This is a genomic window from Novosphingobium sp. PhB57, assembly GCF_004342985.1.
Taxonomy (GTDB): domain Bacteria; phylum Pseudomonadota; class Alphaproteobacteria; order Sphingomonadales; family Sphingomonadaceae; genus Novosphingobium.
In genome coordinates this window covers 1-55,789 of sequence record NZ_SMBO01000008.1, presented here as the reverse complement: position 1 = coordinate 55,789, position 55,789 = coordinate 1, and the positions used below count along the sequence as shown (strand labels likewise).

Here is a 55,789-nt window from a genome sequence, read left to right as displayed (position 1 = left end):
GTGTTCCTCTGGGCGATGCTGATCGCTTCGATCATGACCATATTTTCGATGCCAGCCATTATGCTGGTCACTTCGATGTTGATATCCGACCGGCTCGTGTCCACGCACTTCTTCTCGGTGGCAGCGGGCGGCGACGCAGTTCTCTTTCAGCATCTCTTCTGGTTCTTCGGCCATCCGGAGGTCTACTTGATTTTTATACCGGGGACCGGCTTCGTCTCCTCGATCGTTGAAACCTTCTCGCGTCGCCAGCTTTTCGGACACAGCGTTCTCGTTCTCGCGATCCTGTCGATCGGAGCGCTCGCTTTCGGGCTTTGGGTCCACCACATGTTCGCAGTGGGACTGCCGCGTCTCGGCAATGATTTCTACACGGCGGCCAGTATGGCCATCGCCGTGCCGGCGGGTTTGCAAATCTTTTGCTGGCTGGCATCCATCTGGGCCGGGCGAACCTGGTTTCCGACGCCAATGCTTTGGGTACTAGGCTTTCTCGCAACATTCGTGATTGGCGGGCTTTCCGGGTTGATGACCGCCTCCGCAGCACTCGACCTGCAGCTCACCGACACCTATTTTATCGTGGCCCACCTCCACTACGTTCTGGTTGGCGGCGCGATGTTCCCGCTCTTCGGCGCTTTCTGCTACTGGTACCCCAAGGCGACCGGCCGGCTGATGTCCGAGCTCTGGGGAAAGGTCGCCTTCGGCCTGATCGTCGGGGGCTTCAACCTCGGCTTCTTTCCCATGCATATACTCGGTCTGATGGGCATGCCTCGGCGGGTCTATACCTATTCTCCCGGCATGGGCTGGGAGACGCTGAACCAGGTCGCAACTGCGGGCAGCGCGATCGCCGTGCTCGGAGGTCTGGTCTTCGTCGCCAATGCGCTGTGGAGCTACTGGCGCGGCGAGCCGTCGGGTGCGGACCCTTGGGGCGGATCGACTCTCGAATGGGCCAGTGCTTCCCCCCCGCCTGCGTGGAACCTGGCCTTCACCCCTGTCGTCGCTAGTCTGACGCCGATGTGGAACGGCGGCGGCGCACTGAGCGTCATGGACGGCATTTCAGTCGGCAAGCGTGAAGTTCTCGTCACATCGGTTACCGGTGCAGGACCGCTCTATCGGCAAAAGAGCGCCGCGCCCTCCGTATGGCCACTACTAGCGGCACTCGCGGTCTCGGCAATGTTCTTAGGAAGCATTTTCACGCCTTGGGCCATTCCGATCGGCACACTTCCGATCGCCGCAGCGCTTATCGGATGGTTCTGGCCGAATCGGCCCCGCGCCAAAATTGGTCCATTGAAGGCCATGCCATGACAGGCGCACGCGACTTTGAAATCGTCGGCACTCTGGCGAATTTGCCGACCAGCGCCACGGGGCCTCGTCACCTTGTTTGGTGGGGCAACATCGGCTTTATGGTGATCGAAGGCACTGGCTTCGCGCTCGCCGCTGCAGTCTACCTCTACCTGATGACCCAGACGCATGTTTGGCCCCCGAAAGGCGACGTCCTCCCTGGTCTCCTATGGAGCGCCATCTTCACCGTCGGGCTGCTCCTCAGCGAAATTCCCAATATCTGGGTCTTGCGCTGCGCGCGCGCTAAGAACCTCGCCGGCGTTCGCTGGGGGACATTCGCCATGGGGGTGATCGCACTCCTGCTTCTCGTGCCGCGTGGTTTCGAGTTCGCACATTTGGGCGTGTCCTGGCACCAGGACGCCTACGGCTCGGTCATCTGGTTGCTGCTCGTCCTGCATACGGTCCACGTCGTCACGGATTGGGGCGACACAGTTGTCCTAGGGGCCTGGCTGTTTACCCATGAGGTCGGCGACGACCAGTTCGCCGACGTCGAGGACAATTCGAACTACTGGACCTTCGTCGTCCTGTGCTGGCTCCCGGTCTATGCCCTCATCTATTGGGCGCCAAGGGCGCTATGATCCGGCGTCTCTCCATCCGCGCACGGGCCTGGATCGCGCTGCTCTCCCCGCCGTCGGTCTGGTTTGTCTTTGAACAGGGCCTTTCCGCTCTCCTGCACGCGCGCTGCGACGCCGCGCCCGTCGGCATCATCTGGGGCATCGCCAGTTTGGCGCTTTGCGCCATCGCCGCGCGCATTGCCTGGCCCTTGAAAACGCATGATGGCGATCTCGCTAACTCATGGCTCGCGCGTCTCGCGATCGCGGTCGCTGCCATTTTCGCACTCGCTATTCTCTTCCAGACCCTGGCCTTATCGTTGGTGCCGCCATGCGTCGGTTGATCGCCTGCTCCGTCCCCTGGCTCGCTCTATACGCCGTCCCGGCGGCGGGGCACGACACGGACAGGCCTCACAGTGAGCCACTTGGCTGGACGTTGGACCCTTCGATCACCGGGCCGTTGTTAATAGCGCTTGTGCTCTTCGCGCTCGGCGCAGATCGTCTTTCGCGCAGGTCGACGCGGGGTCATGGTGCGCTGCGATCACGCATACGCTTTTTCGTAGCAGGCTGGCTCATCCTCGCTGTCGCGCTGGTTTCGCCGCTCCACCAAGCGGGCGAGCGTTCGTTCGCTGCCCATATGTTCGAGCACGAACTGATCATGCTCGCTGCCGCGCCGCTTCTCGTCCTCGCCGAGCCCTTGGCTGTCATGCTCTGGGGTGTCCCAGCGGAAGCCCGGCCCGTGATTGGCGGCTGGAGCCATTTCAGCGTCGTTCGCCGAAGCTGGCTATTTCTTACCAAGCCGGTCACCGCAACATTGCTGCAGGCCGCAAGCCTCTGGCTCTGGCATGCGCCCGCGCTTTTCGACCTCGCCCTCGCTAGCGAGGGCTGGCATGCTGCCCAGCATTTATCTTTTCTGGTGAGCGCGCTGCTCTTCTGGACCGCGATGACAAGCCGCAGGACAGCGGAACCCGTGGCCGCGCTGTGCCTCGTTGCCACATCCATCGTCTCGGGTGCGCTCGGGGCCCTGATGGCCTTCGCAACAAGCCCTTGGTATGAAGGCTACGCGCGGCTCGGCCTTGCCCCTTTCGGTTTGACGCCGGCGGAAGACCAAGAGCTGGCCGGGCTTCTCATGTGGGTTCCGGGCGGCCTCGTTCATGCGGCCGCTGCCCTCCTCGTTATGCGACGTCTGTTGAGACCTGTCCATGGCTAGGCAGCAAATCCCCCCAAGCCTCTGGTGGCTGATCCTCCTCATCGCCCTTTGCGTCTTCGTCGCTGTTATCACCGGCGCCGGCATGTATTTTCAAACGCAGGCGCGGCATCGCGACCGAGCCGAGATGATCACCGGTGGCGACCGGGGTCGGGGCCACATGGCGATCGAGCGCTACGCTTGCGGAAGCTGCCACGTCATTCCCGGCATTGATGGCGCGATCGGCAAGGTCGGGCCCGACCTTAGCCATGTCGGCCAGCGTGCCGCTCTGGCGGGTTCCCTCACAAATGATCCCGCGACGATGACGGCTTGGCTCCTGCATCCACAAAAGCTGCGGCCAGGAAGCGGCATGCCGGAACAAGCTGTCCGCCCACGCGAAGCAAGAGATATGGCAGCTTACCTGTACGCACAGAACTGACCGAAAGCGCCGAATGCCTATCCTTACGTGAGACCCTGGATGTCCGTTCTGCCGAGAGCTGGCACTCACCACTCCGTCTGGGAATGGCAGCTAAGTCTAAGGATTTCGGGCGCTTGTGTAGGGAATCCTCACATGGAGGAATTCGCGGGCCCCATCCACGGATCTATGGGTAAAAGGCTGTGGCGTGGATCGTGGGGCTGAGGCAGACGTGTCAGCTTGTCCATAAACAGATGGCCGCCCCGCCACCGTAAGCGCCGCGCTATAAAATGCGCGCTTACGTTCAACTGGCGCGCCGAGATCGGATCCGTGCAGTTGCGGCCCGGGAACAGCCAGCCACGGGGTAACATCACTCCGCGGCGTTCGCCTTCGCGCCACCATTGCCGCAACAAATCCAGCAGGTGCGGTGAGGGCATGGCATACGGTCCTTGCGTCCTTTGCCCTGCAAGACACGGATGATCATACGCTCGCTGTCGATGTCTCCAACCTTTAGGTAAGTGACCTCCGACACACGCAGGCCGGCGCCGTAGGCCACGCTGAAAATCGCTTTGTACTTGATGCCTGGAGCTGCCTCGTTGAGCCGCGCGGCCTCTTCGACGCTCAGGACATCTTGCAGCATCCGCTGGCGCAGCGAACCGATTGGGGCGGCGGTAATCGTGGTGTCCATGGTGAGTTCCTTTGCGTTGAAGGAACCTCACAATCTCATGGCGACTCAGCGCGCCCCAACACCGCGCTATTACGGAGCAACCTCGCGCCAAACGCCATTCCCGCGCAGCGGTTTCGTCCCTGTCCCGGGACGAGACTGAGAGAACGATTACCGTCCCAAACTGTAAGTCTGCGCAAGAGTGGGTGCTGCTCGCGTAATGGCTCAAACGATGAGTTCAAATTCGGTGTGAGGCGACTCGCCAAACCTTGGTCGGTTCGGCGTTCATCAAGCAATGAATTTCTCCGCCGACCGATCGCGCTGGGCTGCCACAGCCTCCGGAATGCCGGCGATTATCGACAAGAGAATGGAAGGCCGAATCGGTGCCGTAAGCCCATCAATGAACGATTCGCCGACCCTAATTGTTCGCTCGCATCCGCGACAGGTTATTTGATGGATATTAGACGAATCAGTGGGAGGAAAATTTAAGTCGAGGAATCTAAAGGAAAAAATCGTTCATTCCCAGCGTCCAGTCTCCATCCCGATTGGAAACGTGACGCGGGGCGGCAAGTGGCTGCAGGCGGTGGCACCAGGTGGCACGCTTGGCTTTCCCTAAATCGCGCATCGGAGCGTAGAGATGGGGCGGTCCGCCATTCTCAGTGGCCGGTTCGGAGAAGCCGTGGTGATCCATTTAGCGGCAATGTCGGAGACGCTGCTGTCCGGCGGCTCAAGGCACCAGATCGGCAGGTTTAGGCGGATCCGGCCGTTCGCGTCCTAAAGGCGAACGGCGAGAATTGGTCGGGACCGACAAACGTCCAGGTCACCTAGAACGTCCGGGTAAAATGGTTTGCCATCCTGCGAATAAGAGATGCGAGCAAAAGACTGCTGTCGTCCAAAACGACGGTGTTCTGAGACCGCTGGAGCGAACCGGAGGCTTGCCGCTCACACGAGGTTTAGGCGCGACGCTTCGCCCAAAACGCAGCAAGGGCCATTACGATCGCTACCGCAACGTCGACGCCGATTGCGATGCCTGATCCGACGGAATACGTCATATCTGCCTCCAGGTTTTGGAGGTGGTCGTTGAACGTCAATGCTCCCCCACATGCCGCCGGCGGTTAGATAACCGCGCGCGAGGGCAGGCAGGCTTGAAAGAACGCCATGTACCACGCTACCGCTTGCCAATACGTTGTAAGCCAGGAAAAACGGCGACATGATCCCCGCGCTTTCGGAAGACATCCTGTATTTTACCATCCAGTCCGACCGCATGGTCGAGGCAGGGAAGCGTTATTTCCAACAAGGGCGCGTGTCGGATCTGCGGATTGATCAGCCGTTCGACACGGTTTCGGCGCTGGTGCGCGGCAGCGGCAAAATCCATTATGTCACCTCAATCATTTTTGACGAGGACGAAGAATTCGGCGGTCTTCCAGCCAGCGAATGCACATGTCCGGTCGGCATGGGATGCAAGCACGTCGCAGCGGTACTCTTTGCGCTGCAGGCATCGGAAGCTGCCGGACAGCTAGAGCGCGAAAGGCCTCGCTTACGCATTCAGGCACAGAGACAGGGCGTGCCGGCTGTTACCGGTCCATTGGCCGAATGGCTCGAGGCGGCCGTTGTCGACGATCTCGCCGTGCGCGCCAAGCACGAAGAGCTGCGCTTCAGTCTCGAACCAGTCCGCATCTTCAAGCAGGGCAAGCGCCCGGGCAGGGGGATGCCCGCCTCGGTGCTCCCCGAGCGATATTACCTTCAGGTCCGCGCCTGGAGGCGGTGGCCCCACGAGATTACGTGGCGTGCTGCTCATCCGTGGGAAGTGCAACACGCACGGGGCAGTCTCCGGCCGGCGGCAGGGCGGCTGCTGTCACGCATGTCCCATGCTGCCGGCGGCGACTTCACGGCGAACCGAAGCCCCACTGGTCCAAACGGTTGGAGTTGGCTATGGGAAGCCAGTATTGAAGGACTGCTGCGTTGGAAAGGACCCGATGGTCCTTCGGCTACCGTCAGGCGGGAACACTTCGCGTGCAAGCTTCGTTGGGAGACCCTGGCTGATGGCCGGCAGGTCGTTGCCCTTGACGAGGATGGTCACGAGCCCGCCGGGCACATGATCTTTGCGGGCGATCCGCCGATCCATTTTGATCTCGGCACAAGCGAGCTCAGGCTCATCGACGCGGGCAATCCAATGGTCGTCGGCCGCTTGTTGGCCATGCCGCCGGTCGCCTCCCACGAGATCCCGGCGCTGGCCGCACGTTGGCAGGACATTGCCTACGACATGCTGCCGGCGCCGGAACTGATATCGTCGACATCGCTAACGGACATAGTTCCGCAGCCAGTGCTGCGCTGTCTGGTCGATAAGGTCGGGCGTCCGTATTACGATCGGGGCTGGCGAGGACGCTCGGCATCGCAAGGTCTTTTAGTAGCGCGGCTCGAGTTCAATTACAGCGCGCACCGGGTTGGTCCGCTCCATACCGCAACCGAAGTGATCGTAAGCGGCACCGAAGGCGTCATACGTATCGTGCGGGATATCGAAGCCGAGCAGGCCGCAGTTGACCGTCTGGCGCAGACGCCGCTGGTGCCTCTTGTTTTGACCGGACGCTATGAGACAAAGCCACAGCAAGGCTGGGATCATGCTTTTAACGATGAGGATGATGAGCATGACCAGCGTTTCTGTGAGTTCCTCGTCAACGATGCCCAGGCCTTGCGGGATGAGGGCTGGCTGATCGAATTCGCGCCGAAGTGGCCGCACGTCCTCATCCCGCCTGAAGATGGCAGCTTGCAGGCGCCGGGTATCGAGGTTTCGCCGCGGTCATTGCCGGCAGTAAACGGCAATGCAATCGACTGGTTCGATGTCGAGCTGGCCGCGCGCGTGGAGGGCGGCCAGCGCATCGATGTGTTGCCGGCACTGCGCCGACTGCTCGCGGGTGGCGTTGATCAAATTCTCGAGCGAGACGACGAATACCGCATCCCGTTGCCGCTTGGCGGCGGCAGGTTCACAGCACTTCGTCTCGGCGCCGTGCGTCCTCTCATAGAAACGATCGTGCGCATGGCGCTTGTCGATCGTGGTGCGACGACCCTGAAGCTCAGCAAGTTCGATCTTGGGGCCGTTCATGACCTGGCCAACGCGGGATTGTCATGGGCATCGAAAGATAGTCTGCGTGCCCTGGCAGCCAGACTGAATTCGCCCGGGGGAGAAACCTTCGTGGCGCCGGCAGGTCTCGATGCGCAGTTGCGTGCCTACCAGGCCACCGGTTGCGGATGGCTTTCAGCTTTGCGCGAAGCGGGCATGGGGGGCATCCTCGCCGACGACATGGGCCTGGGCAAGACGCTCCAGGCAATCGCGCATATTCTGGTCACTCGCGGCGGTACCGCCGCGTTACGCCCTGCGCTGATTGTCGCGCCTACCTCGGTGTTACCAAACTGGCAGGCCGAGATTGCCCGCTTTGCGCCCGGTCTAACTTGCCTTTTGTGGCATGGCGCGGATCGACGCCACTTGCATGGCGATGACTTTACAGGCGCCGATATCGTGCTCACCAGCTATACGCTGTTGGCCCGCGACAGCGGTCTTTTGAGCTCGCGCGATTTTGCGCTGGCCATCCTTGACGAAGCTCATGTGCTTAAGAATCCCAAGACTGCGGGGTTCAAGGCAGCGGCGATGCTGAAGGCCGACCAGGTTGTCGCGCTGACCGGCACACCGGTCGAGAACCGTCTCACCGACTTGTGGTCACTGGCGAGCCTTACCAATCCGGGACTGCTCGGCACCTATGAAGGGTTTCGTACGAACTACCGCACGCCGATAGAAAAACACAACGATCCGTCTGCTCGCGCGGTGCTGGCGCGGCGGATCAGGCCATTTATGCTGCGCCGGACCAAGGATGCCGTCGCCGCTGATCTTCCCCCCAAGACTATCATCCCCGAGCGCATCGATCTAGCGCCCCCGCAACTGAGGCTCTATGAAAGTCAGCGTCTGCTGATGCATAAGCGAGTGCGCGACGAGATCGACCGGGTCGGGCTGATGCGCTCCCAGATCATCGTGCTCGACGCGATGCTCAAGCTGCGCCAGATTTGTTGCGATCCCGTGCTGCTGCCAAATGATCTTGGCGCCGAGGTCGCATCCGCCAAGCGGGAGAGGCTGAGGGAGATGGTCTCCGAACTTATTGCGGAACACCGCCGGATCATCATCTTTAGCCAGTTCACCACAATGCTCGATCTCATAGCGGTCGATCTCGAGCGTACCGGCATCCCATTCGAGCAACTGCGAGGCGCAACCAGGGACCGGGGACGGCCGGTTCGGCGCTTTCAGGAAGGCGGTGTTCCGATTATCCTTGTCAGCCTCAAGGCGGGCGGCGCGGGTGTGAATCTTACCGCAGCTGACACTGTGATCCTTTATGACCCTTGGTGGAATCCAGCCGTCGAGGCGCAGGCGATCGACCGGGCTCATCGGATTGGTCAGTCTAAGCCGGTATTCGTTCATCGACTTATCGCGACCGGGACGATCGAGGAGAAAATACTAGCGCTTCAGGAAAGGAAGCGGGGACTTGCCGATATGCTGTGGGATGAGGAGGCGAAGCCTGGTTCGACCAGTCTGACAGATGCCGATATCGATTTCCTACTCGGGTAGGTGTTGGCGCTCACAATATGAAGCGGGCTGTGATGCACCGCCCTGGGATTGCCGGAGGCCCTGTTTCCTGAGAGAATGGGTCTACAATGAGCAAGACGAAAAACAAGTTTGCGCCGTACCCATCCGCTGAGCGGAGGCAATGGAAAGCGCGAGCGGCTGGGACCTGCACCAAATCGTCGCAGACCGGGTGTTTGGAGCAGATGCAGAAGTGAAGCAGGTTGAGAACGGCTTGCCTTTCTTGTTAGGGCCGTCACCGGCGCCGCCCTGCGAACGGCCGCATCATCTAGAACCTGCCGTTCGCGATGGTGTTTGGGAACGGCAGGATTGTCCCAAGGCTACCTTCACTGTCGCTAGTGAATCGATGAAAGAAGGCTGCTAGACCTGCCGTTCGCCCCACGACCCGAAGTGGGCGCTAAGCTTTGATGGACTCTAGAGACGATGCTTGGGTATGACAAAGCGATTGCTGTGGTTCGGGTCACGATCCTGAGGGCGTATGGCTGCCGCTCAGCGGTTTTTGAACCGACACAGATGACTATTCGATTGAGGCGCGACCGACTGCATGAACCGGGATTTTGCTCAAGACATTGAACTGATCGAGGGCATCAAATCTGTCCCGACAATTCTCGACGTTGTTTGCCAGACGACAGGCATGGGATTCTGCGCAGTCGCGCGAGTGACCGAGGAGCGGTGGGTCACTTGCAGTGTGAAGGATGACATTGGTTTTGGGCTAAAGCCGGGCGATGAGCTGAAAATCGAAACAACCATCTGCCATGAGATCAGAGAGCATCGAGAAGTCGTCGTCATCGACGATGTGTCGAAAGACCCTGTATACTTTAACCACCATACCCCTAAGCATTACGGCCTTCAGAGTTACATCTCGATGCCGATCATATTGGCCGATGGGACATTCTTTGGCACGCTTTGCGCGATTAGCCCGAAGCCCGCGACTGTGAAAAAGCCGCATATCGTTTCGATGTTCAAGCTCTTTGCCGACATGATCGCGCATCAGATTGAACTCAATCGCACGCTGAAAGCCAGCGCGTCGGCTTTGCTGAATGAGCAGGAGACATCTGCGCTGCGAGAGCAGTTCATCGCGGTCTTAGGCCATGACCTTCGCAATCCGTTGGCCGGAATCTCTGCGGGCATGAATTTGCTCAGCGGCGAGACGCTGAGCGATCGTGGAACGTCCATCCTCGGGATGATGAATCATAGCGTCAGCCGCATGGCTGGTCTGATCGATAACGTCATGGATTTTGCTCGTGGACGTCTGGGTGGAGGCCTGACCCTTTCTCGAACCCTCGCGCGGCTGACGCCTGTCTTGCAACAAGTCATCGATGAACTGGTATCTGGTCATCCTGACCGGGTCATCGAGGCTGACCTCAATTTACCCGAAGTGGTAAACTGCGACCCAGTACGCGTCGGGCAACTGCTGTCGAATTTGGTAGGCAATGCATTGACTCATGGTGCGCCCGATTTCCCGGTGCGGGTGAATGCTGATGTCGCCGGAGCCCTCGTCGAGCTGAAGGTCAGCAATGCAGGCGAGCCAATCCCAGAGGCTGCGAGAGCCAAATTGTTTGCGCCATTCTCACGCGGTGAGGTCAGGCCGAGCCTTCAAGGCCTTGGGTTAGGGCTGTATATTGCCTCGCAGATCGCCAAGGCGCATGGCGGTAGCCTGAGCGTCGCGTCTAACGAAGTCGAGACGACCTTCTCGTTCCAGATGCCATTAGAACAGCCAGCAATCGCTCATTGATTTTTGAGCATTGATACGGTTTCTGCGCGAAGTGTTTGAAGCACGACGCTGTGGGCATCGGAACCTCTGGAAGGACTCCAAACTAACCCTCACGAGTGCCAGGATAATGGCGACTAGCCCGCAGTTTCGGGGCAGATATTCCTTATACCCCGCCTTTCGGCATGCAGGAAGGTTGTCAGGCGAACGTCTGCTCCATGTAAGAGTGGCCCTCCATTGCCTCCAGCGGATATCGGCAAAGTCACACGATGTGGCGATCGCTTTCGCCAGTTAGCGACTACATCAGGACATCTGGCCATGCTAACGAGAACTACCGGATCTGAGGAAAACAGCCGCTCAGAGCTTATGAGGCTGCTTTAGGGCTTCGCTTCAAAGCCAGTTTGCCGGAAAGCAATTCAACTCTGTGAGCTATTGATTTGGCCGAGCCAGTCGCGGACATGATTGAGCGTGCGCCGTTCCTGGTCTGCCTCCATGACGAAGGCGTCTTCGATTTTTGCGCCGGTCGCCTGGGTAGCCAACACCGCGAGACTAGCGCCAACACCATATCCGCCGTGCGTAATGAACGGGCGGAGCGTCTTCCCAGCTAGATCATGAGCCTTGAGGAACGAGCGGATTGGCGGAGGTGCTGTTTCCCCCCAGATGGGGAAGCCAAGAAAGACGGTGCCATATGCGCCAATGTTGTCGACCTTGGTCGTCAGTGGAGGTTCAAACCCGCTGTCACGCTCGCGCATTGCCTGCGCGACATGCTGCTCATAATCATCCGGGTAGGGTCGCGCGGGACGTATTTCGAAGAGATCAGCCCTTAGCGTGCGTTGCAAGGTTCCTGCGATCACGCGCGTGTTGCCCGAGCGGGTAAGGTACGCGATCAGCGTCTTGCCGGCGCTAGGCTGCTTTAGCTCCTCCGCACATGCCGTGCCACCCAGTGACAGCATCGCCGAGGTCGCTAGGACGTCCCGGCGGGAGTACCGCTCCGCACCCTGCATCACACAATCTCCGGCAGCTTTGCAAGATGCTTGTCGAGCGTGATCGGATATTCCCGGACCCGGACCCCGGTCGCGTTATAGACCGAGTTGGCAATGGCGGGGGCTACGCCGGAAATACCAAGCTCGCCGACGCCCTTCGCCTTCACCGGCGACATTGTGGGATCGGTCTCCTCAAGGAAAATCACCTCCTGATGTGGGATATCGGCATGGACCGGCACTTCGTATCCGGCGAGGTCGTGATTGACGAAGAAGCCGAACCGCTTGTCGACCGCCAGCTCTTCCATCAGCGCCGCGCCCGCACCGCCGACCATGCCGCCGATAACCTGGCTGCGGGCAGTGATGGGATTGAGGATACGTCCGGCCGCGCAAACGGCGAGCATCCGCCGTATGCGAATTTCGCCGGTGTAGGCATTGACCGCGACCTCGCAGAAATGGGCACCGAAGGTTTGCTGCTCGAACTGCTTTGACAGGTCGCCATATTCCATCCTGTCTTCGGCGGTGATCGCACCATCCTTCGCGGCCTGTCCAAGCGGGGCACGTCGGTTGCCGGCACGGACCTCGCCGTCAACGAACTCGGCGTCGGCAGAGTTGAAGCCGAGCTTCATCGCCACGGCTTCGCGCAGTTTGACGCACGCGGCGTAGGCACCGGCCGTGGCAGATGCGGCACCACCCTGTCCGCCACCCCCGAACGCTTCAGGAAAATTGGAGTCCGCTAGCTTCACCACAACGCGGTCGAGGGACAGGCCCATCATCTCCGCGACCGTCTGGCCGATGATGGTGTAGCTGCCAGTCCCCATGTCGGTCATGTTGCTTTCGACGGTCACGATCCCCTTGCCGTCAAGCGTAACACGTCCGCCGGCCGGAATGATCGGCGCACCGCGGATCGCGGAGGCCATCCCCATGCCGATCAGCCAGCGGCCTTCACGACGACTGCCGGGCCTGAGGCTTCGCTCCTTCCAACCGAAGCGCTCGGCACCCGTGCGCAGGCATGGGACAAACTGCCGGATGGAGAACGGTCGCGGCCCCTGTTCCGGCTTGCCCTGATTGCCGCTTGCCGATTGCGGATCAGTGGGTGAGCCGCGACCGGGGTCACCTGGTACGACCTGGGTATCGTTGATGACGCGCAGCTCCACCGGGTCCATCCCCAGCTTCTCGGCCAGCTCGTCCATCGCCACTTCAAGCGCCATCAGGCCCGACGCCTCGCCTGGTGCGCGCATCGCATTGCCTTCAGGCAAGTCGAGGGTCGCGAGCCGGGTCAGGTTGAGGCGGTTGGCACCGGCATAGAGCAACTGCGTCTGTGCAGCCGCGATCTCCGGACCGCCTCCCGGCAGATTGCCCGACAGCGTTTCGTGGCCAACCGCGACCAGCTTACCGTCGCGACCCGCCGCCAGACGAACGCGCTGGATGGTGGCCGGACGATGGGTCGTGTTGTTCGGCATTAGCGGGCGCGGCAATGCCACCTTCACCGCGCGGCCGACAGCGCGAGCGCCAAGCGCCGCGAGGATCGCGTCCGAACAGACGCTACCTTTTCCGCCGAACCCACCCCCAATGTAGGTCGCGACGACACGGATCTTGTCCTGAGGGATACTGAGCTTGTTGCCGAGGTCGCGCCGCGCCCAACCGACAATCTGTTGAGCGGACCAGATCGTGAGGTGATCGCCCTCCCAGCGCGCGATCGTGGCGTGCGGCTCCAGCATCATATGGCTGTGGTCAGGCGTGGTGTAGGTCGCATCGACCTTCACGGGTGCCGACGCGAACGCCTTTTCAAAGTCACCAATGCGGATGTCCGGTTGGCGCTGATGCGGTTTGGCACCCCCGCGCGCAGCGGCCAGGTCGAATGCGCCTTGCGCACGCGCGTAATCGACCCGGATCAACGAGGCGGCATGACGCGCCTCCTCGAACGTCTCCGCGACGACCAGTGCAATAGCCTGATGGTAATGCTCGATCTCCGGCCCCGCGAGCGGCTTGGCGACGTAGAACCCCTGCTTCTTGATCGGCCCGGCATTATCAGCCGTCACGATTCCGAGAACACCCGGCGCGGCCTTGGCCTCGCGAACGTCCATCGACGATATTCGCCCCTTCGCGATACCCGAACCGACTACATAGCCATAGGCGGCGTTCGGCGCGGCCTCTTGGTTCTCGTAGGAATAGACCGCGCGTCCAGTTGTCTTCAGCGGCCCCTCGATGCGCGGGTGCGGCTTGCCGACGACCTTTTCCTGATCGATTGGGTTGATGCCTGCTGGCGTGTCGAACTTCATGCTGACTTGCCCTCCGCGATGGTGGCTGCAAGCGCCCGCGTCGCGAGCGGTATCTTGAACGCATTGTTCTCTGTAGGTCGGGCGTTCGCGAACGCTCTGGCCGTCACGGCTGCGGCCCCTTGGGTCATCACGGCGTCGGCTGCTTCGACTCGCCACGGCTTGTGTGCGACCCCGCCGAACGCTGCACGTCCACTCCCGTCCTTCTGGATCACGGCTGCGACCGAGACGAGCGCGAAGGCATAGGATGCTCGGTCGCGAACTTTCTCATAATGGTGCGTGCCGCCAAGCGGCCGGGGCAGCGTCACCGCCGTAATCAGCTCGCCGGCTTCAAGGTTGTTGTCGAGGTGAGGCTTTTCGCCGGGCAGACGGTGGAAATCAGCGATCGGGATAGCGCGGCTCGTGCCATCCGCCTTGACCGTCTCCACCATCGCATCCAGCACGCGCATCGCGACTGCCATATCGCCGGGATAGGTGGCGATGCACTGGTCGCTCGAACCGATCACCGCGAGTTGGCGCGAATACCCGCCGATCGCAGCGCAGCCCGACCCCGGCTTGCGCTTGTTGCAGGGCATGTTGGGGTCATAGAAATAGGGACACCGGGTCCGCTGGAGCAGATTGCCCGCCGTGGTCGCCTTGTTGCGAAGCTGGCCTGAAGCTCCTGCCACGATCGCGCGGGTCAATACGCCATAATCGCGACGGACGCGGGTGTCGGCAGCCAGCGCGGTGTTCGTGACCAGCGCGCCGATCCGCAAGCCGCCATCCGTTGTCGGCTCGATCCGGTCGAGCTTCAGGTCCTGGACGTCGACCAGATGCCGGGGCGTTTCGATTTCCAGCTTCATCAGTCGAGCAGGTTGGTGCCCCCGGCAAGGAACTTGGCTCCGGGCTGACGGGCAACAGCGGCAGCGGCTTGCGCCGGCGTCTTCGCGCGCTCATAGGTGAAGGGCTTCATGCCCCCATCTCCTTGACCGTAGCTCCCGCGACTTCCGCCATCGCCTCGGCTATGTTGGAATAGGCTCCGCAACGGCAAATATTGCCGCTCATTCGCTCGCGCATTTCAATGTCGGTTGGTTGCGGTCGCGCAGAAAGATCGGCTTGGACGTGGCTCGGCACGCCGCGCTTGATCTCGTCCAGCACCGCGACTGCCGAACAAATCTGGCCCGGCGTGCAATAGCCGCACTGGTAGCCATCATGACGCACGAACGCGGCCTGCATGGGATGGAGCTTGTCGGGTGTCCCCAGCCCCTCGATCGTCTTCACCTCGTCGCCCTGATGCTGGACGGCAAGGCTAAGGCAGGAATTGATCCGCTCGCCATTGACGATGACGGTACAGGCTCCGCATTGCCCGTGATCGCAGCCCTTCTTCGTGCCGGTGAGCTTCAGATGCTCGCGTAGCGCATCGAGCAGCGTCGTGCGCGTGTCGAGATTGAGGTCACGACGCTTGCCGTTGATGGTGAGTGATACCGGCATGATCGCAGGCGCAGGTGCCTTTGCGGGTTGTGCTTCCGCAGGCGGGGCCGCTGCCAGCGCAGCCGCTGCGGCGCTGCCAGCAAGGACACCGCGCCTCGACATTTCGATTTCCGACATCATCGCCGTCTCTCCCGTTACAGCTTGTTGTATAAATCGTCGGCGACTGGTTCGAGCCACGTCACGGACGTACCGTCCCGCGCTTCCGACACCGCCACATGCGTCATCACGCTATTTCGCGCCGCGCCATGCCAATGCTTGACGCCCGGCGAGATAAACACTGTGTCGCCCGTCGCGATCGGCTTCGCGGCCTCACCCTCGACCTGGACCCATCCGTGTCCAGCAGTGACGATCAGCAACTGTCCCAGCGGATGCGTGTGCCAGTTCGTATGCGCGCCTGGTTGGAACGTGACCGTAGCACCGCCAAGGCGCGCCGCGCCGGTGCCTTTGAAGGGCGATGCGACCGACACGCTGCCGGTGAAATAGTCGGCCGGCCCAGCCTTCGGCTCCTGCCCGGGACGGATAACTTGAACCTCTGACATGGTGGCAACCTCTTGTCTGGCGAACACCTTGCCTGCGACGCCGATGGCGGCATTCGCCTTTGGCCACCCTGCGTAGAAAGCGAGGTGAGTCAGGGCCTCAACGATCTGCGGCTGCGTTAGCCCGTTTTCGAGGCCACGTTGGACATGGAAGGCGAGCTGATCGCCATCACCGCCTGCGGAAAGCGCGGCGATGGTAACGAGGCTGCGGTCGCGCGGCGATAAGTCGGTGCGCCGCCACAAGTCGGCGAACACGACGTCGTTGGTAAGCTGCGCGAGCTTGGGGGCGATCGGGCCAAGCGTCCTGTTGACGGCCGCGGCACGCGCGGGATCGGAGCTGGAGAGCGGTGCAGTGGCCGGAGGCATCGTCGCAAGAGACCTTAGATCGACATCGCGTCCAGCAAATACCTTCTCGACCTCGTTCAAGGCCGACACGGCATTCGGCCACCCGGTATAGAAGGCAAGCTGCGTCACCATGCCGGCCACTTCGGACGGTTTGATGCCGTTATCGAGGCCACGACCAAGATGGCCTGTCATCTGCGCGGTTTTGCCGGTTGCAATTAGCACCGACAGGGTGACGATGCTGCGGTCGCGCGGAGTCAGCTCCGGCCGCACCCACACGTCGCCAAACAGCACCCGGTCGGTATAGCCGGCAAGCGCGGGAGCGATCGCCTGCATGTTCCTGGGCGCGACCGACGGACGCTCCTGCGCCTCGACCGGCACGGCCATCGCCAGCGCGGCAGCAGTTGCATAAGCGACCTTCATCGTCTCGTCTCCCATTCCGGTCCTCGACTAGGCTCAATTGCTGCCAGCGTTCGCCTTCACGGGTCGAACGAGGCGCGAGAATGTGAGCTGGGCCAAGCGCCACTTGCCAGCCTGCCTGTTGTAAACTTCCGTGACCATGAAGGGGTTGGTGACGGTGCGACCGCCCACCACCGCCTCCAGATCGAGGTCTTCCAACACGATCGCGGTGTTGCCGAACACCCGCACATCAACCGCGTAGATCGACGCCTTCTTGTACCAGATACCGCCGTTTTGAATGGTGGCGAGTTCCTGGGTCTTTCCCCAGGTTCCGCCCATGTGGGTGAACATGGCCCGATCGTCAAAGAGCGTCTCGAGAGAGTCGACCTTCTTGTCCGCCATCCAAGCCCATTTGGTCTTCGACAGGTCGATGACCTGCTGCTCTGTCGGGGTATGAGTGGCGGCCGTCTTGATAGTCTCGGCGGGAGGAGCCGGCGTTTGCTGCGCAAGCAAGGGCTGCATAGGCGGCACCGACAAGGCGACGGCACCTAGCAGGCAAAGCCGCTTCATTCCCTGGGTCGATCGAGTGTCCATCACAACTGCTCCCGTTTGAGTTTGAAAGGGCAGGCTGATGCCGTAACATCAGCCTGGCAATGACGATCAGAGCTTCCTTTCGCCGAGCCACTTCACCATCGCCGGATCTCGGTGGTCGAAGAAGCTGCTGGCGTTCTGATCGAGCTTGGCGATGGCATCGAGGTCGCCAGCGTCGAGGTCGAAATCGAAGATGTTGAAATTCTGCGCCATGCGCTCCTTGCGCACCGATTTGGGGATCGCGACGATGCCCCGGTCGGTCAGCCAGCGAAGCACGACCTGGGCGATGCTCTTCCCATGCTTGTCGGCGATCGGCTGCAACACCTCGTTCGTGAACAGGCCGTTCTTGCCCTCCGCGAATGGTCCCCATGCCTCTGGCTGGACGCCGTATTCCTCAAGGATCTTCACCGCATCGGTCTGCTGGTGAAAAGGGTGGATCTCGATCTGGTTGACCGCCGGCTTCACCTCGTTATGCAGCACGAAGTCCACGAGGCGATCGGGATAGAAATTGCTGACGCCGATCGCACGAATGCGTCCGGCCCTATGCAGTTCCTCCATCGCGCGCCACGCGCCGTACACGTCACCATAGGGCTGATGAATCAGCCATAGGTCGAGATAGTCGAGCCCGAGCTTATTAAGCGACCGCTCGAAGGCAGCCTTTGCCCCCTCGTAGCTGGCATCCTGCAGCCAGAGCTTGGTGGTAACGAACAACTCGCTTCGATCGATGCCGTGGTTCTTGATGGCGGCGCCAACCGCCTCCTCGTTACCGTAGGACGCGGCTGTATCGAGCAGGCGATAACCGACGTCGATGGCATCGCGGACGCTGCGCTCGCATTCTACGGGATCAGGCACCTGAAACACGCCGAACCCGAGGATCGGCATCTTCACGTCGTTGTTAAGAGTGACACTGGGAACGTTGCTGGTCATGGGCTTGGTCCTCGTTCGGTTCAGCGATTCACGAACTGCTGATGCGAAGCCGCATAGCGCTCGCCTTGGACTTCGATCCCCGACAGGGCGTCAGCCATGCGCACCATGTCCTGATCGGTCAGCCCCAGATCGGCACTGCCCAGGTTTTCCTCTAGCCGGTGGAGCTTGGTGGTACCAGGGATGGGCACAATCCACGGACGCTGTGCAAGCAGCCATGCAAGCGCGACCTGCGCGGGCGTGGCCTCCTTCTCGCTGGCGATCGTCGTGACCAGATCGACGAGCGCCTGGTTCGCCGCCATCGCATCGGCCTGGAAGCGCGGCACAGTGCTGCGGAAGTCATCGGCCGCGAACGTCGTGCCCGCCTTCAGCTTGCCGGTGAGGAAGCCCTTTCCGAGCGGTGCGAACGGCACGAAGCCGATCCCCAGCTCTTCGAGCAGTGGCAGGATCTCTGACTCCGGCTCGCGCCAGAACATCGAATACTCGCTTTGAAGTGCGGCCACGGGCTGCACCGCGTGGGCGCGACGGATAGCGTCCGGTCCGGCTTCCGACAGGCCGAAATGCTTGACCTTGCCTTCTGCGATAAGGTCGCGAACCGTTCCAGCTACGTCCTCAATCGGCACATTGGGATCGACGCGGTGCTGATAAAAAAGGTCGATGCGATCGGTACGCAGCCTGGACAGCGCCTCGTTCGCGACCTGCCGGATACGCTCGGGACGACTGTTCAAGCCATCACCCGGTTTGCCGTTCTCGAATCCGAACTTTGTAGCGATGACCACCTGATTGCGAACCGGCGCCAGTGCTTCGCCGACAACCTCTTCATTGTCCCCGGGCCCATAGGCTTCGGCCGTGTCGAAGAAGGTAACGCCGCGATCGTACGCGGCGCGGAGTAGTGAAACCGCTTCTGTGCGATCGGTAGCTGGACCGTAGCCAAAGCTAAGACCCATGCATCCAAGCCCAAGAGCCGATACCTCAAGGCCGCTGCGGCCTAATACGCGCTTCTGCATCATCAAAATCCTCGTTCGGCCCATCGTCACAAGCGGGGCTAGGATGATCAAAAGGTAGCGCGAAGCGGTTCTGATAATTAGACAGGGCAAATCGCTTGGGTCTATGACATGAAGTCATGAAACTTGATCGGTTAGGCTGGCTATGAAACGTGAAGAATTGGGCAATCTCGCGATGTTTTTGGCCGTCGCGGAAGAACGTAGTTTTACCAAAGCCGCAGCAAAGCTCGGAATTTCGCAATCTGCGCTGAGCCATACGGTGCGACGTCTGGAAGCCAGATTGGGGCTGCGGTTGCTCACCCGCACGACACGCAGCGTCGCCCCCACGGAGGCCGGTGAACGTCTGATTGAGACGCTGCGACCTGCATTCGATACGATCGATGACAAGCTGGCGACGCTGACGGAGCTTCGCCAACGTCCCGGAGGAACTGTTCGAATTACTTCCAGCGCTCATGCGGCGCGTGCGGTGCTGTGGCCGGTCATCAACCGCCTGACGGGCGAAAATCCTGACTTGAACATCGAAGTCAGTATCGAGGGTGGCTTCGTAGATATCGTTGCCGATCGATATGATGCTGGGGTTCGCCTTGGTGAAGCGTTGGAACAGGACATGATTGCCGTGCCAATCGGTCCCAAACTCCGAATGGCTGCATTCGCTTCTCCATCATACCTGGCTCGCGAGGGAACGCCCTTGACGCCTTATGACCTGGCAAACCACAATTGCATTAGTCTGCGCATGTCTTCGTCCGGCGGACTATATGCCTGGGAATTTGAGCGCGGGGGCAAAGAGCTGAGAGTTAAGGCTGAGGGTCAGTTAGTATTCAACGATGCGCAGCTCATCATAACAGCAGCGCTTTCCGGACATGGCATTGCCTTCATGATCGAGGATCATGTTCTCAATCACTTTTCTGACGGATCCCTTGTTCGGGTGCTCGACGAATGGTGCGAGCCTTTCGATGGATATTATCTGTATTACACCAGTCGCAGACAGCCTTCTCCTGCGTTCCAGATCGTGCTTGAAGCGCTTCGCTACCGGTCCCAATGATGTTCTCGCCTCTCGATTAAATGGCGCGTTTCGCTACGACCTGACTATGAGGGGTGATGGGAAACGGCAGCTTCGTCCCACCATGCGGCGTTCCGCATCCGGCTGCGAACGAGCTTGGCGAAGGCCGTGATCATCGGAGTGAGACCCATCATTGTCCTGGCTGAAGCTAGGCCGATCAGAGTTTTGATGCGGCCGCGCTCCTTTTGCCGAACCCGGCGGCCCTCTCGGCAAGATCAGGACCTGGACGGACAAGCCGATCGACGAGAACGGCATCCGTTTGAGCCCGCGCACGATCCCGTGAAAATTGCAAAGCACCGATCGTGCTCCGCCGCGGCGCCGATAAGAAACCTTTAGATCGAAGCGATGCGTGCCCGATCAGGATCGAGGATGCGCAAACGGCCTCATTACTAATTCGTGCGGATCTGTGTTGAAGCGCGGTACGGACGGTAGGAGGACGAAGTAATTCTAAGTCTCAAAGTCAAACGCTACGGACGATAATTCTTCAGATAAAGCGTGCGCTTTATCGTTTCGTCCAGGAAGCAATTACTATAAACGATTGCGGAGGCCGTGCCTCCGCCAAGTTCATCCATAGCCGCATGGCAGGTACTCTCGCGCTCTTCGAGCCAGGAACGCTGCAGCCCGCGCAACGTGGCTTTTCGTGGCGCGTTGAGCCCGCCCATGACCACTTTGTACGTGTGGTTAAGGCGGGCATCCTGGCGTATATTTTCGCGGCCTAGGCAATCCATAACGCCAGCGGTGACACCTTGTGCCGCGTCGCCGCTTTTCATGCAGCGATCGAACAAAGGTGTGTAGGCCGCCGAAACCTCGGCGTCAGACTGCGCGAGCACCGGCATCGCAGCGATCGTGCCTGCGGCGACGATTGCGATTGCCCAAACTTTCATCATGACCGCCTCAGTCGTTCTGCCATCTTGCCTCAAACTAGCACTAAATTGAAAGATGGCTATATTTTTATTAATCGCTGTGTAATTATCGGTATTCCTGACTCTAGGCTTCCCGCCAGTTTGCCATTGCCCTAGTCGTCGTCGCAGCCGCAGGTGTGGGCCAAGTTCCGACCCCACCGCCGCCCACCCCACCCCAACCCAACCGGCCGGATCATGCCCGGCATTGCCGAACTTGGCGTTACCATGGAGCGCGGGCCACGCTCTCGACAAAGCTGAGGAGCATCGCGAAGCTGGGCGTCAATGGCGCGAGGCTATCGATCTGCGCATCGCGCTGATCGGAATCGACAGTTCGCAGATGGCCACACTAGCGGTTTTCAAACGAGGAAGGACACGTATTCTTTCATTGCGTTTCGAGACGCCATAGCGGATTACTTTGTCGGGTCCCAGTTCTCGGGCAAATCTTCGAATCCTTCGAGTGCGTAGCCTTTATAGCTTGACCCCGTCAGCTCTTCACGATCGCACCGCATAAAGGTTGTCTCGTAACTGTAGCTTGTGATGATCTGGCGGATTTTCAGATCCGGCCGGCGGAAGCTCCAGCCTTCGGTCACCTTGTAAGTCGCAATCTTTGGCGAAGTGGCGACGACGCCAAGGCTATCAATCAGCGTCTGGCTGCTTCCGTCATCGACGCGAATCGGCCTGCGATCTGCTTTTTTCAAGTCTGCCCGATACCGATCTTTCAGGAACGCCAAGCATTTTGCGAAGCTGGAAAAGCGGCGCGATTCCATTGGTGAGGGGGGTAGCTGGCCACTAGCCAATACCGGTGAAACGCAGTTGGCCATCGCGACCATGCCGACAGCACAGTGACGATAGCCATTCATTCCGGCCTTCTTTGTCATCAAATTAGATCGAGGAACGCCCATCTTGAAACCTCCCTCCATGGCAGCTGGCCGGTCGCGGCACCCAAAATAGTGGCACCAATCGCGATCAACCGGCTGCTTCCCAGGCATCAGCGATACAAACTTACCCAGCCGCAATCGGCACAGCGGGATAATCTTCAGCATCCGAAGGGCACTTGCCTTGTTTCATGAGGCTGGGCGTGCCCGGTTCGAACCATTGCGAAGACTGGAAGTCTTCATCGTAGCCCAGCCCGCCGTATATACATACTTCGGGTTCCGACCCATCGGGTGCGAGCACTACAGCCCAGTTCCTATAGTCCTCGGCGTGGTTCTCGCCGCCCCATATCAGCAACCGGCCGCCCTTGACGCGTTTGATCGGGATCCCCAGTTCGCCGTCCTTGTATCGGACGACCGCACGAACCTTCGCGTCTGGCACCGAAGCGGCGATCGCGGCCTTCACCACCGGGTTATCAAGGAAGCGATGCCCCTCCACGACGTCGAAGGGATACTTGCCAATGTAAGGCGTCAGATCGACCGCAGGCGCGATGGAGGGCTGGACGACGAGAGTGGCGTTCGGCGTGGCGGTCTTCGCCGTGATCTCGGGGCCTTGGGTTTGTTCATCGGACGTGCCTGCCGTCTGCCTGCATCCTGCAAGGGCCAGCAAAGCCAAGCCCGTCAAAGCAACCACCTTCATGTCTTCTCCTTGTCTTCATTTCGCTCCAGCTGCCGGGGGTAAGTTGCCGGCCTTACTCAGCCGCCAGCAGCCATTCTTCCATGCGAAGTCGTAGGACTTTGGCATGCCGATCCTGCGCACAAGGGTTCGGCCGTTGCCTTCGCCGTCATCCTGAAAAATCCCGGGCTGGTAAGTTAGACGACAACCCTTGCCGGGCAAGTCCGTCACGTCGACGGCAAGTTCGCGGAAACGCTTGTTTGGATCTGGATTGGACAACGCGACCGAGGACGGATCGAGGTTAGCATAATCGACTTTGCCGATCCGGAAAGGCTCAGAGGGCACGTCGCGGTAGCGGGCACGCACTGCGCCGGAGGCGATGAAGGCTTCCAAAAATTCGTAGAACTCACCTCGCCGGCAGGCGCTGGTCGCCTCCCTCAGAAATTCCTCGGTTTCGGCAGGCGAGGTCGGCTCAGCAGTGGCGGAATACGCAGAACCCGCGAGCATAATTGACGCGCTTGTGCAGATGGATATCCGGCGGAACGCTGAATGTCGCATAGGGCCCTCTGACTGTCCGTACGGGAAGGAAGACTATCCAAAAATAATCAATGTGCAATTGTAATTTGAACGGCGATTAATTTTCGGTATGGTGATGTCCAATCCAGCATTTTGGCAACGGAAGAAATTACGATGGTTTCCTGCAAGCCTGTGGCTTGCGCCGCGCTCGGCGCGGCTCTTGCTATCCTCGCTCCGGGCGTTCAGGCGCGGGAACCGACTGCCAAGCAAGTCGCCGCTGTCGATACCGCCGTCGCGCGGCTTGGCGAAGCGATGCGAAAAGCGGACGCTCTTGAAAAGCAGGGCCGCTTTGTGGACGCCGAGCCTGTTTGGCGCGATGCGCTAAACCAACGACGGCGCCTATTGGGAGAGCGTGATCCGATGGTTGCAGCGGGCATGCAGCGGCTTGCGCGCAACATCGAAATCCAAGGCGACTACAAGCGGGCAGAGCCAATGCGCCGCGCCATTCTAAAACTGCTGCAGACAGATGCGGACTCCGCGCCGATTGTACCGGAGGCCTACTCGGCGCTGGGCTACAACCTGACCATGCAGGGCAAGCTGCATGAGGGCGCGGCGCAAAGCTATAAGGCGCTGGAACTCTTACGGACGGCGGGCAAGGCAGAGGCGCCCGAAGCGGCGCACGCCCTATCGATCGTCGGGCTGACCCTCGACAAGCAGGGGCTCCCCGCCAAAGCCGAGCCGTTCTATCGCCGCGCGCTCGATATCCGGCGTCAGGAGTTGGGCGAGAACGATCTGGATACCGCGACAAGCTACAACAATCTGGCGGCGGCGCTGAGCGGGCAGGGACGCTTCGCCGAAGCGCAAGGTTTGTTCGAGACGGCGCTGGCCATCCGCGAGGCGGATGGCACGGTGCCGGATTTGGTCGCCCAGAATGCACTCAACATTGCGCTCAATCTCGATAGTCAGGGCCAGTCCGGCAAGGCGAAGATGATGTACGGCATCGCGATCAATATGTGGACGAAGCTGTATGGCGCAGAGCACGTCACGACCGCCAGCGGCTATAACGGTCTGGGGATGAACTACTACCGCCAAGACATGTTCTCGATGGCGGCTGTGCAACTAGGCCAAGCCCTGAAGCTGCGCGAAGCGGCACTCGGGCGCTATCATCCCGACACGGCGGAAAGCTACGGCAACCTTGGCATGGCGGAGCGGGCGATGGGTCATGAAAAGGAGGGCAAGGCGCTGATTGCCACGGCGATCGAAATAGACGAGCGCACGCTGGGCGCGAACCATCCGTCCACGCAGGCCCTGCGCAAGGCGCTCGCCTCGGCGCCGCCGGTGCTCAAGACCGAATCGGTGGTGGTGGATTATTGAGGGCTTCCTAAGCCGGACCTAAGCAGCCTGGGGGGCGACGCGCGGTTAATTCGGGCCTACGAAAAAGTACCCGACGGACAGCGATCGGTTGCGGCCGCAGTAACCCGGTTTGTTGTCACTCTGCGTGATTGTCAGCGGCGGTCTGGTGCGGACCAGTGAGATGGCTGGCCGTCGGCTCAGTGATCTGTGCGGTCCAGCGGCCATGTGCATCGCTGGCGGTGTTGCCCTGGGCATCGCAGACCCGGCGCCCGACCGACGGTTCTGACGTGTTCGCCGCGAACGAGGCGGTTCCGGACAGGCGACGGCGGATCTCGCCGGAAACGTTACGCCACTTGCCGATCAATCCGGCGGGCGGGGACAGCCGGATCGCGTTAGGAAGGCAAGTCGGCGGCGCAGGGTACTGGCGAGGTCCTTGGCCGAACGCGGGCCCATGCAGGTGTCGTCGCGGCGGCCAGTCATGAACCATTGCTGATCCTGGTTCAGCAGCTTGGCGGAGGCGCTGTCGAACTGTGTCAGCAGCCTCCTGTACCGTGCGGCGATCTGGCGGTCGAGCGAGGCCAGCCCAGAATTGCGCAGATCAGCTTCTTGTTGCACGAGGACGCCTTGCGGCAATCGAACGAGGGCGCGGCGGCCAGGCAGGGTTGACGGTGGGCAGCAGGCGGCAACGCCGATGTCCGCACATGCGCTCAGCATCCGGACGGGCATGATCGCTCCTCCAGGATCGAAAGGCACCTTCATGAAGATGAAGTGGTCATATAGAACGATGTTTCGTAATCTTGCGGCCACCACGCCCTGCAAAAATGATCGCTGTCGATTTTTAATTTGAACGGCGATCATTTTACGCTAGGTTGCCCCCGTTATCATGGATATCGAAGAGGTTCGACATGGCTTTCGCTAAGCATGCCGCCGCCGCCGCCGTCATGCTGATCGCGTCGACCTTCAGAGGAACGGTTTCTGCCCGCGCGGAAGAGGTCACCCAGATCCATGCAACGCTGAACGGCTTGTCGCGGGCCGACCTTGCAGGGCCGTCACCGCGTTTCTTGGCTATGCTGGAGCGGTGGTTTCCCAAGTACACTGAGCAGGGTCCCTGCGGGCCCGGCGCCGACCTGATATCATCAGATGCCGTCTGCGAATGGCGTGCGCCGGGGGCGAACACCAGCGGCGCGATCCTGCCGGACATGTTCGTGTCGCTGTCTCGCCGCAAGCTCGACAGCGTCGTGTTCTGGGGCGAAATGCCGCTCAACACCCGCAACTGGCAATGCAAGCGGGTGCTAAACAGGGAAGTCTCCACGATCTGCATCTCGCTGGTAGTGCCGGCCGAGCAGCGCACGCGGCTGATTGCGGACTGGGAAGCGCTGCTCGCCCGTATCGCGCCGGGCGCGTAACACCGACTTATGTATCTTTGCATCCGACCGGAAAGGAACCGCAATGAGAATGCTTCAATTGGCGCTGCTGGCGGCCGCCGCAGCGCCGATATCCGCCGTTTGGGGCGCTGCGCCGCCGCAGCACGACTGGAATACGTACGGCAATGCGCGGTTTGAATTTCTGATCTGCTTCCCGGCGGACCTGCTGACCCCGCAGCCGGAGGCGGACAACGGCGACGGGCGCGTGTTCGTTGCGGCGGATGGAACGCGACTGGAGGTATGGGGCACCTTCAATGCGCAAAACCTCACGCCCGCGCAGGTGCTGGCGGCGGAAACCGCGCACATCACCGGTGAGCATGGAACGATCACCTACAAGGCGTCGAAGCCGGGCTGGTACGCCTTGTCGGGAACAATGGATGGCAAGGTGTTCTACCAGCGCGGCCTGTCCGATACGGTGCGCTTCGCCAGCTTCCGGTTAGTCTATCCCAAGGCGGCTGCGGCCACCTGGAATCCTGTCGCCGCCCGCATTTCCGAGTGCCTGAAGGGAGCGAAAGGAACATGATCGGGCTGAGCAGAGCGGGCGGCGCGGCGATGGCACGCGTCCTCGCGGGGCTTCTGCTGGCCGGTCAGGCCTTGCCTGCCGCAGCCGTCGTGGCTGCGCCCGATCCATCAAGCGAGGCCCCGGCGAGGCAGACCCAGCCGATGGACGATCCGGCATGGCTGGCGCAGTGCGTGAAGAAGGCGGAAGCCGAGGGCGAAGGCACCACGTTGGGCTGGGGGCACTGTATGGTCGACCACCGCGAAGCGCTCAAGACCGCGCAGGCGGGGATCGTGGCGCGCATTGGCAAGGCCCTGGAAGGCAAAGGCCCTGCCGGAACCGATTACTCCCGCGCGGCAGCCTCTTTCGCCGAGGCGCAGCGGCACTGGACGGCCTTTGCCGAGGCCGACTGCGGTATCATCGACGATGTGTTTGGCTATGGCACTGCGCAAGGGCTGGCGGGGGAGGATTGCGTGATCGCGCACTACCAACGCCGCAACGAGGAATTGCGGGAATTGGAGAAAGCCTACTTCAGCAGCACAAGCGATCCATAAGGACCAGCATGCAATGAAGATAGGACAATGGTTGCACGCGCTGATCAGCCGCAATTTCGAAGGCAGCGGAGCAGATGGCAAACCGACCGGGCGCATTACGGCGGAGCGCCTGGACGCTATATTCTCATACGCCAGAGGTACGACGGTGGAATCGATCGGCGCGCTGCACCATGCCCCCCGTCGTCTGAAGTTTAACCTGCATTTTCATCCCGACCCGTTCGAGATCGACATGCGCTGTGCGGATGCCCTATCGCCGCGACGAGATCATCGTCCATCCCGCTCACCTTGCCTTTTCGTACATGCCCTGCTTTGCCAAAATCTCGCTGGTGGATGGCTGCGTGCAATACCGCTGGAGCGAGACCGGGCAGGTGCGCTGTTATGACTGCCCGTAACCCGGGATTCCGCGCGGATCGCACTGACCGACGATGCCTTCGAGCTGTGGGAGGCTAACCAGGAGGAACGGCGCATCGCGGACGCCGCCCGCCCAGTTCATGCCGGTCCCGTCGACCGGACCGTCCCGATGGCACTCATCCGCCATTACATCGCGCATGCCGATCCACATTACCTGTTCGATGTGCTCGCCAGACACCGACGAAATCGTGCTGTGGGTCGACCGCGGCGAGGAGGAGGATGAGATCGCGACAAAATGCCCAGCCTTGCTGGGCTTGCCGGCGCTGTCCGCGCGCTTCGATGACTTGTGGCTGGAGATCACGCGCGGAGGGGCGCTTACGCGCATTGATTACGGAGGCGGGGATGCCGACCGCGCCGAGACTCTGGCAGCGCTTGCCGAGGTGCTCCGCCTAGACTTCGAGCTGCACAATTGCAAGGACAGTCAGGGCAATAGCGATGCCGCATTCCTGCCTTTGCCGCGCACCGACTGGGAGATGCTGGAACGTGACTACCCCGCGGAGGTGGCCCGGCTTTTCACGCCGGCAATGGCAACATTGAAGATCTTTCGATAAAGGAATGGCTGTGGTTCGTGTACGTTTTCTCGCTTTGACCTTGTGCCTTACTGCCGCGCCTGCCGCTGCATCCACCACCCCTGATCGCCAGTCAGCCATGACTGCGGAGGCGGACAGGGTAGCGGCCACCCTCGATCCAGTTTCCGCCGAGGTGCTACGCGGTAACCAGAGGGCGTGGAAAATTTGGGCACAGGCGCTCGCAAAAAGAGCGGCTGTCATGGTGCGGGAAGGCAAGGCAAGCGCGCAGGATCTGGAGGAGGTGACGGCATCGCTAAAGGATCAGCGACACCAGTTCCTCTCCAGCATCCGGCCCGGCGACTGGCAGGGCATGAAAGGCGGCTGGAGCGATGGGATGAAGGAAGTCCTGCTCGACCTGAACGATAGAGGCCATGCCAAGATAGTCAGCATTTCCCATACCCTTGATAGAGGCAAAGGTATCTGCGTCATCGAGGGATCTGCGGCTTCGGCGGGTGATGGCATCGTAGTGACGCCAACAGATAGCTCAGGCCATGTCATCCTTATACGCCGCCTCGGTATCGCGCTGGCGATCGAGGACGAGAGCGTGCGGCCGGGCAGTTTGGCGCCCTACTGCCAGCTCGGCGGTGCGCTGGTGGGACAGTATTTCCGCATCGAGGGGGCCGACAAGGTCGTACCCTGGCTGCTTTACTGAAAGCGTCAGGGCACGGGGAGAGTGCGGCGCTTGAGTCCTTCCGGGGTGTTGGCAGCGGTTGCAATCATGACTTTGCGCAGACAACTGCTTTCCATGTCCCTCCCGCTCGGCAGCCCGCCCTCCTGCCGATCGAGCGTGAAGGTCATGATGCGCCCTTCCGGCCCGCGATAGAGCGGGTAGCCCGGGCCACCATCGGTCACGAACGTCTGGGAAACGGTGGTGAGGTCCTGCCACCCCGCACTCTTCGCCGCTGCCGCCAACCGTGCGGCGGTCAGGCAGCCATCGGGGCCGGTTGCGCCGTTCTTAGTCTCGAGCGTCAGATCGATCTCGACATCGAGCTTGTCCAGGCCGACGAGCCGGCGCGGATCTGCGCCAGTCTCGAAGACGGCGGGCTGGTCGTCGCCGAGCGGGAAAGCCGCCTCACGGACGGCAATCAGCATCTTCCAGTCCTTACCACTTGCCATTGTCGCATACGCAGTCATGCGGCGTTCGCTGCGGATCGGCTTGATCCCCGGAAGCCCGAAACTCAGTGCCAAGCCGACATGCTCTATGCGAGTGCCGCTGGCACGCTCGATCAGATGTGCGATGCGCCCGCCCAGATCGGTTTCGTCGTAAGGGCAGGTCGCGGTACCTAGCGCCTGCGTCTCCAGTTCGGCGCTGGGCATGTCCGAACCGGGGCGGCACAAAGTCAGCCGCGTGGCCGGTTCGGGCTGCGCGACCGCCGCAGGGGCCCAAGCTGCAAGCAGGACAGCGACAAAAACGGGGGCAATCTTGCGCATGGGTCTGAATCTCCATCGTGGCGAGGGGAAGGTGCGACATAAATAGACATCAGTCAATTATATATTGAACATTGATTATTTTGTGGCAAGTTAGGTTCCTGACCCAAGATGCGATCAAGGAAGGACCGTTCATGACCGTCACGAATCTGGGCTACGCCATCGCTCTGGCCCTCGCGGCAACCACGGTTGCATCGGCTCATGCGGCCGAGCGTGGCGACCCGTCGTTGGATTGCGCTGCAGCGTACATGGACGAGGTATCGCGCGCGATCTGCGCTGACCCGGCAAGCGCTGCGCTTGACCGCAGGATCACGGCTCGCTTCGAAACCGTGCGCCGGGACCTTCCCGAAGATGCAGCCATGGCGCTCGCCGATGACCAGCATTACTTCGAGGAACTGCGCGGCCTCGCCTATCGGGCCTCGGGCGGCAACGCGGCAGCCTTGCAGGCGGTGCTGGCTGAGCGTGCGGCGTTTCTTGACGCGGTGGTTCTCGGCGGGCCCGAGTTGCGCGCGGGAACCTGGCGCAACTTCACCGGAACAGTCGCGGTGACTGACGACGGCAGCGTGATGATCGTTGAGGCGCAGCCTGCCTACGGGCAAAGCATATGCCGGGTTACCGGCAGCCTGGGAGCATCAGCGATGGCGGGCAAGGTGACGCTGCACGGGCAACCCCGTCGCAGCGTGAGGCTTGAACGGTTTGGCACCGTCATGGTCGTCACCGACAGCGCCATGTCGGCCGAAAGTCCCTGCGCGCTGGGCGGTGAGCCATTCTTCCGGGTCGCCGTTCAGCCTGAGGCGGACGGCGTCACGGAACCGTGAAATCCTCGCATGGAGGCAGCGGCACGTTGGGTCGGTAGGCGTGGGCCGCAGCATTAAAAGTATAGCGGCGACTGTACGTACAGATCTTGTCGGTTTCCTCGACGAGGTCCGTTTGGGTTAGCGCAGGCATCTCCAGCGAGTCCGCCTGACGGCTCACCCCGCGCGGAAAATTGGTGGCCTTCACCACCAGGATAAGGTCGGGCATGCCGCTTTGCGTGCCCCCGTGAGTGCTGGGCGCCGACGCCAGGGTGCTCGTCAGAGTATATTGATCGGCGCAGGCATCGAGTCGCTGCTTCATGTCTTTTTCGTCAAAGCAGGCCCGGATAGAGATGTCGCTGCTGTAGGGCGCCTCCATTACTGCGACCGGTTCACTCCCCTGCTTTTGGCCCAAGCGCACGAGCATCAGGCGTTGAAAGATCACTTCAGCATTGCCGCCGGAATACATTTTGCTGCGCTGCACGCCGACCCCGACGAGTACGCCGCTGCCGTCGCTCAGGCGCAGCACCGAGGGAAGGGGTCGGAACCGATCGTCGTCCTGCTCCTTCTTCGCGGTCCATTGCGCGACGGGCTTGCCTTTGCGAGTGACAACGAAGGCACCTTCTGGCGTGCCGGTGACACACAGGCCGCCTTCTTCGGTGCAGAGCGGGGCGTCCTTGCTGGCCTGCGTCAGCGCCTCGAAGCTTTGACCTATCGCAGTTGGGGAGGCGGCAAGGGCGGCGGCCATCATCAGGATAGGGGGCATGGGTTTACCTCAAACTGCTTTGGGGAAGAAATGTGGCTCACTCGAAATTCGGGCCGACCGGCAGGCCGTCCACGTAAACTTGGCGGCGTGTCACGGTGCGCACTTCCACCTTGCCGGTGGCTAGACCATTTTCGATCTGGCGGTTCTGTTCTGCGGTGCGCACCGGATTACGCTCATTGGGGCCCCAGGCTCCGTTGCTCAGATGGTAGCGCGTCGATCCATTGTTGGTCACAATCACCGCCTCTCGACTGCCCGGTGTGTACCAGACCACGCAGGTGGCGCTGGTGTAGCAGGCCGAATAACTGCTGAGCTGGTCGTAGAGAGCGGCAGGTAATTGCGCGCCGCGGGGAAGAACGATGAGATGATCGCGATTATATGGTTGCGGCTTGCCTTCTGCCAACTGGCGTGGTTCCAGCGCATAACGGCTGTTTTCCTTGAGCGCATAAGCGGCCGCAGTGCGGATCTCCTTCGTGCGGCCTTGCTTCGCCAGCCGGGCCACGGCGTCTTTACCGGCCCGGCCGAAATCGAAGCGCAGTGCGGCCCAGTCGAACTGCTTAAGCGGAACGCGGCCGCTTTCCAGCATTGCCACCTGATCGCGCGCGGACATCGCGCCGAAGTTGAGCAGCGGGGTGGCCAGCACCAGCGCCAGCACCGCAAGGCCCATCGCAAGTGCAGGTTGGCGGCGCGCAGGTACGGCGCTGCACCAAGCCGGCGATGCGCCAGCGTGACGATGTAGGCGAGGCCGTAGGCGCAGGCGATGCCGGAGAAGATCACCGCCCACAGCCGGTCGGGTGTCAGGCCGTACTGGTGGAGGCGCAGGCCGATCGAGAGCGCGGCGATCAGTGCCAGCGGCAGCATGCACACCCCTAGCGCGCCGACGCTTGCGCGTAGCAGGGGGCTGCGCGCTTCGTGCGGCTGTTCCTCGCCAATCACCGCGTTGGCAAGGCAGAGCGCGCCGACGATGCAGCTCAGCAGGATCGGACTTGTCGAGCGCGTTGCGCCCCACAAGGGTGCAAGGCCGGTGAACGGGATCGCCGCGAGGAAAACTAGCAGGCCGATCGCCAGCAATGGCGCGAGGACCGAGAGGATTGTCGTCACCACCCGCTGCATGAGCGCAAGGATATGGTCGCGGTCGCGCAGCATGGCGATGCCCGCGCCCAGCGCGGCGCCGCTCAGCGTCAGCATCATCCAGGCATCGTTCAGCAGTTCGGCAAGGATCACGATGCCGATCAGCTTGAACAGCTGTCCCAGCAGCGTCGCCATTGCCCAGACCACGCCAACGAAGGCCCATGCTGCCAGCCACAGCACCACGTCGCCCCAGGCGTGGCGATATGCCTCGGGATAGGGGATCGCGCGGCTCAGCGGCCCCTCGGACGGCTGCGCCCCGCGCCAGGCCTGGAACAGCGGGGTGCAGATCGCCACCGCCAGCGCGGCACACGCTACCCGCCAGGCATCCTCGCCTTCACCGAACGGACCGTTGAAGTAGACCGTCAGCCCCACCAGCGCGCCGCCGACAATCGCGAAAGCGATGTTCCAGCCCAGTTTCCCGCGTTCGACCACGAAGCCGAGCAGCACGGCGGCGATCGCGATGAAACTGGCCGCCGCCGCCCGCAGGTCCGCGTGATCGAGGTTCGGCAGGTACTTGTCCGGCCGGATGATCCAGTAGATTAGCAGACCGGACAGTCCGCCTAGCAGTGCAAGGCCCCAAGCACGCAGCGGCCAGGTTGGGTTTTGCGTTTCATCCGGTCCAGCAAAAATGTTCATGGCCGTTTTCGAGGCTCCGCTTGTCTGGTGATCTGCGACCGCCATGCCGCTTTGCCATGGAACGTTGCCGTGCAATCCGTCTTCGGCACCAATATGCCGGCCAAATATACATCGATCAATTCATAATTTGATCGATGTTCAAAAAATTCAAGAATAGAAAGGCACCCGGCTTAAGACATAGGTGCCGTTCTTGGGCGAGAATACCAGCTGGTTGGCGAATTCCGGTGAATCCAGCAGGTATTCGCCCTTGACGATCGGCCCGGGGGCCTCGCCGTCATCGCTGCCGGGTTTGAAGGCGCGGACTTTGCCAGCACGGATCGCGGCGATCACGGAAGGGGTGAATATCTGGTCGTACCGGACGAGGAACTGCGCGCGCGTGGCGGCGCTGCGGTCAACCTCGCCGCCCGCGAAGTCCTTGAACGGCAGGGCAATCATTGCAGCGACCTTTGCCTTGTCTCCGGCCAGAACCGCAGCTCGGAAGCCTGCGAAGAAGCGGTCGAAGCCCTGCCGCGCCGGGGCGGCGATGGCCTGCGGGGCGGGAAGCGCCGGCGTAATCGAGACGGCTAGAGCAAGCGCGGCGGTGGTCATTCGGTAGTGCATGGCAGGCTCCTCACATCGATTCGTCAGTCATCGCGGACAACTGCCAGCAGTCGCCGACCGGCTGGAATTGGTAGCGCAGCTGATACCCGGTATCCGGCTTGGCCAGCACGACCTCGAACTTTCCGCCGCCTTTGGGGGCGGTGCGCATTTCAAGCCCATCGCGGCGGCGCTCCGCACCCAGCGGCATTATCGGAAAGCCGAGCGCCGCCTTGGGCAAACTTGACGTAACCATGCGCGGCTCCGGCTCAGTTTCCGCATCGATCCGGCCGGAAGACAGCGGATCCGCGACATGGGCGCGCTGAATATCCGCGTTGGCGGCGAACGCTGCGAGGAAGGTGTTGAAGCTCCTGCCGGGGCAAGCGGGCGCCGCAGCCATTGCGGGCGCGGCGGAGATGGCGCCGGCCAGTGCTGCGATCATCAGGGAAGTTCGAATCATTGGGGGCTCCGTCATCGGGTGGAATCGGTTTGATAGGCGTGGCTGGCGGCACTGAAGCGCCACACCGAGCCGTCGGCGGGCTTGGCGCGCCGCGCCTGGCCATCAGGTCCGGGCAGCGTGCCTGTCTGCGTGGACTGCAGTTCCGGCCATCCCGCCACGGTCTTGCCGGTCAGCGCCAGCTTGCCCCAGGAGCGATAGCATTTCTCCGGCGCGGTTTCCCGGTCACAGTCGTTCCAGTTGTCGGAGGCATCGACGATCTCGCCGCCGAAGGACCACGTGCCGGGCTTCGCCGGGTCGGAGCGGAACAGCACATGGCCATGCAGGTTCACGCCGCCGCCAGCCATCGTCACGGTGGGATAGCCGACCAGTGCGCTGCCGCCCTGCAGAGGCTGTTCCAGGTAGGCGGCATCGCCGTCGTCGTCGGACATCGAGGGGTTGCCGGTATTGTTGACGTAGACCTCGCCCAGATCGATCTGCCGTCCTATCAACGTCCAGGCGTTGTCACGCAGTCCGTATGTGACTTGTGCGATCGGCATCTTCGCGGTCGTGCCCAACAGGTCGCTGACGCCATCGCGCGGGCGGCCTATGGCGACCACGGTGTACGTCTTCAGGCCTGTTAATTCGGTGGTGAAGCTGAACCAGTAGGACCATTCCCGGCCGCCGAGTGTGCAGGCTTGGTCTTCCGCCACTGAGCGGCATACCGCACCTATCGCCTGGTTATAGTCGGGCGGGAAGGGATCGCGCGCGGCCCGTGCGAAGGCCGAAGGCGCACTGGATGAAAGCATGAAGGCGACAAGGCCGAGCGTACCACTCATCACAGGCTTGGTGATCGCGTTTCTGGTCATGGGCGCCTCAGTTCATGGCGTTCAGGAAGGCTCGCCAACTGGCTGCCCAGTGCGCGCGGTGCGCCGGGGTGGCGGACTGGACGCTGCACACGTTCAGGAAGTTGTCCGGATTGACCGGATCGACCGGCTCGCAGGCCCAAATCTGCGCGTCGAGCTGGCGCGGCCAGGATGTGACCACACTGACGAGCGCGTGGTCCTCGATGCCAATGAGCAGGTCAAAATCCTCCTCGTTGTCGTCCGTGGACCACATGCAGGCGCCGTCGAAATCCGGGTTCTGGCCTGCTGGCAGCGGACAAGGATCGCTCTGGCCTGGAAACAGCGAGGCAAGGAACGCCTTGCCGGGGCCGTTGTTCACGTCCAGATCTAGCGGTCCCAGCGTGCCTAGCGCCAACACGGCCCGGTCGGGGGGCGGCGTTGTCAGGGCGGAGGCGCTGCCGCTGCCTGCCAGCAAGGCGGCTGCGGCGATCGCGGTGTAGCGAGATATCTTTCGCACGACGGGTTTTCCCCTTTTCCGACTTTGCGGTGAACCGGGCATGGATAGGGTGCGCGTCCATCGCCGTTCCGATGATTCGGCTGTCCACGATGCGGCATGCCAGAGCGGACACGTTAGTAGACCTGGCGGGAATCACGGACATGGCGCATCCAAGCTGTTGATTCTGGCCAAAGGTCTATAGGGGAATTGATCGACGATCAATTAAAAATTCGACGATGTACATTTTTGAGTTGTTTGTTATGGTGAACGCCTATGGGTCGCAGATCAGATCACAGCCGCAAAGAGCTGGAGCACATGCTCATCGTTGAAGGCCACAAACACATGGCTGACGTGGGATTCGCGCGGTTTTCGGCGAGGGAAGTCGCCAAGCGGATCGGATACTCGATCGGTACGCTGTATAATGTGTTCGGAACGTATGATCAGCTTATCATCGCTATCAATACACGCACGTTTGTCTTGTGGACAACCTACATCCGCAATGCGTTGGAAAAAGGCGGAGAAGACCGCATCCGTGCGTTGGTGGAAGGTTACTTCGGCTTTGCCCATACCAACCGCAACGCATGGATGGCGATCTACGACCACCACTTGCCACCTGACGTGACGATGCCGCCCGAGCATGACGTGCTCCGCGGCCAGTTGACCGACGTTGTAGTGGAGGAAGTGCGCGCCGCCCTCCCGGCCGCCTGTCAGGCAGAGGCGCCGCGTTTGGCGCGTTCACTTGTGGCGACGGTGCACGGCCACTGCATGTTCGACATCAACGGGTCCTTCGCGCTTATGGGCGAAAAGGATCCGATGGCGTTGGCGCTTGCCCGCGTTCGCGAAAGCCTCTCGGCCGCTCGCACAAGCTGTTGAAAATGCTCTGGCTGCGGTGAAATTAATCGCCGTCCAGAATTATATTGAACACCGATCATAATTTTGCCATCACCGGCTTTCCGATGATTCGTCCTAGACTTCGGGAGCGTGTTGAATGCGGGCCTATGTTACCGGATCGGGGCAGTTCCTGCCTGGAGAACCGGTCTCCAACGACGCGATGGCTGACTATATCGGACGCCTCTCGCTGCAGGCGGCGCGGCTCGGCAGGCTGACGCTGCGCCGCAACGGCATTCGCAGCCGTCACTATGCCATGCGGCCGGACGGGACCACCGACTGGACACTGGCCCGGCTGGGCGCGGCGGCGCTGGACGATCTGTTCGCCCGTTCCGGACTGGACCGGCGCGCGGTGGGCTACCTTGCCACCGCCACTACGCAGAACGACCTGATGGTGCCGGGGCTGGCCAGCGGACTGCATGCCCAGTCCGGTTTGCCGCCGGTGGAGATCGCCAGCATGCAGAGCGTCTGCGCGAGCGGGATGATGGCGCTCAAGTCCGCAGCCTTGCAGGTTGCCGCAGGCGAGCACGCGGCGGCGCTGGCGGTGGGGGCGGAGTTTTCCAGCCGCTACTTCCGGCCCGGCCACTATCACGGCACCGCCGCGATGAATGCCGACGGCACGCTGCCGAGCGATGCCGAGTTCCTGCGCTGGACGCTGAGTGACGGTGCTGCGGGGGTGCTGGTGGAGGACCGCCCTGCGCCGCGCGGGCTCTCGCTGCGGATCGACTGGATTTCTTTGCGCTCCTTCGCCGATCGGTTCGCGCCGTGCATGACCGGTGGCGCCGCGTTGAACGAGCAGGGCGACCTTGTGCCCTGGAGCCATTTTCCCACGATCGCTGAGGCTGCGCAGGCGGGTGCGTTCCAGCTGCGGCAGGATGTCGAGGCGCTGCACCGCATGCTGCCAGTATGGCTTGGCGAACTGATGCGCCTCGTCGACGAAGGGCGGGTCGATCCTGGCGGGGTGGACCATTTCCTCTGTCATTTCTCCGCCCGCAGTTTGCGCGACGAGATGGTTGCGTTGGCGCGCAAGGCCGGGTGCCTGATCCCCGAGGACCGCTGGTTCACCAACCTTTACGAAAAGGGCAATGTCGGCGCGGCCTCGCTGTTTCTGTTGCTTGACGACCTGCTGCGCTCCGGCAGGCTGGCGGCGGGCCAGACGGTGCTCTGCGCCGTGCCCGAGAGCGGTCAGTGCGTTATGGCCTATGCGATGATGACCGTGGTGGACGGAGATGAAACATGACCGAGGTACTGGACATTGCGCACCTTGAGTCTGCCCATCGCGGCCTTGCCCGTGCGTGGATCGAGTTCGAGAGCGGGCTGGCGGCAGTTCCGGTGATCGCCCGCCTGCTTTCGGGGCGCCTGCGGATAGAGGATTATCGCAGCCTGCTGTTCAACCTGCGTCAGCAGGTTGTCGACGGCGGCCGCTGGATCAGCCGCGCCGCTTCCAACCTGGAGCATGAGGAGCTGCGCTCGCTGTTCATCCGCCATGCCGCCGCCGAGCACCGCGACTATCGCATGCTGGAGGACAACTATGTCGCCGCCGGCGGCATGCGTGAGGAGATCCGGGGCGGGGTCAAGAACATCGGTTCAGAGGCGCTTTCGGCCTTCATGTTCCACGCGGCGTCGCAGGCGAACCCGGTCGGCCTGCTCGGCGCGATGTTTGTGATCGAGGGGCTGGGCAACCGCATGGCCGGGCCCTGGGCGGAGGCAATCCGCATGCAGCTGGCGCTGGACGAGGATGCCGTTAGCTTTCTTGCCTATCACGGTGCAAACGATGAGGACCATTTGGCGATGTTCGACCGCGCGCTGGCGATGGCCGTCATCGATGCGGCCACGGCGACGGCGGTGGTCCGCCATGCCCGCATTGTGGCGCGGCTCTACCGGCTGCAGCTGGAAGAACTCGACAATGTCTGACATGCGCGGGCCTGACATCCCGGACATTGCAGACTGGGACCGCAGCGATCCCGATCCGTGGCTGGCGCTGTCGATGGACCGTTCGCTGCCGATCGCGCCTGCGGCCAAGGCCGCGCTGATCCGCGACCAGCGTTCACGCAGCCGCCAGTTCCTGCTGCCGATCGTGCGTCCCTTCGCGCGGATGTGGATCGTCGCCGCGCAGCTTGTCCATACTGTGACGCCGCGCTGGCCGCATGCGCCGCGCTTCCTGCACGCCAGCATCGCCTTCGGGATGAAGCACTTCCTCACCCCCGACGCCAACCGGCTGATCCTGCGCCACTTTCATCTGGGCGCGCAGATCCTACGCTTCATCTCGGACAATGCGACGCCGGGCTTTCACCCCCCGCTGGAGCCGATGACCCCGCGCCGAATCGACGACGTGCGCGCCAACCTGTTCCTCAACCACGACCTCAACATCTACAACTACCTGATCGGCCTGAACGCCGAACTGGATCGTCGCGGCAAGGACATCGACAAGGTGGAGCGGATTGACTTCTCCGCCATCACCGAGGACGTCGAACTGGAGGAACTGCCGCGCGGTCGCTTCAACGTGATCGACCTTCAGACAGCCATCGAGTGCTACACCCCCGCTTACGCGATGTTCCTGACCGACCGCGATTTCTGGCGCGCCACCAATTCGCTGCAGCTGGACGAGACCATCGGCCTTTATGCTGCCCGGCTAACGGGGGAGGAAAAGCACCTCGCGATGATCGTCAACGGCCATCCGCTGGTGCCGCACTCTACTTTGCGCGCGGGCTTCCGGCTGATGCTGCACGGCCTGTCGACCGAACTTCTGCACGGCTTCCTCCTGCACATGAAGCGCAGGCAGGCCGAGATGGAAGGAACCGGTCAATGATTGCCACACGTATCGCTCTCACGGCTCTGACCTGCTTCGCAAGCGCTGCCGCCCCTGCCGCTCCGCCTGCAAAGGCGCCGCCGGTGGAGGCCTATGTCGGTAAGTATCCTTTCGACAAAGTGGACGGCGTCAGTTTTCTCGATCACCCGGCGGTTCGCGCCGCAGTGACGCGCGGGGTGAGCGATCCCGAGGCGCGCGCTTGGCTGCTGGGCGCCAAGGGCAGCCCGTTCCCGCAGATCCGGCGCGAGAACGGGGAACTTATCGTCATCGGTTGCCAGCAGCACGCCTGCGACCGGCGCAACTGTGCGATCTACTTCAATCCGGCCAGCAACCTTGCGCGGGTCTGCTATTCGGCCACCGGCGCACAGTCACGCAGGTACGACGGCAAGGGTGGTTCGCGCGTCCGTGCCGGTTCGTGCCCATCATGATCCGGCTCGCCACGATTTCAGTGACGGTGATCGGGCTTCTCGCAGCGCAGGCCCCGGCCTCGGCGCGCAGGCTCGGTCCGCTGCCGCCGCATGCGAAAGCGCCGACTGGCCCCACGCAGTGCGCGTTCGGCGCATGGCAACGCTGGGAGGGCGGGGCAGTGCGCGTCATGGCAGCGCCCGACGACAGGTCGGCGCTCCTCGGCACGCTGCCCGTCCATGACGAGAAACGAGACTATCCGGTATATCTCGATGTGATCGGCACCGAGCCCGGCTGGCTGCACATTGCCCATGCGTCCGATGCGCCGAACGATCAGGCCGGCCATCCCCGCCGCGAGGTCTTCGCGGGCGAGGGCTGGGTATCGTCCGACACCGTGAAGATCGGGGTGCAATCCGCGCGCGGCTACCTGCTGCCCGATGCCGCGTCGCCGCGCATCGTCGACCTTGGTGACCGATGGCTGACCGAGGTCTACCGGATCGGCGAGATTCATGGCTGCAGCGGCGACTGGGTGCTTCTTACCTATCACGACGACAGCGACGTTCGCGACATGATGACCTTCGGAACCGCCTGGTTTCGCGGTGTCTGCGCCATTTACGAAACCACCTGCGACATGAAATCGGTCGATACGCCGGGGTGATCCGGCTCTTCCCCCCGATCGAAGTGAAAGGCACCCTCTCGATGAAGCAACTATTTCTTCCGACTGCGATGAGCGCGCTGGCCATGCTGGCGGCCTGTTCCTCAGGCGACCATGGTCGCGGCAGCGATGCAAGCGACACCGCATCCGAAGCCGCCACCGGCGTCATGTCTGAGGCGGCTATGGCCGAGAAAAAAGCCGGGTTCACTTCTGAGGTCAGGGAACTCGCCTTCGATCCGGTGTCGCAGCTCCCCAAAGCGCCCGCCAGTGCCGCGAGCAGGTCCGAATGCGCCGGGCAGGTCATCGATGCAAAGTCCGCCGCGGCCCGCGAGGTCGCCAAGGCGGGCTGGGGCGTGACCGGAGAAGCGAAGCTTGGCGCTTACCAGTTGGTCAGCTTCGCCGGTTCGTTCGAGCCGGGCACTAGCGGTTCGTGCTTCGTGAGCAAGGGCAACATCGGCGTATTCGAGGGCACTGCGCTGCGCGCTATTGCCTACGCCCGCTCGAGCAGCAAGGAGACGATCGGCCGCATCCAGCCGTTCGGCAAGGACGGCGCGCGCATCTGGCACGGCGACATCGTCCCTGCGCCGATCGCGGACATTCGCCGCAGCGCGCAGGGGCTGGTGATCGGCAAGCTCGCCGCTGAGGAGAAGACTTGCGGCGGCGCAGTGCCGACGATCAACGACATGCCCATCACTCACGCCCGCAAGGCGCTGATCGCGGCAGGCTGGACGCCAGCGAACCACGGCGTCCCCGATGACCACATCGATGAGCGCGAACAGGCACTGGCGCTGCTTGGCGTAACCGAGGTGGAGAGCTGCTCGGGCACCGGGTTCGGCTATTGCAGCTTCGATTATCGCAAGGGCAAGGCAAAGCTTGGCGTAACCACTGTGGGGGACAACGAGGATCCCACCGTGTCCGACTACGGCGTAAGCTGCGACTGAAGGGGCCGCGATGCGCGGTGACAGGGCGGTTTGCTTGCTCCGTCACCGTGCATGGTGATCCTCAACGAGCGTAATAGCGAGATTCGCCGCCGAGACTGTCGTTGGTGTGGCGCACGAACACCTCCTTGACGCACTGTACGTTCCGGCAGGCGTCACGCTCCTTGATGAACGCCTTATCGCGCGGAGGATCGTTATGATCGATCTCGAAGGTCTTGCCGCTGGCCTTGAGATAGCGGCGATAGGCTGAGTTACCGAACAGAGCCTTGTCGGCCTTCTTCGGCTGGGTCTGAACGCCGCCTTCAGCCAAGCGTATGACCCTCGCGATATCTAGGCTGCCGTTAAAAGGGGCGAGGTTCTACCACTTCCGCGCATTCTCGACCTTGCTCAGAAGCACGTGCCAGGCGAAGTGCTCGAAGTGGAATTGGAAGAGGATGACGGTAGGTTCGTGTATGGGGTCAAGATGCTGACACCGGACGGACGGGGGCGGGAGGTCAACCATCTGGAGCTTTAGGCGCATCGATCAGCCATTCGGGCATCGCCTGATCGTCATTTCCAAGCTTATCCGACCGCCCGGAAGCAATGAGCCGGTGCTTGTCCAGTTCGCCTCGGATGATGATGCCCTGGCGCTATCGTTGCGAGAGATCCGCAGTGAAACCGCGTTCGCCGTAGCGATGCTTTGGATCGTGCTTTTGGTCGCTACCGGCGTGCAAATCAGGCTTGGATTGTGGCCGCTTCTGCGCGTTCAGGGGGAAATCGAGAGGCTGCAGAGCAATCCTTCCGCTCGGCTGGCGAATGACCACCCTCGTGAGATCACCCGCCTCGTCGAGGCGATCAACGCGTTGGGTGACGTCCGGGCGGCTGACGTGCAACGGGCATGTCACCGGGCCGCGGACCTCGCCCACATCCTCAAAACGCCGCTTGCTGCCATGGCCGCGCAGAGGCGCCGGGCGCGCAGTGAGGGCGCCGGATGCCGCTGATGCCATCGATGGTACACTTGCCGTCGCCCGTGCCGCGCTGGAAACCGAACTTGCGCGCGCCTGAAGTTTATTGGCGCGTGGATCGAACGGGGAGACCGCCGATTTGGCCCGTGTCGTCGATAACGTCATCTCGGTGCTGGAGCAGACTGAGAAGGGCGGAAGTCTAGTCTACGGTGTCCCCATCGACGACGGCTTTGTAGTTCCCGTGGCTGCGCCGGAAATGACGGAAATCGTCGGCGCCTTGATGGAAAATGCGGTCCGGTTCGCACGACAGGGGATTGCGATCAGCGGCATTGCAGAGGGCGGAACGATCTGCGTCTTCATTGACGACGATGGCCCGGGCATGGAGGCTGGACGGATCCATGATGCGTTGGCACGCGGCGGGCGCCAGAATGAAGCGGTTTCCGGACATGGCTTCGGGCTCGCCCTCGTCAAGGAACTGGTCGATGCGACCAGGGGCACGATGGAATTTGCCGAAGCCTCTATCGAAGGCCTGCGCGTCGCTCTCAGTTGGGCGTCGGAGCCCTAGTCGCTGGTGTCGCAGGGCGGGCATCTTCGAACACCGTCGCAGCAAAGGCAGTGAGCGCTCGAAGCAATCCCGCATCTCGCAATCGTGCCCGTGCTTCCGGAAGCGAGAACCAGGCACGCTGCCGTACGCCCATTTCCGGCCACAGCTCCAGTTCTTCCAGAACTGCGAGAGGATAGATCTGGGCCTGACTGGGGTCTGCCAGTGAGGATGCGAGCAATGGCTCTGTTGCAACGGTGCCACGTACCCCGGCTTCCTCAAAAGCTTCTATGGCGGCACGTTGCGCCGCCGTCTCTCCCGCCTCGATCTTACCTTTGGGCAGGATCCACTTTCCCTTGCGGCGAGACGTCACCAGCAGGACTTCGAAGCCGTCGCCTGTCAGGCGGTAAGGAAGGGCATGTGTCTGAAGTGGCATTTTCCAGCTCGATAAGCACCGCTGACGTAACCCTAAGCGGGTCAAGTCAAAGGAGGCAACAACGAAGCAAATGACAGCGCGCCTTCAAAAGCGCGGCATTACCCGCTGGTTCAGCAACGAAGCCTCTGCTTCGCATGCGGTGGGTTGCTCGCCGCTGTGGCGCAGGGCGTCGAGTTCCGCTTTCGCGGCCTCGCGATCAGCCTGGTATTCCGGCTTGGTCTGCACCACAGCCATCGTGGCTGTCGCCGACAGCATTCCCGCCTCGACAGCACTTTCGTTATGGGCGCCGCAGACAAAGCGGCTGTCGCCATAAGCACGCCCGCGTTCTAGGATCTGCTGCGCACGATCGGGTGCGATGCTCGAGAGGACGAGAGCCCAGGTCCACCCCCAGGTCGTATGACCGGAGGGATAGTCATAGCTCATCCGTTGCTTCTTCTCGTCGTAAAGCTCGGATTCGGGTTGGCATATCCGGCCCTTGTCAATCGTGAAAGGACGATGCCGCTGGTAGACCGCTTTTGCCTTGCTCGACTGTACACCGGTATCCGCGCCCGCGCGCTCGATCAGCATCATGAGCTTCGGAGCATTCTGAGGCGTGAGCTTGACGCCCACGGCGCAGCTGAAATCGCGCGCCAGCGCCGGCACGGTATAGTCGGCATCCTCGGTTGCAAGCTTCCATCGCGGAGTGTCGACGAGCTTGCGTGTGGCCTTGAAAATCTTGCGATCGGTTTCGTAGCGCGGATCGCCTGGCCGCGGCGCCGGTTCGATGACATGCGTCACGTCGAATTCGTCTGGCGCGAGGTAGCCCTTGGGTCTTTCGCTCGAGACCGCCGATGCGGTAAAGAGCACGGTTGCAGTGACCGCAGCGGCAATCGATAGTCTGACCTTCACGCCTGTTCTCCAATCGCTGACGAGCTAGTCTCTCTATCTACGCGGCGTCAATATGACACTTATGTGACAATCCAGATTCATTGCGAGCTACGAACGTCCGCCACCATCCGTGAGCAGCGTGATCATGCCTTGCAGCGATATTCAGCCAGCGTCTTCACCGGTTGCCTGTTCGCGTCGACGACACCGAGGCCAATCCCAGTCACTCGGCCCGCAGCGCGCGGCGGAAGGGGCGCCGCATCTGTCATATATTTGCTCAGGTCTGGGCTGCGATCATTCGCAAGCGGGCTTACATGTGGATCAAACTGCATGAACCCATTCGGCGATCCATAGCGTTCGATAGCTGGGAGCTTTGCTGAGTATTCCCTCTCCCAGGACTGTGCAGATAGGTTCTGCGATTGAAACGCTCGCAATCATGGTTGACCACGAATGGTCAGGGGAGGGGGTATCATCCATCCTGGCATCTCTTGGCAAAACTTGCGCCCCCGGGGTCTCCGCTCGCAAAAGGGAAGCGTGGATCTCTTTTTGCTCATAGAATGTGCAGAAAATTCACGTTCGTCCGCCGCACAGCAGCACATGTAATCTGGTAGGAGCGCATTCAACGTTACCGAGACAAGGCCGTACATGATTGCATCGGAAATCCAACAGGCCCTCGGCACAAGCATCGCTGCGGACATAATCGGCGATGTAAGCTTCGCATCCTGTTACGCGGTCAGTGATCTTCTCAGTGCCTCGATCGGTGCGGTCGGAAGTGCTGCGAGCGCGCTCCTGTCATCGCTTGGATTAGCGCCGTCACCTCCTGCTGTTCGGGTCGATCGACGCCTGGCATTGCTATGGTCAAGTCGATCAGTCCATCCCATTGGATGGGAGCTACCGCCAGTCTGGGATATTGTTGCGGGGGACTATCGGGCGCGTGATGGCTGGATAAAACTGCACACCAATTTACCGCATCATCGCCGTGCGGCGCTCAAAGTCCTCGGGGTTGGACCCGATCGCGCAAACGTCGCCTCGGCTGTGGCGCGGTGGGATGCCGAAGCCCTTGAAACCGCGATTGTCCTTGAGGGCGGCGTGGCCGCCATGATGCGTTCGCGTGCGCAATGGACTTCGCATCCTCAAGGAATTGCCATAGCTTCCGAACCGCTTGTATCCTGGCGCGCAGAAGCTTCGGCATCAATCGATAGCTGGCACGGGACGCAGGCCAGACCCCTGGCAGGTCTGCGGGTCCTGGATCTCACCAGGGTGATAGCCGGTCCGGTCGCCACTCGCACATTGGCCGGTCTCGGGGCGACAGTCCTGCGGATCGATCCTCCGCTATGGGAGGAGCCAAACATCGTTCCAGATGTGACGCTCGGAAAGTGCTGCGCCAATTTGCGTCTGGACACGTCTGAGGGCCTCCATGCGCTGAAGGACCTTCTTGCAAGCGCGCACGTGCTTGTTCATGGGTATCGACCAGGCGCCTTGGATGGGCTTGGACTGGGCGCCAGTGTGCGTCGGCAGCTCAATCCCTCTCTCGTCGAGGTTGCGCTTGATGCATATGGCTGGACTGGGCCTTGGTCGCAGCGCAGAGGTTTCGACAGCCTGGTCCAGATGAGCAGCGGAATAGCCGAGGCGGGAATGACGTGGCGAGGGCGCGCCGAACCGACGCCGCTTCCTGTTCAGGCGCTCGACCATGCGACTGGGTATCTCATGGCTGCGGCGGCGTTGGTGGGTCTGGACAGGGCGATCCAGGGACAAGAAATAGCCTCGGCCCGTCTATCCCTCGCCCGTACAGGGGATTTGCTTACCCGTCATCCGGCGGTTGCGCAGGGCAATCTGGGCTTGCAACCCGACGACGCTGATTTCTTCCCCGCGATCGAGCATACGGTTTGGGGAGATGCGCGGCGGCTTCGCTCGCCGCTCGATATCGGAGGGACGAGGCTGGCCTGGACAACGCCCGCAGTCGAACTCGGGACCTCTATCGCGAGGTGGCCGATGGAGGGCGGGCCCTCCTGATCAACGGGCTTGTGTGATTCGCATGGGAAAGGCCAAGCTCGCCGGAATCGGTGGAGATCCGAAGAGCTTGGCCCTCTTAGCGGTTACTTCCCAAAGAACTGCGCGAGCTTGAGATCGAGCCGGACGCCGAGAACCAGGGCATTGGGAATGTCGGTCTTGCGGCTGGTCGCGTAAATTGGATCCGGATTTATTGCATACTGGATATTCGGCATTATCCGAAGGCCCGGAAGCGCCGCGAACCCGTAATTGAGCTCGGCGATGATTTCATTGGATTTCGGAGAACCTTTGCCACCTGCCTTAGCGCGAAGATCTCGCAAATAAGCAATCTGTTGACCGCTGAAATGGGTGTTCGATACGATGAAGCCGATGGTGTCAGCATCACGGTAACGGAAAGTCCCGGTTTTTACAAATCCGGCGGAGGCAAACCAGTCCAACTGCTGGGTATTGCCGACATTTAGAAATGCGCGGGCAAATAGTGCCAGATTGCGTTTACTGGACCCGGAGGCGCGCAGCACCGTCTGATCCAGCAGGCCGTAGATCCCGACGCGGTTGCCATCCAAGCCCGTGCGGGGGAGTCCGGTTTGGGCCGCAGACCCATGGTTCGCGTCGTAGTACGGGCTCTGTCCGCCATCTGTATTCAGGTAGAAACCCACTTTGTACAAACCTGGAAACCGGGACTTTTTTGCATCGCTTTCGTATCCGAATTCCCCGGCAATAAGCGTACCCGAGCCTTTCCCGAGAGCGAAGTCGAGCCCGGCTTTTCCTTTGAGGTTCAGGTCGTTGTTGTAATCAAAGACACCGATTTGGAAGTAGGCTTCCTTGGAGAATGAATACTGCACCTTTGCCGCCCAGGATGAGTTTGGGAATGCTGTAATTCCGATGTCACTGATGCCGCCATATGCGGTCAGGCATGACGTGTTCGTCATGAACAAACAGTTCAATGGCGAGTTGTTAAAATAGCTGTTCACCGCCGCGCGTCCGACAACGACGTTCAAGCGTCCGAAATCGCGCTCGATATTGAACTGCGTCAACCGTGGTCCCGGAACGGGGCGCCAAGTTTGCTGAAAACTGATCGAGTTGCCGATGTAGCTGCGTCCCAGACTTTCTCCGCTGAACCACGCGCCTTGCACATGCAGCTTCGTGTCAGACCAGCCCAGTGCTTTTTCGAGGTCCACGTTCGCGGCTGCACTCACCCAGTGCGATTCTGCAAACCCGTTGCGATTTCCGCCGATGGGATTGCCGGCGATGTTACCGACAAAATCGAGAGAAAGGTCTATTCCTTTCGTCTTCAGGGCGCGCAATTGCTTCCCGATTATATTGTCTTTTTGCAAGCGCTCAAATTTGGACAGTTGAGGTGCAGACGGACCGGCCTGCACCGCAGTAACTTCTACATCCCGATCCGCTTCCTGAGAAACCGCAGGTCGGTAGGACCCAGCGGGCAAGGAGGTTGCAAGGGACGGCTCTGATGCGGCCGTCTGGGCAGCTGCTGCGGGGGAATAGACCTGCAAGGCCAGTACGAGGGCCAAGGCTCGGCTAATGGACATGCGACTCTCCACACCCGGCCGCGTCGTTGCGCGGCCGGTCTTCTGATTGGATAGGTATTGACTTCGGTTAGTGGGCGATGCCCAAGCGTTGACGGGCTGCTTTGGTGCCCACCGCAGCAGCCAGCGTGTGCTCGTCGAGCTTGCCTTCCCACTTCGCGATCACGATCGTTGCAACCGTGTTTCCAACGAGGTTCACGAACGTCAGGCCTTCCGCGAGGATCCGGTGGATACCCAAAATCAGAGCAATGCTTGCAACTGGGATCGTTCCGGTCGTGTTCAGTGTCGCGGCCAGGACGACAAAGGCTGCGCCGGCGACCCCGGCTGCGCCCTTCGAGGTAAGCAGCAATACCGCGATCAGTCCAAGCTCGTGCCACATGGTGAGGTGCGTATTTGTCGCCTGGGCGAGGAATACGGCAACGGTCGTCAGATAAAGGCAAGTACCGTCAAGGTTGAACGAATAGCCGGCCGGCACGACGAAGCCGACGACGCTTTCATCGCAGCCAAGCGCACGCAGTTTTTGGATGATGCGGGGCAGCACGGTTTCGGTCGAGGTCGTCGCGGCAACAATGACGATCTCATCCCAGATGTAGCCCAGCAGGCGAAGGAGGTTTACGCCGCACCACCAGGTGATTGCGCCCATTACGATCGCGGTGAATGCGGCGCAGATCACGAAGAATTCGAGGATCAATTCTCCGAGAGAGAGAAGCGAGGCCGTCCCAAACTGCCCGACCGTAAACGCGATCGCGCCAAATGCGCCGAGAGGGGCGAAGTACATGATGTAGCCGATGATCCGGAAAAGCCCCTGGGAGGCGCTCTCGATTACTTCTATGACCGGCTTGGAGCGCGCACCGCCAGCGGCCATCGCAAGGCCGAACAGGACTGCAACCAGAAGGACCTGGAGAACGTGGCCCTCCGTCAGGGCACCGGGAAATGTATCCGGGATGATGGCCATGAGATAGGCAGAGATCGACTGGTCATGCGCTGTTGCGACATATCCCTGGATGGACGCCGTATCGATCGAGGCCGGATCGATGTTCATGCCAACGCCTGGCTGCCACAAATTCACTCCGATGAGGCCGAAAACGAGCGCCAGGATGGTGATCGCCTCGAAATAAATGATGGATTTCAGAGCGACGCGGCCGACGCTCTTCATGTCGTTCATTCCGCCAATGCCGTGAACGACAGTGACGAAAACGATCGGACCGATCATCATCTTGATAAGTTTGATGAAGGCATCGCCCAGCGGCTTCATCGCAACGCCTGCCTGCGGTGCGAAATGGCCAAGCAGGATGCCGATCAGCGTGCCGGCGAGGACCTGGAACCATAATTGGCCGAAAATGCCAAAACGCCCTTTGGGCTTCTTCTCTTCCAATGCTTTCATGGCTTTTGTCTTGTCTCATGTTTGCGGCCCGTCATCTGCTCGGAGTAGAGCCTTGCGAGATGAGCGAACTCGACGTGAGAATGCCAAATTGACGGTACTGCGATAGCGAAGGGGAGACGCACGCTGTCTGAAATCTGCCGCCCGTTGGCGTGACCCTCAGGTCAACCGTGCTTTCGTTACCATAAGTCCGAGACGCAATTTGATCGTATCCTCAACCCTTGTGTTGTCCTATCTACACGCTCTGTAGCGCCTTTCGGCAATGTGGAAATGCGAACCAACCATAAGCAATGCTGAAGTTCATATGATCGACCCAATGGGACTCAACCTGCGGCACCTGGACACGTTAGCTGTCGCGGCCCGTCTAGGGACCTTGAGTGCAGCGTCCAAGGAACTGAACCTTTCACAGCCTGCAGTCACCCAGGCCGTTGCCAGTCTCGAAGCCCAGCTCCGCCATACGCTGCTCGAGCGCCAGGTCACCGGTGTCCGTCCGACCAGGGCCGGATTCCAATTGATTGCCAGGGTGCATCGGGCCGTGGCTTATCTGGAGCGGGGCGGTCAGGCGCTACGACGAAGTGCCCGGTTGCCCGCATTGCCCCATATCTCCCGGCGGGTGACCCTCAATCAGCTGCGCGCCTTGCTCGCGGTCGATGAAGCGGGAAGTTTTGCGCTGGCCTCCGCAAGGACGCAGCTCTCGCAGCCTGCACTTCATCGCTCTGCGCGCGAGCTTGAAGAGCAGCTCGGCGTCCCCTTGCTGACGAGACAGGGGCGGACCGTCGTCAAGACACCGGCCGCCGCCCATTTCCTTCGTTACGTCAGCTTGGTCCGCGCGGAGCTTGAGGCCGGGGTCGATGAGCTTGAAGCATTGCGCTCTCAGGGAGGAGGGCGCCTGAGGATCGGCACGATGCCCGTCGCGCAGGCGGTCCTGCTGCCGCAATCGCTCGCGCGATTTGCGCGTTCGTATGGGGATGCGCATGTGAACATCGTTGAGGGCCCATATCCCGAACTGCTCAGTAGCCTGCGGCATGGTGAGCTCGACATCCTTGTCGGAGCTTTGCGAGATCCGTTGCCGGTTTCCGATGTCACGCAAGAGGGGGTTTTCTCGGATGATCCCGTAATTGTCGCTAGATCCGGCCATCCGCTCGCCCGGCGCCCATTCGGTTTTGAAAAACTACTTGAATACCCCTGGGTAATTTCCGCCAGCGGGACGCCGGGCCGCCGGCGATGGGAAGAAATGTTCACATCCCATGGTTTCGAGCCGCCGAAGCTACGCATAGAATGCGGCTCGCTCCTGGTAATTCGCGGTTTGATGCTGGAGGGCGATTGGCTCACGCTTCTGTCGCCGGATCAGTTTCTGTTCGAGGCTCGCGCCGGACTGCTGACGCGCCTTGACGAACCGGGTTTGAAACTGCGCCGCCGCCTCGGCATCACGACGCGAAGCGACTGGCGTCCGACAGAATTGCAGGCAGCGTTCGTCGAAACCTTTCGAGAAGTCTGCCGGGAGTGGGGAGCGGAGAAAACTTCCGAGTATCAGCCGTTTCGCTATGGGGAGGGCGGTGCGATCCAATTGGGCGAGTGATGTCGAGCCGGTTGCCCATCGTGTAGGCTGCGGCCCATATGGCTGGTACAGCGCCGACAGGCGCGGGCTGATACGCGAGCCATAGTCGCTGTGACCGTCCCACCGTGCGCTTCCCGCAAGGGTCAGCCTGTCTGCCAGCTTTTGCTCAATCTGAACGGAGAGCGAGGGCTCAGCGTAGCTATAGCCGAAGGAACAATATGTCCTTGAACGATAGTCGTCCACCTGGATGGCAGCGCCCGCCAGCCAAGTGGTCGCGCCAGCCTCTCCGCCGATCGATGCTTCCCCCGGCCCAGTCCTGTGCCGGTCATTCTCAATGATGTCGCCAAAGCGGTGGCGATGGGGCGGATCCACGCCTGATGTGTGCAGGTGAAACGTGCCGATGCCTTCGAGCGGCGTCTCTGCCGTCAGGCCGACATCATAACGACGGATGCTCTGTGCCTGAACGAAAGGCTACCCATCCGGCGCGGTGGCGCCCGGCATCGCGCCCCCCCTTGCACTGTTCGGCCATCGCGCCGACGGTCAGCAGCCCCCTCGCCCCGTCAGCGCCCTCCTAGAAGGAGGGGGGCGAACGGCGAATCGCTCAAAACTGGGCATGCCCGCCCAACCATTATCGTGGAGGTCCTGGCGTCTCTGCCGATCATAGCCTGATGTGATCGACGGGCTTAGCGTCTCGCTTATCGAGGCCCTTTAGCGTAACGGCGCAGAATTCGGCTAATTGTTTCGCTGGGCCGTTGGCGGCATCGACCCTTTGTCGTCATTCAGACGTCAAAATTCTTTGTCCAGGTGCGGTCCGTCCGGGTTCCTACAACTCGCGGTCATTGATATCAACTGTAACTCATATGGCGACGAAAGCGTCCGCCGCATCCGTGCGGCTCTACCATAGTGAACTGGCGGCACCGACCAATGCGCCAAAGACCAGTATTGCCGGCGTCACCCACATTCCCTTCAAGCGCCATGCGGCGATCAAGGCGAAGCAAAACAGCGTCAACGCCATTGGCAGTGAGGGTACGCGCAACCACGCTGCTTTGCCTAGTTGTAGGAAGGTCGCGGCGATGATGCCGACCACTGCTGCCGCAACGCCTTCCAGTGCCTTTTGAAGCGCAGGATGATCGACGATCGCTTCCAACCGCTCATAAAAAATCAGCGAGAAAGCGAACGCAGGAAGGAACATCCCCGCCGTGATCGCAAGCGCGCCGGGCAGCGCGCCCGAAACATAGCCCACGAATGTTGCAAAAATCACGAGCGGGGCAGGAAGAATCCCTGCCAGCGCGATCCCGTCGAGAAAGGTGGCGTCGCTCAACCATCCACGGCCCACCGTGTCGGCGCGGACATAGGGAATTGCGGTGTAGGCACCGCCAAATGTCAGCAGTCCGCCCTTTAGGCCGGCAATGAAGAGGGCAATGACTGTTGACGGCTCATGAGAGATAGTGAGGGCCGCTTGTCCGCCAGGAAGCATATAGAGACAGGCGGCGAGGCCCGCGGTGAAGATAGCTACGGCAATGGCCAGATAAGGCCTTTGCGCAAAGGCATAAATTGCCGCGGCTGCAATGAGCGGCAACCAAAACGGCATATTAGTCAGTGTGAGCAGTGCGCTTATCAAGGCGATTGCCCATGTAAGACGATCTATAAGGATATGTTCGCCGATCCGGAAAACGGCGCGCAGAATGATCGCGAGTACAGCGATCTGGACGCCCAGAAGCGGCCCGCTCCACAGTCCGTGTCCCGCTATCCAAGTGACATAGATCCAGCCAGCGAGCAGCATCAAGGCGAAACCGGGCAGCATGAAGCCCAGCCCCGCCAAAAGCCCGCCAATCCGGCCCCGCGCAACGATGCCGAAGTGGACGCAGAGTTCGTGGGCTTCAGGTCCTGGGAGCACTTGCAGAATCGCGAGCAGCTTGTTGAAGCGGGAGCGGTCAATCCACCGCTCCTCCTCGACCAGTGCCTCACGCAGCATGGCAATCTGGGCTACAGGCCCACCAAAGGCGAGGAAGCCAAAACGAAGGAATTTCAGAAAAAGTGCGGAAAGGCTCATCGACGGGGGGTGCTTGCCAGTAGCCGTGTAATCCATAAACGCTCCTTGGCCGCAGGCGCGGCGAATGGAGCGGACTTGGACGGATGCCGTCTAATCGGGCGCCGCACTGCCCGATAAAAACTTATCGTTGAATGTAGATGCCGCGTCAATGGTCGCATCTCAAACCAATTTTGCCTTTCCTCCGTGCATTTGAGGACGGCAAAAATGCCGTACGATGTGGCGTCCGGCCCAGGTCTGAACTTCCCTTTGGGGCCGCTCGGTCGCAAATTTTCGAGTTCCAACTCCGAGCGGCTTGGCTTTTCTTGCCAATGCCCTTGCTGAATGTCGCCCCGACGATGCCTCTCACGATACGCTAACGGTCATTGGAAAAAAGCGCTCTAGGATGATTGCGGCTCATCCTCCATAAACGTCGTAGGATGTTGCTGTGGAGAGCATTCAACCCCTTACTCATAATATTTACTATGATGGCGCTCGTCACGTCCATCTGAATAGCTTTTACATTAACGGGAGAATACTGTAATATTTTGCCGTGGCAGATTCAAACTACGGGACGGGTGGGATGGATTCAGCAATTTTGAGACAGCGGTTCTTCTTAGCCGAGACGCGCTTTTTTGCCATCACTGCAATCGTCATGGCGCTCATTAATGTTGGCGCGTTCTCGTTCTTTGCAGTGATGGGCATATCGTCGTTTCGTGCTCCCGTTTCGGTGCATATCCACGCCATATTGTTCATGGGTTGGGTCTTGCTGTTCGTGTCGCAGGTGTCACTCGCCGCGACCGGATCGATAGGGCTTCATCGCAAATTAGGTTGGCTAGCCCTTGGCTGGGCTCTGGCCATGGTGGTCGTCGGCACACTTTCGACGGTATGGAGCGCCCAAAAGGCGGCAGTGCCATTCTTCTTCCTACCCGCGCAGTTTTTGCTGATGAACCCGCTCAGTGTAATGCTGTTCGCGGCATTCTTGATCGGGGCCGTGTTAAAGCGGCGCGACAGTGAGTGGCATCCACGCTTGGTCATATGCGGCATGGCGGCTATCATGGGTCCCTCATTTGGAAGGCTGCTGCCGGCCCCGCTGTTCATGTATTCGATGCTGACGGCAGTCTTCGTTGGCATGATCGCATTCCCGGTGGCGGGCATCGTGCGGGACAAGCGGCGCTACGGAAAGGTGCATCCGGCCTGGTGGTGGGGCCTTACTTCACTTCTGCTTCTACAATTAGCCACTGAGACGTTGGGCCGCAGTAGGTTCGCTGCATCCATCTATGAGCATGCGGTGATCGGGACGCCCGGTGCGCTTGTCCCACCGCTTGTCTACCAGTCCCCGCCGTTCCCAACCTCTTAATGGTAGTGTAGCTGGCCATGAGGACTAAGCCCCTCGAAATTGACGAGCCGTCTCGGCCGTTCCGTCATCGAATTTCTGCTCCCAAGCGCGGTCCATCCGTTTACCCATTCATGGGCTTCGATGAGAGCCGATTCCAGAATTTCGGGCTGCTCGGGAAAGCGTAGAAAGTTGCCCGTCCGGTAATTGCACGTGCATGTGATCGGCCCAAAGGCCGGGAGCGACTCCAAGCTATAAGCAAAATTTAACACGCAATACGCGGTAAAGCGCACATGCGCGCGGGCACGATGCCTGCGCACGCAATAAAAATGAGCATAATACAGCGATCTAATTTTTCCGTGCGCGCGACGGCTTTTATTGCGCTTATAACAAGCCTTCCATTGAAATATAAATTTCGTTCCCTACATACCTATAATCGCTGGTATCGGAAAATAAGCACCGGCGGCTGAGAGACCATAGGGCTCCCGCTTGTAAGAAGGGGTGTTGTCATGGATCTCAACCATCAGTATTTCGAACACCAGTTATCGCTTATGCGCGCAAGCGCTGCTGGAACGAGTCTTGCAAGAACGCGTCATCTCGCCGCAGCCGGCATTAGGGCGTATCGGATCAGCAACCATCAGTTCGGCATTGGTGCATGCGCAGCAGACGGCTGGGTCAGAAGCTCGCACAACCTTGACTTGTAGCCTGATTGAGATCTGAGGATCGCATCATAGCCGTCTGCTCAACATTGATCTCCCGCAGGCAAACGTCGAACGGCAAAGCGGCGAGCACAACGTTTCAATCAGTAGGGGCGAGCCTCTTCCGAGGGGCGGCAGGCATTGTGTTTGCGTTAGGCCGGGAAGATGCCGAGGAGATGCGTTAGGTTTTCTCGGACAAGCTGATCGCGGACATCGTCCGGCAGTACATCTTTTAACGCGTACGAGGGCGGTGGTTATGATGAACGAACCCACCCAGCGTTACCTCGTGGCACTTGCGGAGTTGAATTTGCCATGACCCATCCGATGTTGCTTTTCTCCCTCAGCTCCAACGGCGACCAGTGGTATCTGGCCCGTGGAAACGGCACCGATAAAACCACGGTGGTGCATGAAGCGAACCGCTCATCAGGCGGCGCTATCTCGAAAATCTCGATTGAGGACTTCCTACGTGCAAATCCGCAAGCGCCTGAGCGGCAGGACTTCGTGAGTCTGGTCGCTGATCTGCTTGGTAACGAACTTGATGACAGCAAGGCCCGTGCGGAGGTTCTGCTGATACAACTTCGCGATGCGACCGAAGAAGACGCGGCGAACGCCTTGCTCGGCGCAAAAGTGCAACTGCCACTTACGACGCCTTACGAAGCCTTGGAATTTTACAACTGCATGGTGGACGTAGTGACGGGTCAGCGTGCCATTGACGTAAAGGAAGATGCTCATCGCATCCGTCCCGGTTTCGGCAGCACTCACGTGTAATTTAGGAACGCTGGATAACGCACATCGCCAGTGTTCGCTCATGAGAATTTTGAATGGCGGGCTGTAGGGCGCCAACATGCGCATCGCCGTCATAGGACCGGTTGCAAGCTATACGCTGGGAGCCACGGCTTTCTTGAGTCGCACGCTTAGCAGGGTGCGGAAAAACCCTCCATGAGGCGCGGTGATCGCCGGGCTCAAAGGGTTTGTCGGGCACCGGTTTGGGGAATTCGGCATCAGGTGGCAGTCGTTTGCTGCCAGAACCCGCCGTGTCGCGGATTCCTCGCATAGCTACGCCTTCGCCATTAGTTTTGGCAGACGAACCAGATTGTACGCTGCAGCGGTCAGCGTGAAGTTCCATCCGACGCGGTCCTGCCCTCGATGCCGGGTCTTGCGCAGGTTTCCGCTGGTCTTGGCCCAGCCAAAGACCTCTTCGATCCGTTTCCTGATCCGCATCGAAACGGCGTAGCCAGGGTGCCGGGTAGTGCGTCCATCGATAGCGGATCGCCTGTTGGCATTGTTCTGGGCGACGTGCGGGGTAACGCCAACGTCGCGCAGGGCGGCGACGAATCCGGCTGTATCGTAGGCTTTGTCCGCCGCCAGCGTAATGCGATGGCGCCCCTTCATGCGGGAAAGCATGGTCAGCGCGGCCTCCCGTTCGGCCGTGCCCGTGGCGTGAGTGAGCGTCGCATCGACGACCAGCCCATGCCGGTTCTCCATCAGGACGTGGCCCATATGACACAGCCTCGCAGCTTGGCCGCGTGCCTTCTTGAACAGGCGGGCATCAGGATCGGTGGTGGAGGCGTGGGTGGCGTTGGATCGCTTCTCGCCATGGAAATCGCGTTCGGCGTTACGCCCCTTGGCCTTTGCCTGTGCGCTCTGACCGGTGCCCGAAACGCTGTCGTCGTCGTCACCGCCCGAAGCCTCGCCGTCCCTGGGCTTGAAGCTCTTCATGCTGGCCCACGCTTCGATCAGTGTGCCATCCACCGAGAAGTGGTCGTCTGACAGGAGCGCCTGCACACGAGACTGCCCTACGATC

General features: G+C 61.0%; 57 protein-coding genes and 1 pseudogene (1 of these 58 cut by a window edge). 29 read left to right on the top strand and 29 right to left on the bottom strand.

The annotated features are described in order from the left end of the window. The 5 genes from EDF58_RS20865 to EDF58_RS20850 all read left to right on the top strand — a co-directional run. On the top strand, positions 1-1,296 hold the 3' portion of the coding sequence (locus EDF58_RS20865) for a cbb3-type cytochrome c oxidase subunit I (protein WP_132269087.1). The gene continues 597 nt to the left of window position 1, outside the view; 1,296 of the gene's 1,893 nt are visible here — the last part of the coding sequence; its start codon lies beyond the left edge, outside the window; the stop codon is at positions 1,294-1,296. After that, a complete protein-coding gene (locus tag EDF58_RS20860; RefSeq protein WP_132269210.1) occupies positions 1,293-1,910 on the top strand; it encodes a cytochrome C oxidase subunit III in 618 nt (205 codons plus the stop codon). The genes EDF58_RS20865 and EDF58_RS20860 overlap by 4 nt, the downstream gene beginning before the upstream one ends. Next, complete coding sequence (locus EDF58_RS25950; RefSeq protein ID WP_165921505.1) at positions 1,907-2,227, top strand: hypothetical protein; 321 nt, start codon at positions 1,907-1,909, stop codon at positions 2,225-2,227. Before EDF58_RS20860 ends, EDF58_RS25950 begins: the two co-directional genes overlap by 4 nt. Before the next feature lie 92 nt (positions 2,228-2,319). Next, positions 2,320-3,093, top strand: a complete 774-nt coding sequence (locus tag EDF58_RS20855) for a cytochrome c oxidase assembly protein (RefSeq protein ID WP_165921504.1) — start codon at positions 2,320-2,322, stop codon at positions 3,091-3,093. Continuing rightward, positions 3,086-3,508 carry a c-type cytochrome gene (locus tag EDF58_RS20850; protein ID WP_132269084.1) on the top strand — a complete coding sequence of 141 codons (423 nt, stop codon included), beginning with the start codon at positions 3,086-3,088 and terminating at the stop codon, positions 3,506-3,508. The genes EDF58_RS20855 and EDF58_RS20850 overlap by 8 nt, the downstream gene beginning before the upstream one ends. Positions 3,509-3,854: 346 nt before the next feature. On the opposite strand, the gene EDF58_RS26420 is transcribed toward EDF58_RS20850, so the two are convergent. Next, a complete protein-coding gene (locus EDF58_RS26420; protein ID WP_243654407.1) occupies positions 3,855-4,172 on the bottom strand; it encodes a tyrosine-type recombinase/integrase in 318 nt (105 codons plus the stop codon). Positions 4,173-5,358: 1,186 nt separating this feature from the next. Here EDF58_RS26420 and EDF58_RS20840 point away from each other — a divergent pair. Both EDF58_RS20840 and EDF58_RS20835 read left to right on the top strand, forming a co-directional pair. Then, positions 5,359-8,757: a DEAD/DEAH box helicase gene (locus EDF58_RS20840; RefSeq protein WP_132269082.1), complete on the top strand. Its 3,399-nt coding sequence runs from the start codon at positions 5,359-5,361 to the stop codon at positions 8,755-8,757. Positions 8,758-9,316: 559 nt separating this feature from the next. After that, positions 9,317-10,507, top strand: coding sequence for a GAF domain-containing sensor histidine kinase (locus EDF58_RS20835; protein ID WP_132269080.1), 1,191 nt, complete (start codon positions 9,317-9,319; stop codon positions 10,505-10,507). 392 nt (positions 10,508-10,899) lie between these two features. Here EDF58_RS20835 and EDF58_RS20830 read toward each other — a convergent pair whose 3' ends face one another. From EDF58_RS20830 to EDF58_RS20795, 8 genes and pseudogenes are all read right to left on the bottom strand, one after another. Further along, the gene (locus EDF58_RS20830) at positions 10,900-11,436 is read right to left on the bottom strand and encodes a flavodoxin (RefSeq protein ID WP_207913078.1); all 537 of its coding nucleotides are present in this window, start codon (positions 11,434-11,436) and stop codon (positions 10,900-10,902) included. Positions 11,437-11,486: 50 nt separating this feature from the next. After that, positions 11,487-13,745, bottom strand: coding sequence for an aldehyde oxidoreductase molybdenum-binding subunit PaoC (gene paoC / locus EDF58_RS20825; RefSeq protein WP_132269077.1), 2,259 nt, complete (start codon positions 13,743-13,745; stop codon positions 11,487-11,489). Then, positions 13,742-14,694 (bottom strand): annotated as a pseudogene (locus tag EDF58_RS20820) (xanthine dehydrogenase family protein subunit M). The gene paoC and the pseudogene EDF58_RS20820 overlap by 4 nt, the downstream one beginning before the upstream one ends. Further along, the gene (gene paoA, locus EDF58_RS20815; protein ID WP_132269208.1) at positions 14,691-15,329 is read right to left on the bottom strand and encodes an aldehyde dehydrogenase iron-sulfur subunit PaoA; all 639 of its coding nucleotides are present in this window, start codon (positions 15,327-15,329) and stop codon (positions 14,691-14,693) included. Before paoA ends, EDF58_RS20820 begins: the two are co-directional and overlap by 4 nt. Positions 15,330-15,346: 17 nt before the next feature. Beyond that, positions 15,347-16,513 carry a carboxymuconolactone decarboxylase family protein gene (locus EDF58_RS26415; protein WP_132269075.1) on the bottom strand — a complete coding sequence of 389 codons (1,167 nt, stop codon included), beginning with the start codon at positions 16,511-16,513 and terminating at the stop codon, positions 15,347-15,349. Between the two features lie 33 nt (positions 16,514-16,546). Then, positions 16,547-17,083: a nuclear transport factor 2 family protein gene (locus EDF58_RS20805; RefSeq protein ID WP_207913077.1), complete on the bottom strand. Its 537-nt coding sequence runs from the start codon at positions 17,081-17,083 to the stop codon at positions 16,547-16,549. A 66-nt stretch (positions 17,084-17,149) separates the two neighbouring features. After that, positions 17,150-18,007 carry an aldo/keto reductase gene (locus EDF58_RS20800; RefSeq protein WP_132269073.1) on the bottom strand — a complete coding sequence of 286 codons (858 nt, stop codon included), beginning with the start codon at positions 18,005-18,007 and terminating at the stop codon, positions 17,150-17,152. Positions 18,008-18,027: 20 nt separating this feature from the next. Then, positions 18,028-19,011 (bottom strand): aldo/keto reductase, encoded by a 984-nt coding sequence (locus EDF58_RS20795; RefSeq protein WP_132269204.1) that lies wholly within the window; start codon positions 19,009-19,011, stop codon positions 18,028-18,030. A 142-nt stretch (positions 19,012-19,153) separates the two neighbouring features. Here EDF58_RS20795 and EDF58_RS20790 point away from each other — a divergent pair, with 142 nt between their 5' ends. Then, positions 19,154-20,050 (top strand): LysR family transcriptional regulator, encoded by an 897-nt coding sequence (locus tag EDF58_RS20790; protein WP_132269071.1) that lies wholly within the window; start codon positions 19,154-19,156, stop codon positions 20,048-20,050. Between the two features lie 485 nt (positions 20,051-20,535). On the opposite strand, the gene EDF58_RS20785 is transcribed toward EDF58_RS20790, so the two are convergent. From EDF58_RS20785 to EDF58_RS20770, 4 genes are all read right to left on the bottom strand, one after another. Continuing rightward, complete coding sequence (locus tag EDF58_RS20785) at positions 20,536-20,955, bottom strand: lysozyme inhibitor LprI family protein (RefSeq protein WP_132269069.1); 420 nt, start codon at positions 20,953-20,955, stop codon at positions 20,536-20,538. A 425-nt stretch (positions 20,956-21,380) separates the two neighbouring features. Then, complete coding sequence (locus tag EDF58_RS20780) at positions 21,381-22,013, bottom strand: hypothetical protein (RefSeq protein ID WP_132269067.1); 633 nt, start codon at positions 22,011-22,013, stop codon at positions 21,381-21,383. Beyond that, on the bottom strand, positions 21,973-22,542 hold the full coding sequence (locus EDF58_RS20775) for a hypothetical protein (RefSeq protein ID WP_132269065.1): 570 nt from the start codon (positions 22,540-22,542) through the stop codon (positions 21,973-21,975). Before EDF58_RS20775 ends, EDF58_RS20780 begins: the two co-directional genes overlap by 41 nt. Positions 22,543-22,557: 15 nt before the next feature. Beyond that, positions 22,558-23,025 carry a hypothetical protein gene (locus EDF58_RS20770; protein ID WP_132269064.1) on the bottom strand — a complete coding sequence of 156 codons (468 nt, stop codon included), beginning with the start codon at positions 23,023-23,025 and terminating at the stop codon, positions 22,558-22,560. Positions 23,026-23,208: 183 nt separating this feature from the next. Between EDF58_RS20770 and EDF58_RS20765 the strand changes: the two genes are divergently transcribed. Further along, positions 23,209-24,408, top strand: coding sequence for a tetratricopeptide repeat protein (locus EDF58_RS20765; protein ID WP_165921503.1), 1,200 nt, complete (start codon positions 23,209-23,211; stop codon positions 24,406-24,408). Between the two features lie 339 nt (positions 24,409-24,747). Here EDF58_RS20765 and EDF58_RS20755 read toward each other — a convergent pair whose 3' ends face one another. Next, positions 24,748-25,245 (bottom strand): hypothetical protein, encoded by a 498-nt coding sequence (locus EDF58_RS20755; protein WP_132269058.1) that lies wholly within the window; start codon positions 25,243-25,245, stop codon positions 24,748-24,750. A gap of 47 nt (positions 25,246-25,292) precedes the next feature. On the opposite strand from EDF58_RS20755, the gene EDF58_RS20750 reads away from it, so the two are divergent. The 6 genes from EDF58_RS20750 to EDF58_RS20725 all read left to right on the top strand — a co-directional run bounded on the left by EDF58_RS20750 (position 25,293) and on the right by EDF58_RS20725 (position 28,496). Further along, positions 25,293-25,793: a hypothetical protein gene (locus tag EDF58_RS20750; RefSeq protein WP_132269056.1), complete on the top strand. Its 501-nt coding sequence runs from the start codon at positions 25,293-25,295 to the stop codon at positions 25,791-25,793. Between the two features lie 49 nt (positions 25,794-25,842). Then, the gene (locus EDF58_RS20745; protein WP_132269054.1) at positions 25,843-26,334 is read left to right on the top strand and encodes a hypothetical protein; all 492 of its coding nucleotides are present in this window, start codon (positions 25,843-25,845) and stop codon (positions 26,332-26,334) included. After that, a complete protein-coding gene (locus EDF58_RS20740; protein WP_132269052.1) occupies positions 26,331-26,864 on the top strand; it encodes a lysozyme inhibitor LprI family protein in 534 nt (177 codons plus the stop codon). Before EDF58_RS20745 ends, EDF58_RS20740 begins: the two co-directional genes overlap by 4 nt. A gap of 13 nt (positions 26,865-26,877) precedes the next feature. Beyond that, positions 26,878-27,246: a hypothetical protein gene (locus EDF58_RS20735; protein ID WP_132269050.1), complete on the top strand. Its 369-nt coding sequence runs from the start codon at positions 26,878-26,880 to the stop codon at positions 27,244-27,246. 166 nt (positions 27,247-27,412) lie between these two features. Beyond that, on the top strand, positions 27,413-27,826 hold the full coding sequence (locus EDF58_RS20730) for a hypothetical protein (protein ID WP_132269048.1): 414 nt from the start codon (positions 27,413-27,415) through the stop codon (positions 27,824-27,826). Positions 27,827-27,836: 10 nt separating this feature from the next. Then, complete coding sequence (locus tag EDF58_RS20725; RefSeq protein ID WP_165921502.1) at positions 27,837-28,496, top strand: hypothetical protein; 660 nt, start codon at positions 27,837-27,839, stop codon at positions 28,494-28,496. Positions 28,497-28,501: 5 nt separating this feature from the next. Here EDF58_RS20725 and EDF58_RS20720 read toward each other — a convergent pair whose 3' ends face one another. Then, the gene (locus EDF58_RS20720) at positions 28,502-29,275 is read right to left on the bottom strand and encodes a hypothetical protein (RefSeq protein WP_132269044.1); all 774 of its coding nucleotides are present in this window, start codon (positions 29,273-29,275) and stop codon (positions 28,502-28,504) included. Positions 29,276-29,406: 131 nt separating this feature from the next. Here EDF58_RS20720 and EDF58_RS20715 point away from each other — a divergent pair, with 131 nt between their 5' ends. Further along, the gene (locus EDF58_RS20715) at positions 29,407-30,090 is read left to right on the top strand and encodes a DUF1311 domain-containing protein (RefSeq protein ID WP_132269042.1); all 684 of its coding nucleotides are present in this window, start codon (positions 29,407-29,409) and stop codon (positions 30,088-30,090) included. On the opposite strand, the gene EDF58_RS20710 is transcribed toward EDF58_RS20715, so the two are convergent. The 7 genes from EDF58_RS20710 to EDF58_RS20680 form a co-directional block, all read right to left on the bottom strand. Further along, a complete protein-coding gene (locus tag EDF58_RS20710) occupies positions 30,077-30,832 on the bottom strand; it encodes a hypothetical protein (protein ID WP_132269040.1) in 756 nt (251 codons plus the stop codon). The genes EDF58_RS20715 and EDF58_RS20710 overlap by 14 nt on opposite strands. Positions 30,833-30,869: 37 nt before the next feature. Beyond that, positions 30,870-31,064 (bottom strand): hypothetical protein, encoded by a 195-nt coding sequence (locus EDF58_RS20705; protein ID WP_132269038.1) that lies wholly within the window; start codon positions 31,062-31,064, stop codon positions 30,870-30,872. 2 nt (positions 31,065-31,066) lie between these two features. Continuing rightward, positions 31,067-32,641, bottom strand: a complete 1,575-nt coding sequence (locus tag EDF58_RS20700; RefSeq protein ID WP_132269037.1) for a DUF4153 domain-containing protein — start codon at positions 32,639-32,641, stop codon at positions 31,067-31,069. A gap of 102 nt (positions 32,642-32,743) precedes the next feature. Beyond that, complete coding sequence (locus EDF58_RS20695; RefSeq protein ID WP_132269035.1) at positions 32,744-33,196, bottom strand: hypothetical protein; 453 nt, start codon at positions 33,194-33,196, stop codon at positions 32,744-32,746. 10 nt (positions 33,197-33,206) lie between these two features. Then, a complete protein-coding gene (locus tag EDF58_RS20690) occupies positions 33,207-33,614 on the bottom strand; it encodes a hypothetical protein (protein ID WP_132269033.1) in 408 nt (135 codons plus the stop codon). A 29-nt stretch (positions 33,615-33,643) separates the two neighbouring features. Further along, on the bottom strand, positions 33,644-34,477 hold the full coding sequence (locus EDF58_RS20685) for a hypothetical protein (RefSeq protein ID WP_132269031.1): 834 nt from the start codon (positions 34,475-34,477) through the stop codon (positions 33,644-33,646). Positions 34,478-34,484: 7 nt separating this feature from the next. Then, on the bottom strand, positions 34,485-34,970 hold the full coding sequence (locus EDF58_RS20680) for a hypothetical protein (RefSeq protein WP_132269029.1): 486 nt from the start codon (positions 34,968-34,970) through the stop codon (positions 34,485-34,487). Positions 34,971-35,264: 294 nt separating this feature from the next. Between EDF58_RS20680 and EDF58_RS20675 the strand changes: the two genes are divergently transcribed. The 7 genes from EDF58_RS20675 (at position 35,265) to EDF58_RS20645 (ending at position 40,647) form a co-directional block, all read left to right on the top strand. Next, a complete protein-coding gene (locus EDF58_RS20675; protein ID WP_243654406.1) occupies positions 35,265-35,822 on the top strand; it encodes a TetR/AcrR family transcriptional regulator in 558 nt (185 codons plus the stop codon). 115 nt (positions 35,823-35,937) lie between these two features. After that, complete coding sequence (locus EDF58_RS20670) at positions 35,938-37,077, top strand: 3-oxoacyl-[acyl-carrier-protein] synthase III C-terminal domain-containing protein (protein WP_132269025.1); 1,140 nt, start codon at positions 35,938-35,940, stop codon at positions 37,075-37,077. Then, positions 37,074-37,751: an iron-containing redox enzyme family protein gene (locus EDF58_RS20665; RefSeq protein ID WP_132269023.1), complete on the top strand. Its 678-nt coding sequence runs from the start codon at positions 37,074-37,076 to the stop codon at positions 37,749-37,751. The genes EDF58_RS20670 and EDF58_RS20665 overlap by 4 nt, the downstream gene beginning before the upstream one ends. Beyond that, positions 37,744-38,646, top strand: coding sequence for a hypothetical protein (locus tag EDF58_RS20660; RefSeq protein ID WP_132269021.1), 903 nt, complete (start codon positions 37,744-37,746; stop codon positions 38,644-38,646). Before EDF58_RS20665 ends, EDF58_RS20660 begins: the two co-directional genes overlap by 8 nt. Further along, entirely contained in the window at positions 38,643-39,074 is a 432-nt protein-coding gene (locus EDF58_RS20655; protein WP_132269020.1) for a hypothetical protein, read from the top strand. The genes EDF58_RS20660 and EDF58_RS20655 overlap by 4 nt, the downstream gene beginning before the upstream one ends. After that, positions 39,071-39,709 carry a hypothetical protein gene (locus EDF58_RS20650; protein ID WP_132269018.1) on the top strand — a complete coding sequence of 213 codons (639 nt, stop codon included), beginning with the start codon at positions 39,071-39,073 and terminating at the stop codon, positions 39,707-39,709. The genes EDF58_RS20655 and EDF58_RS20650 overlap by 4 nt, the downstream gene beginning before the upstream one ends. A gap of 41 nt (positions 39,710-39,750) precedes the next feature. Further along, positions 39,751-40,647, top strand: coding sequence for a hypothetical protein (locus EDF58_RS20645; protein WP_132269016.1), 897 nt, complete (start codon positions 39,751-39,753; stop codon positions 40,645-40,647). Between the two features lie 61 nt (positions 40,648-40,708). Here EDF58_RS20645 and EDF58_RS20640 read toward each other — a convergent pair whose 3' ends face one another. Continuing rightward, positions 40,709-40,954, bottom strand: a complete 246-nt coding sequence (locus EDF58_RS20640) for a hypothetical protein (protein WP_132269014.1) — start codon at positions 40,952-40,954, stop codon at positions 40,709-40,711. 280 nt (positions 40,955-41,234) lie between these two features. On the opposite strand from EDF58_RS20640, the gene EDF58_RS20630 reads away from it, so the two are divergent. Together EDF58_RS20630 and EDF58_RS20625 are read left to right on the top strand one after the other, a co-directional pair. Next, positions 41,235-41,624, top strand: a complete 390-nt coding sequence (locus EDF58_RS20630; protein ID WP_132269012.1) for a HAMP domain-containing histidine kinase — start codon at positions 41,235-41,237, stop codon at positions 41,622-41,624. Positions 41,625-41,727: 103 nt separating this feature from the next. Next, positions 41,728-42,153, top strand: coding sequence for an ATP-binding protein (locus EDF58_RS20625; protein WP_132269010.1), 426 nt, complete (start codon positions 41,728-41,730; stop codon positions 42,151-42,153). Here the strand turns inward: EDF58_RS20625 and EDF58_RS20620 are convergent. Both EDF58_RS20620 and EDF58_RS20615 read right to left on the bottom strand, forming a co-directional pair. Next, complete coding sequence (locus EDF58_RS20620; protein WP_132269008.1) at positions 42,131-42,565, bottom strand: NUDIX hydrolase; 435 nt, start codon at positions 42,563-42,565, stop codon at positions 42,131-42,133. The two genes, EDF58_RS20625 and EDF58_RS20620, sit on opposite strands and share 23 nt — an antisense overlap. 84 nt (positions 42,566-42,649) lie before the next feature. Further along, complete coding sequence (locus tag EDF58_RS20615; RefSeq protein ID WP_132269006.1) at positions 42,650-43,453, bottom strand: phosphatase PAP2 family protein; 804 nt, start codon at positions 43,451-43,453, stop codon at positions 42,650-42,652. A gap of 621 nt (positions 43,454-44,074) precedes the next feature. On the opposite strand from EDF58_RS20615, the gene EDF58_RS20610 reads away from it, so the two are divergent. Next, positions 44,075-45,442 carry a CoA transferase gene (locus EDF58_RS20610; RefSeq protein ID WP_132269004.1) on the top strand — a complete coding sequence of 456 codons (1,368 nt, stop codon included), beginning with the start codon at positions 44,075-44,077 and terminating at the stop codon, positions 45,440-45,442. Positions 45,443-45,525: 83 nt separating this feature from the next. Here the strand turns inward: EDF58_RS20610 and EDF58_RS20605 are convergent, their stop codons facing one another. Together EDF58_RS20605 and dctA are read right to left on the bottom strand one after the other, a co-directional pair. Then, entirely contained in the window at positions 45,526-46,986 is a 1,461-nt protein-coding gene (locus EDF58_RS20605; RefSeq protein ID WP_132269002.1) for a carbohydrate porin, read from the bottom strand. Between the two features lie 67 nt (positions 46,987-47,053). Further along, the gene (gene dctA / locus EDF58_RS20600; protein ID WP_132269001.1) at positions 47,054-48,367 is read right to left on the bottom strand and encodes a C4-dicarboxylate transporter DctA; all 1,314 of its coding nucleotides are present in this window, start codon (positions 48,365-48,367) and stop codon (positions 47,054-47,056) included. A 313-nt stretch (positions 48,368-48,680) separates the two neighbouring features. On the opposite strand from dctA, the gene EDF58_RS20595 reads away from it, so the two are divergent. Beyond that, on the top strand, positions 48,681-49,943 hold the full coding sequence (locus EDF58_RS20595) for a LysR substrate-binding domain-containing protein (protein WP_207913075.1): 1,263 nt from the start codon (positions 48,681-48,683) through the stop codon (positions 49,941-49,943). 874 nt (positions 49,944-50,817) lie between these two features. Here the strand turns inward: EDF58_RS20595 and chrA are convergent. Beyond that, the gene (gene chrA / locus EDF58_RS20590) at positions 50,818-52,011 is read right to left on the bottom strand and encodes a chromate efflux transporter (RefSeq protein ID WP_132268997.1); all 1,194 of its coding nucleotides are present in this window, start codon (positions 52,009-52,011) and stop codon (positions 50,818-50,820) included. 523 nt (positions 52,012-52,534) lie between these two features. On the opposite strand from chrA, the gene EDF58_RS20585 reads away from it, so the two are divergent. Next, entirely contained in the window at positions 52,535-53,311 is a 777-nt protein-coding gene (locus EDF58_RS20585; RefSeq protein ID WP_132268995.1) for a hypothetical protein, read from the top strand. Positions 53,312-54,297: 986 nt separating this feature from the next. Beyond that, entirely contained in the window at positions 54,298-54,753 is a 456-nt protein-coding gene (locus EDF58_RS20580) for a hypothetical protein (protein ID WP_132268993.1), read from the top strand. Positions 54,754-55,041: 288 nt separating this feature from the next. On the opposite strand, the gene EDF58_RS20575 is transcribed toward EDF58_RS20580, so the two are convergent. After that, positions 55,042-55,789: IS5 family transposase (locus EDF58_RS20575; protein ID WP_132268991.1), on the bottom strand; the 748-nt coding region annotated here is incomplete at its 5' end.

Excerpts from the sequence above, each read along its gene's own strand:
- EDF58_RS20740 (WP_132269052.1), top strand. The coding sequence starts at position 26,331 with ATGATCGGGCTGAGCAGAGCGGGCGGCGCGGCGATGGCACGCGTCCTC.
- EDF58_RS20765 (WP_165921503.1), top strand. The coding sequence starts at position 23,209 with ATGGTTTCCTGCAAGCCTGTGGCTTGCGCCGCGCTCGGCGCGGCTCTT.
- EDF58_RS20645 (WP_132269016.1), top strand. The coding sequence starts at position 39,751 with ATGAAGCAACTATTTCTTCCGACTGCGATGAGCGCGCTGGCCATGCTG.
- EDF58_RS20780 (WP_132269067.1), bottom strand. The coding sequence starts at position 22,013 with ATGCTGAAGATTATCCCGCTGTGCCGATTGCGGCTGGGTAAGTTTGTA.
- EDF58_RS20605 (WP_132269002.1), bottom strand. The coding sequence starts at position 46,986 with ATGTCCATTAGCCGAGCCTTGGCCCTCGTACTGGCCTTGCAGGTCTAT.
- EDF58_RS26415 (WP_132269075.1), bottom strand. The coding sequence starts at position 16,513 with ATGAAGGTCGCTTATGCAACTGCTGCCGCGCTGGCGATGGCCGTGCCG.
- EDF58_RS20685 (WP_132269031.1), bottom strand. The coding sequence starts at position 34,477 with ATGACCAGAAACGCGATCACCAAGCCTGTGATGAGTGGTACGCTCGGC.
- chrA (WP_132268997.1), bottom strand. The coding sequence starts at position 52,011 with ATGGATTACACGGCTACTGGCAAGCACCCCCCGTCGATGAGCCTTTCC.
- EDF58_RS20585 (WP_132268995.1), top strand. The coding sequence starts at position 52,535 with ATGGATTCAGCAATTTTGAGACAGCGGTTCTTCTTAGCCGAGACGCGC.
- EDF58_RS20735 (WP_132269050.1), top strand. The coding sequence starts at position 26,878 with ATGAAGATAGGACAATGGTTGCACGCGCTGATCAGCCGCAATTTCGAA.
- EDF58_RS20700 (WP_132269037.1), bottom strand. The coding sequence starts at position 32,641 with ATGGCGGTCGCAGATCACCAGACAAGCGGAGCCTCGAAAACGGCCATG.
- EDF58_RS20850 (WP_132269084.1), top strand. The coding sequence starts at position 3,086 with ATGGCTAGGCAGCAAATCCCCCCAAGCCTCTGGTGGCTGATCCTCCTC.
- EDF58_RS20675 (WP_243654406.1), top strand. The coding sequence starts at position 35,265 with ATGCTCATCGTTGAAGGCCACAAACACATGGCTGACGTGGGATTCGCG.
- EDF58_RS20610 (WP_132269004.1), top strand. The coding sequence starts at position 44,075 with ATGATTGCATCGGAAATCCAACAGGCCCTCGGCACAAGCATCGCTGCG.
- EDF58_RS20720 (WP_132269044.1), bottom strand. The coding sequence starts at position 29,275 with ATGCGCAAGATTGCCCCCGTTTTTGTCGCTGTCCTGCTTGCAGCTTGG.
- EDF58_RS20580 (WP_132268993.1), top strand. The coding sequence starts at position 54,298 with ATGACCCATCCGATGTTGCTTTTCTCCCTCAGCTCCAACGGCGACCAG.
- EDF58_RS20775 (WP_132269065.1), bottom strand. The coding sequence starts at position 22,542 with ATGAAGGTGGTTGCTTTGACGGGCTTGGCTTTGCTGGCCCTTGCAGGA.
- EDF58_RS20660 (WP_132269021.1), top strand. The coding sequence starts at position 37,744 with ATGTCTGACATGCGCGGGCCTGACATCCCGGACATTGCAGACTGGGAC.
- EDF58_RS20840 (WP_132269082.1), top strand. The coding sequence starts at position 5,359 with ATGATCCCCGCGCTTTCGGAAGACATCCTGTATTTTACCATCCAGTCC.
- EDF58_RS20595 (WP_207913075.1), top strand. The coding sequence starts at position 48,681 with ATGGGACTCAACCTGCGGCACCTGGACACGTTAGCTGTCGCGGCCCGT.
- EDF58_RS20860 (WP_132269210.1), top strand. The coding sequence starts at position 1,293 with ATGACAGGCGCACGCGACTTTGAAATCGTCGGCACTCTGGCGAATTTG.
- EDF58_RS20665 (WP_132269023.1), top strand. The coding sequence starts at position 37,074 with ATGACCGAGGTACTGGACATTGCGCACCTTGAGTCTGCCCATCGCGGC.
- EDF58_RS20710 (WP_132269040.1), bottom strand. The coding sequence starts at position 30,832 with ATGCCCCCTATCCTGATGATGGCCGCCGCCCTTGCCGCCTCCCCAACT.
- EDF58_RS20755 (WP_132269058.1), bottom strand. The coding sequence starts at position 25,245 with ATGATCGCCGTTCAAATTAAAAATCGACAGCGATCATTTTTGCAGGGC.
- paoC (WP_132269077.1), bottom strand. The coding sequence starts at position 13,745 with ATGAAGTTCGACACGCCAGCAGGCATCAACCCAATCGATCAGGAAAAG.
- EDF58_RS25950 (WP_165921505.1), top strand. The coding sequence starts at position 1,907 with ATGATCCGGCGTCTCTCCATCCGCGCACGGGCCTGGATCGCGCTGCTC.
- EDF58_RS20835 (WP_132269080.1), top strand. The coding sequence starts at position 9,317 with ATGAACCGGGATTTTGCTCAAGACATTGAACTGATCGAGGGCATCAAA.
- EDF58_RS20730 (WP_132269048.1), top strand. The coding sequence starts at position 27,413 with ATGCCGATCCACATTACCTGTTCGATGTGCTCGCCAGACACCGACGAA.
- EDF58_RS20670 (WP_132269025.1), top strand. The coding sequence starts at position 35,938 with ATGCGGGCCTATGTTACCGGATCGGGGCAGTTCCTGCCTGGAGAACCG.
- EDF58_RS20715 (WP_132269042.1), top strand. The coding sequence starts at position 29,407 with ATGACCGTCACGAATCTGGGCTACGCCATCGCTCTGGCCCTCGCGGCA.
- dctA (WP_132269001.1), bottom strand. The coding sequence starts at position 48,367 with ATGAAAGCATTGGAAGAGAAGAAGCCCAAAGGGCGTTTTGGCATTTTC.
- paoA (WP_132269208.1), bottom strand. The coding sequence starts at position 15,329 with ATGTCGGAAATCGAAATGTCGAGGCGCGGTGTCCTTGCTGGCAGCGCC.
- EDF58_RS20695 (WP_132269035.1), bottom strand. The coding sequence starts at position 33,196 with ATGCACTACCGAATGACCACCGCCGCGCTTGCTCTAGCCGTCTCGATT.
- EDF58_RS20795 (WP_132269204.1), bottom strand. The coding sequence starts at position 19,011 with ATGCAGAAGCGCGTATTAGGCCGCAGCGGCCTTGAGGTATCGGCTCTT.
- EDF58_RS20800 (WP_132269073.1), bottom strand. The coding sequence starts at position 18,007 with ATGACCAGCAACGTTCCCAGTGTCACTCTTAACAACGACGTGAAGATG.
- EDF58_RS20650 (WP_132269018.1), top strand. The coding sequence starts at position 39,071 with ATGATCCGGCTCGCCACGATTTCAGTGACGGTGATCGGGCTTCTCGCA.
- EDF58_RS20750 (WP_132269056.1), top strand. The coding sequence starts at position 25,293 with ATGGCTTTCGCTAAGCATGCCGCCGCCGCCGCCGTCATGCTGATCGCG.
- EDF58_RS20655 (WP_132269020.1), top strand. The coding sequence starts at position 38,643 with ATGATTGCCACACGTATCGCTCTCACGGCTCTGACCTGCTTCGCAAGC.
- EDF58_RS20785 (WP_132269069.1), bottom strand. The coding sequence starts at position 20,955 with ATGATGAAAGTTTGGGCAATCGCAATCGTCGCCGCAGGCACGATCGCT.
- EDF58_RS20745 (WP_132269054.1), top strand. The coding sequence starts at position 25,843 with ATGCTTCAATTGGCGCTGCTGGCGGCCGCCGCAGCGCCGATATCCGCC.
- EDF58_RS26420 (WP_243654407.1), bottom strand. The coding sequence starts at position 4,172 with ATGGACACCACGATTACCGCCGCCCCAATCGGTTCGCTGCGCCAGCGG.
- EDF58_RS20770 (WP_132269064.1), bottom strand. The coding sequence starts at position 23,025 with ATGCTCGCGGGTTCTGCGTATTCCGCCACTGCTGAGCCGACCTCGCCT.
- EDF58_RS20830 (WP_207913078.1), bottom strand. The coding sequence starts at position 11,436 with ATGCTGTCACTGGGTGGCACGGCATGTGCGGAGGAGCTAAAGCAGCCT.
- EDF58_RS20805 (WP_207913077.1), bottom strand. The coding sequence starts at position 17,083 with ATGGACACTCGATCGACCCAGGGAATGAAGCGGCTTTGCCTGCTAGGT.
- EDF58_RS20790 (WP_132269071.1), top strand. The coding sequence starts at position 19,154 with ATGAAACGTGAAGAATTGGGCAATCTCGCGATGTTTTTGGCCGTCGCG.
- EDF58_RS20620 (WP_132269008.1), bottom strand. The coding sequence starts at position 42,565 with ATGCCACTTCAGACACATGCCCTTCCTTACCGCCTGACAGGCGACGGC.
- EDF58_RS20690 (WP_132269033.1), bottom strand. The coding sequence starts at position 33,614 with ATGATCGCAGCACTGGCCGGCGCCATCTCCGCCGCGCCCGCAATGGCT.